The sequence below is a fragment of the Arthrobacter sp. ov407 genome, assembly GCF_900102895.1.
GTDB lineage: Bacteria > Actinomycetota > Actinomycetes > Actinomycetales > Micrococcaceae > Arthrobacter.
Map to the genome: position 1 here is coordinate 1 of NZ_FNGD01000017.1, position 57,671 is coordinate 57,671.

The 57,671-nt window shown below is 66.7% G+C and carries 46 protein-coding genes (1 of these 46 running past the window's edge); 35 read left to right on the plus strand and 11 right to left on the minus strand.

The features are described from left to right. From BLS42_RS18040 to BLS42_RS18050, 3 genes are all read left to right on the plus strand, one after another. Nucleotides 1–307, plus strand: a 307-nt coding sequence (locus BLS42_RS18040; protein ID WP_143019233.1) for an IS3 family transposase, incomplete at its 5' end; no start/stop codon positions are given. A gap of 138 nt (nucleotides 308–445) precedes the next feature. Then, nucleotides 446–862, plus strand: a complete 417-nt coding sequence (locus tag BLS42_RS18045) for a chorismate mutase (RefSeq protein WP_090583644.1) — start codon at nucleotides 446–448, stop codon at nucleotides 860–862. 2 nt (nucleotides 863–864) lie between these two features. Then, nucleotides 865–1,908, plus strand: coding sequence for a uroporphyrinogen decarboxylase/cobalamine-independent methonine synthase family protein (locus tag BLS42_RS18050; RefSeq protein WP_090583646.1), 1,044 nt, complete (start codon nucleotides 865–867; stop codon nucleotides 1,906–1,908). Between the two features lie 48 nt (nucleotides 1,909–1,956). Here BLS42_RS18050 and BLS42_RS18055 read toward each other — a convergent pair whose 3' ends face one another. Beyond that, a complete protein-coding gene (locus tag BLS42_RS18055; protein ID WP_090583648.1) occupies nucleotides 1,957–2,664 on the minus strand; it encodes a DUF4166 domain-containing protein in 708 nt (235 codons plus the stop codon). 179 nt (nucleotides 2,665–2,843) lie between these two features. On the opposite strand from BLS42_RS18055, the gene mtrA reads away from it, so the two are divergent. The 7 genes from mtrA (at nucleotide 2,844) to secA (ending at nucleotide 13,299) form a co-directional block, all read left to right on the plus strand. Next, nucleotides 2,844–3,518: an MtrAB system response regulator MtrA gene (gene mtrA, locus BLS42_RS18060; protein ID WP_090583650.1), complete on the plus strand. Its 675-nt coding sequence runs from the start codon at nucleotides 2,844–2,846 to the stop codon at nucleotides 3,516–3,518. Between the two features lie 298 nt (nucleotides 3,519–3,816). After that, nucleotides 3,817–5,505 (plus strand): MtrAB system histidine kinase MtrB, encoded by a 1,689-nt coding sequence (mtrB, locus tag BLS42_RS18065; RefSeq protein ID WP_371129617.1) that lies wholly within the window; start codon nucleotides 3,817–3,819, stop codon nucleotides 5,503–5,505. Then, nucleotides 5,502–7,220 (plus strand): LpqB family beta-propeller domain-containing protein, encoded by a 1,719-nt coding sequence (locus tag BLS42_RS18070; protein ID WP_090583652.1) that lies wholly within the window; start codon nucleotides 5,502–5,504, stop codon nucleotides 7,218–7,220. The genes mtrB and BLS42_RS18070 overlap by 4 nt, the downstream gene beginning before the upstream one ends. Before the next feature lie 124 nt (nucleotides 7,221–7,344). Beyond that, entirely contained in the window at nucleotides 7,345–8,310 is a 966-nt protein-coding gene (locus tag BLS42_RS18075) for a ComF family protein (RefSeq protein ID WP_090583655.1), read from the plus strand. A 170-nt stretch (nucleotides 8,311–8,480) separates the two neighbouring features. Next, nucleotides 8,481–9,206, plus strand: a complete 726-nt coding sequence (gene hpf, locus BLS42_RS18080) for a ribosome hibernation-promoting factor, HPF/YfiA family (protein ID WP_090583657.1) — start codon at nucleotides 8,481–8,483, stop codon at nucleotides 9,204–9,206. 33 nt (nucleotides 9,207–9,239) lie between these two features. Then, nucleotides 9,240–10,457: a winged helix-turn-helix domain-containing protein gene (locus BLS42_RS18085; RefSeq protein WP_090583659.1), complete on the plus strand. Its 1,218-nt coding sequence runs from the start codon at nucleotides 9,240–9,242 to the stop codon at nucleotides 10,455–10,457. Nucleotides 10,458–10,560: 103 nt separating this feature from the next. Further along, nucleotides 10,561–13,299 carry a preprotein translocase subunit SecA gene (gene secA, locus BLS42_RS18090; RefSeq protein ID WP_090583661.1) on the plus strand — a complete coding sequence of 913 codons (2,739 nt, stop codon included), beginning with the start codon at nucleotides 10,561–10,563 and terminating at the stop codon, nucleotides 13,297–13,299. A gap of 183 nt (nucleotides 13,300–13,482) precedes the next feature. Here secA and BLS42_RS18095 read toward each other — a convergent pair whose 3' ends face one another. Together BLS42_RS18095 and BLS42_RS18100 are read right to left on the minus strand one after the other, a co-directional pair. Next, nucleotides 13,483–13,965 carry an Rv3235 family protein gene (locus BLS42_RS18095; RefSeq protein ID WP_090583662.1) on the minus strand — a complete coding sequence of 161 codons (483 nt, stop codon included), beginning with the start codon at nucleotides 13,963–13,965 and terminating at the stop codon, nucleotides 13,483–13,485. A gap of 70 nt (nucleotides 13,966–14,035) precedes the next feature. Then, nucleotides 14,036–14,845 carry a LysM peptidoglycan-binding domain-containing protein gene (locus BLS42_RS18100; protein WP_176803528.1) on the minus strand — a complete coding sequence of 270 codons (810 nt, stop codon included), beginning with the start codon at nucleotides 14,843–14,845 and terminating at the stop codon, nucleotides 14,036–14,038. Between the two features lie 210 nt (nucleotides 14,846–15,055). Here BLS42_RS18100 and BLS42_RS18105 point away from each other — a divergent pair, with 210 nt between their 5' ends. Continuing rightward, nucleotides 15,056–15,625, plus strand: coding sequence for a hypothetical protein (locus BLS42_RS18105; RefSeq protein WP_090583742.1), 570 nt, complete (start codon nucleotides 15,056–15,058; stop codon nucleotides 15,623–15,625). Nucleotides 15,626–15,639: 14 nt separating this feature from the next. Here BLS42_RS18105 and BLS42_RS18110 read toward each other — a convergent pair whose 3' ends face one another. Next, nucleotides 15,640–15,861, minus strand: coding sequence for a helix-turn-helix domain-containing protein (locus BLS42_RS18110; protein WP_090583666.1), 222 nt, complete (start codon nucleotides 15,859–15,861; stop codon nucleotides 15,640–15,642). 152 nt (nucleotides 15,862–16,013) lie between these two features. Between BLS42_RS18110 and BLS42_RS18115 the strand changes: the two genes are divergently transcribed. The 4 genes from BLS42_RS18115 to BLS42_RS18130 are packed head-to-tail and all read left to right on the plus strand — an operon-like array spanning nucleotide 16,014 to nucleotide 24,417. Continuing rightward, nucleotides 16,014–16,658, plus strand: coding sequence for a CpaB family protein (locus tag BLS42_RS18115; protein WP_090583743.1), 645 nt, complete (start codon nucleotides 16,014–16,016; stop codon nucleotides 16,656–16,658). Continuing rightward, nucleotides 16,655–17,980, plus strand: coding sequence for a CpaE/TadZ family protein (locus BLS42_RS18120; protein ID WP_090583745.1), 1,326 nt, complete (start codon nucleotides 16,655–16,657; stop codon nucleotides 17,978–17,980). Before BLS42_RS18115 ends, BLS42_RS18120 begins: the two co-directional genes overlap by 4 nt. Nucleotides 17,981–18,037: 57 nt before the next feature. Then, entirely contained in the window at nucleotides 18,038–22,912 is a 4,875-nt protein-coding gene (locus BLS42_RS18125; RefSeq protein WP_090583668.1) for an NAD-glutamate dehydrogenase, read from the plus strand. A gap of 35 nt (nucleotides 22,913–22,947) precedes the next feature. Then, a complete protein-coding gene (locus BLS42_RS18130; protein WP_090583670.1) occupies nucleotides 22,948–24,417 on the plus strand; it encodes a sensor histidine kinase in 1,470 nt (489 codons plus the stop codon). Nucleotides 24,418–24,608: 191 nt separating this feature from the next. On the opposite strand, the gene BLS42_RS18135 is transcribed toward BLS42_RS18130, so the two are convergent. Continuing rightward, the gene (locus BLS42_RS18135) at nucleotides 24,609–24,857 is read right to left on the minus strand and encodes a WhiB family transcriptional regulator (RefSeq protein WP_003804966.1); all 249 of its coding nucleotides are present in this window, start codon (nucleotides 24,855–24,857) and stop codon (nucleotides 24,609–24,611) included. A gap of 255 nt (nucleotides 24,858–25,112) precedes the next feature. On the opposite strand from BLS42_RS18135, the gene BLS42_RS18140 reads away from it, so the two are divergent. Beyond that, nucleotides 25,113–25,691, plus strand: a complete 579-nt coding sequence (locus BLS42_RS18140; protein WP_371129615.1) for a hypothetical protein — start codon at nucleotides 25,113–25,115, stop codon at nucleotides 25,689–25,691. On the opposite strand, the gene BLS42_RS18145 is transcribed toward BLS42_RS18140, so the two are convergent. Then, entirely contained in the window at nucleotides 25,659–29,936 is a 4,278-nt protein-coding gene (locus BLS42_RS18145) for an FtsK/SpoIIIE domain-containing protein (RefSeq protein ID WP_176803530.1), read from the minus strand. The genes BLS42_RS18140 and BLS42_RS18145 overlap by 33 nt on opposite strands. Before the next feature lie 263 nt (nucleotides 29,937–30,199). Between BLS42_RS18145 and glf the strand changes: the two genes are divergently transcribed. From glf to BLS42_RS18175, 6 genes are all read left to right on the plus strand, one after another. Then, entirely contained in the window at nucleotides 30,200–31,387 is a 1,188-nt protein-coding gene (glf, locus tag BLS42_RS18150; RefSeq protein ID WP_090583675.1) for a UDP-galactopyranose mutase, read from the plus strand. Beyond that, a complete protein-coding gene (locus BLS42_RS18155) occupies nucleotides 31,384–33,399 on the plus strand; it encodes a glycosyltransferase (RefSeq protein ID WP_090583677.1) in 2,016 nt (671 codons plus the stop codon). The genes glf and BLS42_RS18155 overlap by 4 nt, the downstream gene beginning before the upstream one ends. Further along, entirely contained in the window at nucleotides 33,396–34,286 is an 891-nt protein-coding gene (locus BLS42_RS18160) for an ABC transporter permease (protein ID WP_090583679.1), read from the plus strand. Before BLS42_RS18155 ends, BLS42_RS18160 begins: the two co-directional genes overlap by 4 nt. Before the next feature lie 5 nt (nucleotides 34,287–34,291). Next, on the plus strand, nucleotides 34,292–35,044 hold the full coding sequence (locus BLS42_RS18165; protein WP_256336557.1) for an ABC transporter ATP-binding protein: 753 nt from the start codon (nucleotides 34,292–34,294) through the stop codon (nucleotides 35,042–35,044). Between the two features lie 40 nt (nucleotides 35,045–35,084). Continuing rightward, the gene (locus tag BLS42_RS18170) at nucleotides 35,085–37,067 is read left to right on the plus strand and encodes a DUF6541 family protein (RefSeq protein WP_090583681.1); all 1,983 of its coding nucleotides are present in this window, start codon (nucleotides 35,085–35,087) and stop codon (nucleotides 37,065–37,067) included. A gap of 241 nt (nucleotides 37,068–37,308) precedes the next feature. Beyond that, nucleotides 37,309–38,220, plus strand: a complete 912-nt coding sequence (locus BLS42_RS18175; RefSeq protein ID WP_176803532.1) for an ABC transporter substrate-binding protein — start codon at nucleotides 37,309–37,311, stop codon at nucleotides 38,218–38,220. Between the two features lie 108 nt (nucleotides 38,221–38,328). Here BLS42_RS18175 and BLS42_RS18180 read toward each other — a convergent pair whose 3' ends face one another. Then, on the minus strand, nucleotides 38,329–40,398 hold the full coding sequence (locus tag BLS42_RS18180) for a DUF6541 family protein (RefSeq protein ID WP_090583684.1): 2,070 nt from the start codon (nucleotides 40,396–40,398) through the stop codon (nucleotides 38,329–38,331). 145 nt (nucleotides 40,399–40,543) lie between these two features. Here BLS42_RS18180 and BLS42_RS18185 point away from each other — a divergent pair, with 145 nt between their 5' ends. From BLS42_RS18185 to BLS42_RS18200, 4 genes are all read left to right on the plus strand, one after another. After that, nucleotides 40,544–41,317, plus strand: a complete 774-nt coding sequence (locus tag BLS42_RS18185) for a glycosyltransferase family 2 protein (protein ID WP_256336558.1) — start codon at nucleotides 40,544–40,546, stop codon at nucleotides 41,315–41,317. Nucleotides 41,318–41,320: 3 nt separating this feature from the next. Beyond that, nucleotides 41,321–41,734, plus strand: coding sequence for a DUF2304 domain-containing protein (locus BLS42_RS18190; protein ID WP_090583688.1), 414 nt, complete (start codon nucleotides 41,321–41,323; stop codon nucleotides 41,732–41,734). Next, a complete protein-coding gene (locus tag BLS42_RS18195; protein WP_090583690.1) occupies nucleotides 41,734–42,630 on the plus strand; it encodes a glycosyltransferase family 2 protein in 897 nt (298 codons plus the stop codon). Before BLS42_RS18190 ends, BLS42_RS18195 begins: the two co-directional genes overlap by 1 nt. A 69-nt stretch (nucleotides 42,631–42,699) precedes the next feature. Further along, a complete protein-coding gene (locus BLS42_RS18200) occupies nucleotides 42,700–43,731 on the plus strand; it encodes a hypothetical protein (protein WP_090583692.1) in 1,032 nt (343 codons plus the stop codon). Nucleotides 43,732–43,755: 24 nt separating this feature from the next. Here the strand turns inward: BLS42_RS18200 and BLS42_RS18205 are convergent, their stop codons facing one another. Genes BLS42_RS18205 through BLS42_RS18215 form a run of 3 tightly spaced genes read right to left on the minus strand, consistent with a single transcriptional unit; the run spans nucleotide 43,756 to nucleotide 46,500 of the window. Beyond that, entirely contained in the window at nucleotides 43,756–44,550 is a 795-nt protein-coding gene (locus BLS42_RS18205) for an SDR family oxidoreductase (RefSeq protein ID WP_090583694.1), read from the minus strand. Continuing rightward, nucleotides 44,547–45,347 carry an acylneuraminate cytidylyltransferase family protein gene (locus tag BLS42_RS18210; RefSeq protein WP_090583695.1) on the minus strand — a complete coding sequence of 267 codons (801 nt, stop codon included), beginning with the start codon at nucleotides 45,345–45,347 and terminating at the stop codon, nucleotides 44,547–44,549. The genes BLS42_RS18205 and BLS42_RS18210 overlap by 4 nt, the downstream gene beginning before the upstream one ends. 55 nt (nucleotides 45,348–45,402) lie before the next feature. Then, nucleotides 45,403–46,500, minus strand: coding sequence for a Gfo/Idh/MocA family protein (locus BLS42_RS18215; RefSeq protein ID WP_090583697.1), 1,098 nt, complete (start codon nucleotides 46,498–46,500; stop codon nucleotides 45,403–45,405). A gap of 36 nt (nucleotides 46,501–46,536) precedes the next feature. Here BLS42_RS18215 and BLS42_RS18220 point away from each other — a divergent pair, with 36 nt between their 5' ends. The 9 genes from BLS42_RS18220 to BLS42_RS18265 all read left to right on the plus strand — a co-directional run bounded on the left by BLS42_RS18220 (nucleotide 46,537) and on the right by BLS42_RS18265 (nucleotide 56,692). Further along, a complete protein-coding gene (locus BLS42_RS18220; RefSeq protein WP_090583699.1) occupies nucleotides 46,537–47,259 on the plus strand; it encodes an LbetaH domain-containing protein in 723 nt (240 codons plus the stop codon). Continuing rightward, nucleotides 47,256–48,308, plus strand: a complete 1,053-nt coding sequence (locus BLS42_RS18225) for an N-acetylneuraminate synthase family protein (protein WP_256336559.1) — start codon at nucleotides 47,256–47,258, stop codon at nucleotides 48,306–48,308. Before BLS42_RS18220 ends, BLS42_RS18225 begins: the two co-directional genes overlap by 4 nt. 1 nt (nucleotide 48,309) lies before the next feature. Next, on the plus strand, nucleotides 48,310–49,470 hold the full coding sequence (gene neuC, locus BLS42_RS18230) for a UDP-N-acetylglucosamine 2-epimerase (RefSeq protein ID WP_090583701.1): 1,161 nt from the start codon (nucleotides 48,310–48,312) through the stop codon (nucleotides 49,468–49,470). A 4-nt stretch (nucleotides 49,471–49,474) separates the two neighbouring features. Then, a complete protein-coding gene (locus BLS42_RS18235) occupies nucleotides 49,475–50,530 on the plus strand; it encodes a sugar phosphate nucleotidyltransferase (RefSeq protein WP_090583702.1) in 1,056 nt (351 codons plus the stop codon). 5 nt (nucleotides 50,531–50,535) lie between these two features. Next, entirely contained in the window at nucleotides 50,536–51,543 is a 1,008-nt protein-coding gene (locus tag BLS42_RS18240) for an SDR family NAD(P)-dependent oxidoreductase (protein ID WP_256336560.1), read from the plus strand. Between the two features lie 22 nt (nucleotides 51,544–51,565). Further along, nucleotides 51,566–52,717, plus strand: a complete 1,152-nt coding sequence (locus BLS42_RS18245) for an aminotransferase class I/II-fold pyridoxal phosphate-dependent enzyme (RefSeq protein ID WP_218122134.1) — start codon at nucleotides 51,566–51,568, stop codon at nucleotides 52,715–52,717. Further along, nucleotides 52,710–54,161: a lipopolysaccharide biosynthesis protein gene (locus BLS42_RS20060; protein WP_143019234.1), complete on the plus strand. Its 1,452-nt coding sequence runs from the start codon at nucleotides 52,710–52,712 to the stop codon at nucleotides 54,159–54,161. Before BLS42_RS18245 ends, BLS42_RS20060 begins: the two co-directional genes overlap by 8 nt. Continuing rightward, nucleotides 54,154–55,335, plus strand: coding sequence for an acyltransferase family protein (locus BLS42_RS18260; protein WP_176803533.1), 1,182 nt, complete (start codon nucleotides 54,154–54,156; stop codon nucleotides 55,333–55,335). Before BLS42_RS20060 ends, BLS42_RS18260 begins: the two co-directional genes overlap by 8 nt. A gap of 115 nt (nucleotides 55,336–55,450) precedes the next feature. Then, nucleotides 55,451–56,692, plus strand: coding sequence for a hypothetical protein (locus BLS42_RS18265; protein ID WP_143019235.1), 1,242 nt, complete (start codon nucleotides 55,451–55,453; stop codon nucleotides 56,690–56,692). A 100-nt stretch (nucleotides 56,693–56,792) separates the two neighbouring features. Here the strand turns inward: BLS42_RS18265 and BLS42_RS18270 are convergent, their stop codons facing one another. Continuing rightward, nucleotides 56,793–57,671, minus strand: partial view of a GH25 family lysozyme gene (locus tag BLS42_RS18270; RefSeq protein WP_090583714.1) — the end only. 1,488 nt of this gene lie beyond the right edge of the window; the window shows 879 of its 2,367 coding nt (coding positions 1,489–2,367); its start codon lies off the right edge, out of view; it ends in the stop codon at nucleotides 56,793–56,795.

Consider the following 57,671-nt stretch of genomic DNA (forward strand, 5'->3'; position numbering starts at 1 on the left):
ACAGCAGCCGCTGGTGCATTCGGATCAGGGCTTCCAGTACCGGCACGTCTCCTGGCGCGTTCTTCTGGAGGGCGCCGGCGCGGTTCAATCGATGTCCCGCAGGGGCAACTGCTACGACAACGCGGTGATGGAGAACTTCTTCGGCCACCTCAAGGAAGAGCTCTTCCACCATGTCCGGTTCCTCAGCACCGACGCACTGGCAGCGGCACTGCACGAATACATCCGCTGGTACAACACCGAAAGAATCTCAACAAAGCTCAAGGGCCTGAGCCCGGCGCAATACCGGGCCCAGGCCCTCGCGGCCTAGGATCTTATTTGGCCAGTCCAACTTTCGGGGACCAGTTCACCATGAACGGTGGGCATGCCCATTTGGCGTCTCCGGCGGGCGCCTGCAACGGCGCTTAACAGCGGGAGCCATTGGCCGCCGTGCCCCTAGACTGGATCAATGACCGAGCAGAACCTCAATCTCCCTGAAACCGATTCCTACGACCCGGCGGCAAGCTCCCTGGCCGGTTCCGTGGATCCCACGGTTATGGCGGAGCTGTTGTCGATCCGCTCCAGCATCGACAACATCGATGCCACCCTCGTCTTCCTCCTCGCCGAACGCTTCAAAGCCACCCAGAAGGTCGGCTTCCTCAAGGCCGCGCACAAGCTTCCGGCCGGGGACCCGGGCCGCGAAACGGCGCAGATCGCCCGGCTGCGGCACCTCGCGGCCGAGGCCCACCTGGACCCGGCCTTCGCGGAGAAATTCCTGAACTTCATCATCGGCGAGGTCATCCGCCACCACGAGGCCATCGCCGAAGACCACCAGGCCGCCCAGGCCTCCGGCTCCGCGGACGCCGCCCGCGCCGCAGAGGCCTAGCCATGACCGGAACAGACTCGTCCGCACCGGGCCAAGTGACCGCGACTGGGCTTGGCCCGTGGCCCGGCGAGGACCCGGCCGAGGCCGCCCGCATCATCCGGGGTGAACTGGGCAGCCCGCACCTGCCGTTCCTTGCCGAACTTCCCGACCGCGGCGTCGGCTCCGATGCCGTGGGCCGGACCGCCTCTTTGCTCGTGGAACTCGCCGTCGACGTCCAGCCGCATGGCTGGAGGTTCGTGGACCGTCCCGGCAAGGACCTGCAGCGGGCCAGATCGGCCCTGTCCACCGACATCAACATCCTGGCGGATGTGATCGGCGTCGAGGAAGCGCCGTCGGAGGATATCAAGATCCAGCTGCGCGGGCCGCTCAGCCTTGCCGCGGGCCTGCACCTGCACAACGGGGAGCGGGCACTGCTCGACTACGGCGCCCGCCGCGAGATTGCGGCCTCGCTGGCAGCGGGCGTGGCAGGCTACCTCAAGCGGGTGGCAGAGGCTGCCCCCGGTGTCCGGATCGTGGTCCAGATCGACGAACCTGAAATTGCCTCGGTGCTGGCCGGCACCATTCCCACCGCCAGTGGTTACCGGACCCTGCGCTCGGTGCCTGGCCGGGAAGTCACCGAGTCCTGGCAATTGGTAATCGATTCGCTGAGGGCAGCGGGCGCCGTCGAAACCGTCGTGGCCGTCTCCGAGGTCGAGGCGCCCTTCGAGCGGATCCTGGCGGCAGGCGCAGACGGAATCGCCGTGCCGCTTCGGGCCCTGACCTCGCGCCAGTGGGAACAACTCGCGGGCGCGGTGGAGGCCGGCAAGCGGCTCTGGGCCGGCGCGCTGGACGTGGCTGATCCCGCCGCGAGGCTGCCACGGGTTGGCGACGTCGTGGAAAACGTGTGGCGCCCGTGGCGGCAACTGGGTCTTCCGGCGTCCACGCTGGGGGCGCTGCGGGTCACACCGTCGGAGGGTCTGGCGCGGCACTCACCGGCCGCGGCGACGGCGGTCCTGACCCGGCTGACCCAGGTGGCGGACGGCCTCAACCAGCTGGCCCTCGGCTAGCGCAGCCGCCAGGACGGCCGGGACTGCCGCGGTGGCCGGCGTCCCGACTCAGACCCTGCTCTCCCAGCTGTCCGGACGGGCGTGCCCGGGAAGGTAACCCGGCGTCGCAACACCGCCGGGGTAGGGCTCGAGCCGGTAGTCGAAATGGCCGGCGTACACCAGCACCAGGCCGAGCTGGGGCTGGATCACCTTGACCTGGATCCGGTGCCGTCCGCCGTCCTGCGGCTCCCACCACTGCTCGGCATAGGCCTTGGCGTCGACGGCTGCCGGCAGTGGTATCCGAAGAGGTCCCAGGAACAGCCGGGACGCCTCGGACACTCCGCGGAGCCGGCCCTCCGGCGTGACGCTGAGATTGAGGTCGGTGACGAGTCGACGGAAGCGGCCCACGTAATCCACCAGCCCCTGCCTGCGCCCGGAGTCGTCGAAACTGGTGGTGTCGTGGAAAAGCCGGGTGGTTCCGGGGAAGAAGATTTCCCGTCGAGCCGTCAGGCTTGACCGGCCGAACGGGTCCAGGTGGGCGTGGTTCTCGATCCGGAAGCGAATGCCCTCGCCGTACTCGGGGAAGAAGGCCTGCTCGCCGGTGGTGAGGCGGAGCAGGGGACGCAGCCACGCCTGCCGGCAACCGACGACGTCGAACACCCCCTCGCCAACACCGTAGTGGCCGGACCCCGGTGCCAAGGCGAAGTATTCTTGGAGCTCCGGCTGCAGTCGTTCAAAGTCGCTGCCCAGGGCGCGCTCGTAGATGGGGGTGTTCACGGGTTCCTCCTGCGGTCCGGGCCGGTTCACTGGGCCTGTCCACAGCATGCAGGACAACGCGGCAATTGTCACAGCGTCCAGCGCATCGGCGGGGTTCCGGCGGCGGTGGCCGGACCGTCTGCGCCATGCCGGGGGCCGCCCGATACGACAAAGCCAATTCCATAGGGGAATATATAACTATGAAGGCACGCATTCTGGTAGTGGATGATGACGAGGCGCTCGCCGAGATGATCGGTATTGTGCTGCGCAATGACGGCTTTGAACCCGTCTTCTGCGCGGACGGCGGACAGGCGCTGGACGTGTTCCGCGCCTCCAAGCCGGACCTCGTCCTGCTCGACCTTATGCTTCCGGGAATGGACGGCATTGAGGTCTGCCGCCAGGTCCGTGCCGAGTCTGACGTTCCGATCGTGATGCTGACCGCCAAAGCGGACACTTCGGACGTGGTCCGCGGCCTCGAGTCCGGGGCAGATGACTATGTGCCCAAGCCCTTCAAACCCGCCGAGCTCGTCGCCCGGGTCCGGGCCCGGCTCCGTCCGGGTGACCAGAAGGCCCCGGAAACCCTGCGGATCGCCGACGTCACGATCGACGTGGCCGGCCACCTGGTCAGCCGCGGCAACGACCGGATCTCCTTGACACCGCTGGAATTCGACCTCCTCGTCGCACTGGCCCGCAAGCCGTGGCAGGTGTTCACTCGTGAACTGCTCCTGGAGCAGGTCTGGGGCTACCGGCACGCCGCCGACACCCGGTTGGTCAATGTCCATGTCCAGCGGCTGAGGTCCAAGATCGAACGTGACCCCGAAGCCCCCGAAGTTGTATTGACGGTTCGTGGTGTGGGCTATAAAGCAGGTTCCTGAGCCTGCGGACCGCGGTGTCCGCCAGGCCACTGCAACGGACACTGCGACAGACACTGCGCCGGACATGCCGGACATGACGAACACGGCGCCGGACTCGGCGCAGGCAGAGTCATCCGCAGCGTCAACCCAGGCGTCCACCGCAGAGTCATCCGCCAAGCCGTCCACACCGCGCGGGCCCAAAACGCCGCCTGCCGGCGGCGGCCCGGGCCTTTGGCGCGGATTCGCTTTCCGGACCCGGTTGTGGGCAAAACGCGCGAGGATCGTTGGCGTCCGGGTCGCGCGGCTGGTCCGCACCGGGATGCAGCGTCTCTGGCCCGGCATCCGGTACCTTCTCAGGGAGGTGCAGCGGAAATGGCGGCGTTCGCTGCAGTTCCGGACCGTCCTCACCACCCTGATGCTGGCCATCGGCTCGTTCGCGGTGGTGGGCGCTTACCTGTCCAACCAGATCGCCAACAACCTGTTTCAGGAACGGCTCGCCCAGGCCGAATCGGAGACGCGCTACAACGTCAAGCAGGTCCAGGACACGTTCGACGGTGCCCAGGTCACGGACCAGTCCAGCGTCATCACCCTGGTCTATGACACCCTGAACGCCGTCGAAGGCCGCGGATCCGTGATCCAGCGGCGCTACGTCTTCGAGGCAATGCCGGAGCAGACCAAGCCGCGCAACCGTTGGGTTGAATCCCGGGCCTCGGACCAGCTCACCATCGGTGTTATCCCCCCGGACCTGCGCAAAGCCGTGCAGGACTCGGGCAAGGACCAGTACTGGGCGTCCACCCAGTTCCCCGTGGGCACTGAAGACCGGCCCGGCATCGCCGTCGGCAACAAGGTGACCTTTAACGGCACCGTCTACGAGCTCTACCTCATCTATGACCTCAACACGGCGCAGAAGACGCTGGATGAGATCCAGAACGTCCTGCTGGCCGGCGGGGCCCTGCTGGTGCTCATGATTGGCGGCGTCGCCTGGTATGTCACCCGCAACGTGGTCAGCCCGGTCAGCCATGCCGCCGTCGTCTCCGAGAAGCTCGCGGCCGGCCAGCTGCAGGAGCGCATGGTGGTCAAAGGCGAGGACGAGGTGGCCCGGCTTGGCGCCTCGTTCAACCACATGGCCGCAAGCCTCCAGGAGCAAATCACGCAGCTGGCCATGCTCTCGCAAATGCAGCAGCGGTTCGTCTCCGATGTGTCCCACGAGCTCCGCACGCCGCTCACCACGGTGCGCATGGCCGCGGAAGTCCTCTATGACGCCCGCGAGGATTTCGACCCCATCAACAAGCGGTCCGCGGAGCTGCTCTACAACCAGGTGGAACGCTTCCAGTCGCTCCTGGCGGACCTGCTGGAAATCTCCCGCTTTGACGCCGGGGCTGCCACCCTCGATGCCGAACCCACGGACATCGTGCAGCTCGTGGCACACGTCATTGAGGCGGTGGCGCCCGTCGCCGCCGAATACGGCTCCGCCGTCACCCTCAACGCCCCGGACGGCAGCGTCATTGTCGACATGGACGACCGCAGGATCGACCGGATCCTGCGCAACCTGATCCTGAACGCACTCGAACACGGCGAAGGCCGGCCGGTGAACGTCTCTGTGGCCGCCAGCGACACGGCCGTGGCCGTGGCCGTACGGGATCACGGAATCGGCATGACTCCGGCCGAGGCTGCCCGCGTCTTCGACCGCTTCTGGCGCGCCGATCCAGCCCGTGCCCGCACCACCGGCGGCAGCGGGCTGGGACTGTCCATCGCTGCCGAGGACACCAAGCTCCACGACGGCTGGCTGCAGGCCTGGGGGAGCAAGGGCCGCGGATCGAACTTCCGGCTGACCCTTCCGCTGCGCCGGGACGAGCCGGTCACCAAGTCCCCGCTCCAGCTGGAACCGGTCAACGTCGGGCTCCCGGTAACGGGCAGCCAGCGGACCGTGGTGGTGCTGGATCCGCCGCGGTCAGCAGAGACGCCGGCCAGGACACCCGGGGGAACCGAAACGGAGGACAGGGCATGAGTGGGGTTTCGGGCAAGTTCACCCGCGTGGGGGCTGCGCTGCTGGCCCTCGTCCTGCTCTTGTTGACCTCGTGCGCCCAGATTCCGCGCTCGGGTCCGGTGGGCAAGAGCACGGACGAGAGCGCGGGAAACCCCAACGCCCCGGTCTTCTTTCCGGCCGCGCCGCGTTCCGGCGCCGGACCCGAAGCAGTGATCGAAGACTTCTACCTCGCCGGTACCGGCTACGAGGACGACTACGCCGTGGCCCGGCAGTACCTCACCCAGGCTTCGTCGGTGACATGGAAGCCGGACCAGCGGACGCTCGTGTTCCGGAAGGCCGCAGTGGTGGCCACCGGCGTCGAAAACGTCTTCAACTACCGGCTCGACGTCGCCTATTCGGTGGACGCCGACGGCGTGGCCACGCAGCTTCCCGCGGGCACTACCGAAAACATTCCCGTCACCCTGACGCAGGTGGACGGCGAGTGGCGGATCTCCGATCTCCCGGACGGCACGGCCATTCCGGAACAGACCTTCAAGGTCATCTACGGCGCCTACCCGATCTACTTCTACGACCCCACCTTCAAGTACGCCGTGCCCGATGTCCGGTGGTTCATCCGGAAGAAGACCGTCAAGGCCATGACGAGCGCCCTCCTGGGCGGCCCCGCCCCCTACCTCAAGGGCGCCGTCGTCAGCGCGTTCCCCTCAGGCATCAAGCTGGCCCGCGAGTCCGTGCCCGTGGTCTCCGGAGCCGCCCAGGTGGATCTCACCGCCAAGGACCTCGTCGAGGCCTCCAACGAGGACCGCCTGCGGATGCAGACGCAGCTGGCCCTGACGTTCCGCAGCCAGCCGGATGTCATCAATGTTGAGCTTCGGGCCAATCAGGATCTGGTGCGCGTCGAGGACAACGGCACGGTCCTGCCCCCGGTCCGGGACGAAAGCGTCCCCGCCTACCAAATCGCCGTCAGCAACCATGACCTGGTCCGGTACGAGAACAATAGGCTTTCACCGCTCCCGGACATCCAATCTGTCGCGGCCCTGTCACCGCATGCGCCGGCGGAGTCCACCGAGTCACAAGCCGCCGCGTTCCTCAACGCCGCCCGCACCACGATGTACTCGATAGTTCCGGGCCAGCCCGCCAGGGCACTGACCACGCGGGCTACGCTGTCCCGGCCTTCGTTCGGCCGCTACGACTGGGTCTGGACCGCCGGGCCGGGTGCTGCCGGTGCCACCGAGGTGATGGCCTACCGGCCGGTCGGTGTGGCGGAGAACGCTAGGGTACCCACCGTGACCCTGTCGCCGGGATGGCTGGCCGGCCGGACCGTCAAGGAATTCCGGATTTCCCGGGACGGCACGCGCGCACTTGTCATTTCGGAGCACAACGGAAAGAGCAAGGTCCAGATCACCGGGATCATCCGGAACGCGGACGGCACCCCGAGGGACCTGACCGCGCCCCTGACCCTCCTGACTCCCCGGAATCCGGACCGAGGGGTCTGGGTGGATGACACCACGGTCGCGGTCATGAAAGCGTCCGCCAGCGATGCCGTCACGCCCGAGTTGTTGTCCCTGACCTCGGCGCAACCGCAGCAACTGGCGCCGTGGCCCGGGCTGACAGCGCTCAGCGCAGGCAACGGGACATCCGAGATCTACGGCCAGTCCGCCGAAGGGATCTTCCAGCAGCTGGGCAACGGCTGGTCACCGCTGCTCAAGGGCCCCACCGACCCGTCCTTCCCAGGCTGACCCACGCGCCTTCCGGCGACGGCAGTGGACCGGTATCGGCGGCGCGCGAGGCGCGGCCGGCCTGTTGTCCACATAGCGGCCCGCAGGGCTACAACGGAGTGCGCCCACGGTCCAGGATCGGAGGATGAGCAGCCACACGGATCAGGACCCCAGCCGGGTGCGGCCCGCCGTGGATCCGGACCTTGCCCCGGCCGCAGCGACAGCGGCGCGTCACCGCGGGAGCTACGCGCGGCCGCTGGCGAGGCTGTGCGACCGGACGGCCGAGGCAGCGGCAGAGGTCCTCGCCCTGGCCCTTCCAGTGGACTGCGTCTGCTGCGGGGCGGAGGACTCGGTACTCTGCGGCGCGTGCTCCCGGAAGCTCCGCCTCCTGACGCTGAGACCGTTCCGGGCGGAGGCCCAGGCTCCGGCCCTGATGGACGTGGACGGGTCGGTGCTGCTGCCCGTGGTGGCGGCCGGGTCATACCGGGCAGAGCTGGCGCAGTGCCTGCTGTCCTTCAAAAGCCACGGGCAAGCCCGACTCGACGCCGAGCTGGGCCGCGGCCTCGCGCGGGCCCTCCACGCCGCGGCCGGGCCGGCGCAGGGACTCGTCCTCGTCCCGGTGCCCACGAGCACCGCCGCGTTCCGCACGCGGGGTTTCAGTCCCGTCCATCTCCTGCTCCGTCGGCTCGTCCGCGGCAAAGATATCCCAGAGTTCACCGTCGCGGACGCGCTGCGGAAAACCGTGCCGCCCGCGCGGAGCCGGATGCCACCGGCCTTGCCCCTGTTGGACAGGTGGCGGGCCGGCCGGGCAGGGGACCGCTCCCTGCCCGGCGGTCAGAAAGGGCTGGGCCGGGGTGCCCGCACCCGGCGCGTACGCGGATCCATGCGGGCCAGGTCCGGCCTGTGGTCTGCCCGAGTCGAAGGACGTCCCTGCATCATCGTCGATGACGTGCTGACCACCGGTGCCACCCTGGCGGAGGCAGCGCGTGCGCTACGGGCCGCAGGGGCCATTGTCAGCGGCGCCGTGGTGGTGGCCGCGACACGCCCGCCGGCCACCTCCGACGTCGACGCCGCCAGCCCCGCGGTGGCGCGGATGATCGGCGGGACGTAAAAAAATAAACCGTAAAAGGATGAATAACAGGTGTCTATGAACTAACGTCGAAGATGGGTACCAAGAACAGATGTACCTGTCGATAGCGGCTCGGAAAGGGGCTCGACTGTCATTCAGATCGGCCCCCGGAAGTACCGCCGTCGTGTCACCGAAGTCATTTGGAGGGCACCATGGAGTTCATGATCAGCGGACGCAACTTGACGGTCTCAGACCGGTTCCGCGAATATGCCGACGACAAGATCTCAAAGATCGCGTCGTTGGGAGACAAGGTCCAGAGGGTGGACGCGAAGGTCACCAAAGAGACCAAAGCCCGCCAGACCGCCGAATCGCTCACGGTTGAGTTGACAGTCTTGGGGCGCGGCCCAGTAATCCGCGCAGAAGCGAGTGCCGCCGACAAGTTTGCTGCGTTCGATCTCGCTTACAACAAGCTTCTTGAACGCCTGCGCAGGGCCAGGGACCGCAGGAAGGTCCACCACGGCCGGCACACGCCGAAGTCCGTCACCGAGGCGACGGCAGCCCTGGAGCCGGCCAGCCCCAGCGAACCCCTCTACGTGGAGGCGGCGCACCAGCAGGAGACCCAAGCGACGGCGGCAGAGAAGTCGCCATACGATGTCGAGAACGATATTCCGGCCGGCGATTCACCCGTGCTGATCCGCCGGAAGGTATTCCCCGCGGCCCAGCTCACCCTCGATGACGCCGTCGACAACATGGAGCTTGTGGGTCACGACTTCTACCTTTTCGTGGACAAGGAGACCAAGGCGCCGTCGGTCGTGTACCGCCGTGACGGCTGGACCTACGGGGTCATCTCCCTTGACCAGACGTGCGAGCCCGGACATTCGAGTCTGGAAGAGAAAATCCTGGCCTACCGTTCAGAGGATGAGCCCGCCAGCGCATAAGCTGGTGCAGACTTTTCCGACGAAGGGACTAACGTGCAAGCATCGCTGAGCCTGGCACAGGCACGGCGGATCGCGTTGACAGCCCAGGGATTGGACAAGGAACGGCCCGCCGGACCCGTGAGCGCACGGGCGGTGGGCCGGACCTTTGCCCGGCTGCACCTGGTTCAGATCGACTCCGTCAACGTGGTGTCCCGCAGCCACTTCCTGCCGTTCTTCTCGCGGCTCGGCAACTACGACCGCGCCATCCTGGCACGGATGGCGGGAACCCACCCGCGCCGGATGATGGAGTATTGGGCCCACGAGGCCTGCTTCATCCGACCCGACCACTTCCACGATCTCGTGCAATGGCAGAACCGCAAATGGGTGGGCGCGCACAGCATGGACCCCGAACTGCGCAACGGGGTGGCGGCCAAGGTGCTGGAAACCCTGGCCGCCGGGAAGCCGATGACCGCCGCCGAACTGACAGCCCGGCTCGGCCACGTGGAGGATCAGCAGCGGGACAACTGGGGCTGGAACTGGAACGCCGTCAAAAGGGTGCTGGAACATCTCTTCGAAGAGGGCCTTGTCTCCGCATCCTCGCGGACTGAATCCTTCGAACGGCGCTACACCCTCACCTCCAAGGTGCTCCCCGGACCGGGCGGGGAAGCGGCATGGCCCGAACCGGACGCGGCCGCCGCGATGGACCGGCTGATCGACGCAGCGGCCCGGGCCCACGGTATTGGGACCGTGCGGTGCTTCGCGGACTATTTCCGGACACCGCAGAAAGCAGCCGCCGTGGCAGTCCGGAACCTCGTGGACAGCGGCCGGCTGCAACCGGTCACGGTAGCCGGCTGGGACCGGCCCCTGTACCGTCACGCGGAGGCGAAACTTCCGCGCTCAGCCACCGGCCGGGCGCTCCTCAGCCCCTTCGACTCCCTGGTGTTCGAACGCCGGCGGCTCGAGGAGCTGTTCGGATTCCACTACCGGATCGAGATCTACACGCCCGAGCCGAAGCGCAGGTACGGCTACTACGTCCTGCCGTTCCTGCTCCGCGACGCGATCGTCGCCCGGGTGGACCTCAAAGCGGACCGGGCCGGCGGCCGGCTCCTGGTCAGGACCGCCCATGCGGAAGCCGGCGCGCCGGCGGACACCGCCGTCGAACTGGCCGCGGAACTGCAGCTCATGGCAGAGTGGCTGGGACTGGACGGGGTAGTTGTCTCGCCAACGGGGAACCTTGCGCCGGCGCTCGCCGAAGCCGTGGCTGCCCGGTAGATCGCACTATCCGCTGTGAGGGAACAGGCGCCACCGGCCCTGCGTCTCTCCCGTAGACTAAACACGCCAGAATTCGGCAGCTTGAGACTGGGAGCAACTTCACGTGGCATCACTTATCGAAAAACTTCTCCGCACGGGTGACAAGAAAACCCTGCGGCAACTGCGGAACTATGCCGATTCCATTAATGCCCTGGAGAGCTCCTTCCAGACCTTCACGGATGCCGAGCTCCGTGAAGAAACCGACCGTCTGCGCGAACGCCACCAGGCCGGCGAGAAGCTGGACGATCTGCTGCCCGAAGCCTTCGCGGCCGTCCGCGAAGCCTCCTCCCGTACCCTCGGCATGCGCCACTTCGATGTCCAGCTCATGGGCGGCGCCGCCCTGCACCTGGGCAACATCGCCGAAATGAAGACCGGTGAAGGCAAGACCCTGGTCGCCACCGCTCCGGCGTACCTCAATGCCCTCGCCGGTAAGGGCGTCCACGTCATCACCGTGAACGACTACCTCGCCGAATACCAGTCCGACCTCATGGGCCGCGTCTACCGCTTCCTCGGCCTGAGCAGCGGCTGCATCCTGTCCAACCAGGACCCGGCGCTGCGCCGCGAGCAGTACGCCGCGGACATCACCTACGGCACCAACAACGAATTCGGCTTCGACTACCTGCGCGACAACATGGCGTGGGACAGCTCGGAACTCGTCCAGCGCGGCCACCACTTCGCCATCGTCGACGAAGTGGACTCGATCCTCATTGACGAGGCCCGCACCCCGCTCATCATCTCCGGTCCGGCCCAGGGCGACACCAACCGCTGGTACAGCGAATTCGCCAAGGTCGTCACGCGCCTGCACGCCGAAACCGACTACGAGGTCGACGAGAAGAAGCGCACCGTCGGTGTCCTCGAGGCCGGCATTGAAAAAGTCGAGGACTACCTCGGCATCCACAACCTCTACGAGTCCGCCAACACCCCCCTGATCGGATTCCTGAACAACGCCATCAAGGCCAAGGAACTGTTCAAGCGCGACAAGGACTACGTCATCCTCGACGGCGAGGTGCTGATCGTCGACGAGCACACCGGCCGCATCCTCGCCGGCCGCCGCTACAACGAGGGCATGCACCAGGCCATCGAAGCCAAGGAAGGCGTCGAGATCAAGGCCGAGAACCAGACGCTCGCCACCGTCACGCTGCAGAACTACTTCCGCATGTACGGCAAGCTCGCGGGCATGACCGGCACGGCCGAGACTGAGGCCGCCGAGTTCATGAGCACCTACAAGCTCGGCGTCGTGGCCATCCCCACCAACCGCGACATGACGCGGATCGACCAGGCCGACCTCGTCTACAAGAACGAGACCGTCAAGTTCGACGCCGTCGTCAATGACATCGCCGAACGCCACGAAAAGGGCCAGCCGGTCCTCGTCGGCACCACCAGCGTCGAGAAGAGCGAATACCTCTCCCGGCTGCTGGCCAAGGAAGGCGTCCGGCACGAGGTCCTTAACGCCAAGAACCATGCCCGGGAAGCGTCCATCGTGGCCCAGGCCGGCCGCAAGGGCGCCGTCACCGTCGCGACCAACATGGCCGGCCGCGGTACCGACATCATGCTCGGCGGCAACGCCGAGTTCACCGCCGTCGCCGAACTGGCCAAGCGGGGCCTGGACCCGGAGGAAAACTCCGAGGAATACGAAGCCGCATGGCCCGAGGCGCTCGAATCCTCCAAGCAGGCCGTCAAGGACGAGCACGAGGAAGTCCTGAACCTGGGCGGACTCTACGTGCTCGGCACCGAACGGCACGAGTCCCGCCGCATCGACAACCAGCTCCGCGGCCGTTCCGGACGCCAGGGCGACCCAGGCGAGTCCCGGTTCTACCTCTCGCTGACAGATGACCTGATGCGCCTGTTCAACTCCGGCGCGGCTGAACGGCTCATGAACAGCTCGGTGCCGGACGACGTCGCCCTCGAATCCAAGCTCGTCTCGCGCGCCATCGCCTCGGCCCAGGGCCAGGTGGAAGGCCGCAACGCCGAACAGCGCAAGAACGTGCTGAAATACGACGACGTCCTGAACCGCCAGCGCGAGGCAATCTACGGTGACCGGCGCCGCATCCTCGAAGGCGATGACCTCCACGAGAAGGTCCAGTACTTCCTGGAAGACACCATCAACGCGTTCATCGACGAGGCCACGGCCGAGGGCACCGGCGATGACTGGGACTTCAACCTCCTGTGGTCCAATCTCAAGACCCTCTACCCCGTAAGCTTCACCCCGCGCGACGTCATTGACGAGGCCGGCGGCAAGTCCCGCGTCACGGTCGACTTCCTCCGGGAAGAGATCCTCTCCGATGCCCGTCTGGTCTACCAGGCCAGGGAGCAGGCGATCGGCTCCGAGAGCATGCGCGAACTGGAGCGCCGGGTGGTCCTGTCCGTCATCGGGCGGAAGTGGCAGGAACACCTCTACGAGATGGACTACCTCAAGGAGGGCATCGGGCTGCGCGCCATGGCCCAGCGCGACCCCCTGGTGGAGTACCAGCGCGAGGGCTTCATCATGTTCCAGGCCATGATGGAGGCCATCCGCGAGGAGAGCGTCGGCTTCCTGTTCAACCTCGACGTCGAAGTGACACCGGCCGAGGACGTTGTGGTGGCGGACGCCGAGGGCCAGCACACCGAACACCACGAGCCGCAGATCCATGCCTCCGGACTTGAGGCCCCCGAGAAGCCCGCACAGTTGCAGTACACCGCGCCTGGCGAAGACGGTGCCGCCCAGACCCGGATCGAGGCGAAGGGCACTGGACGCTCGGGAAACCCGGCCAAGGCCGCGGCGCAGGACATCGGCCGCCGCACTGCGAAGAAGAAGCGCCGCTAGGCACGACGCCAACACACGGGAGGACCGGAGCGATCGCTCCGGTCCTCCCGTGTGTTTGCGCCTCCTTTCTCCCCGGCAGGCCAGGCCAGGTTCCTGCCTGCGGCGTGCTCTTGGCTCCTGCCTGCTTCTGCCGGCGCCTGTTTCTGCCCTTTTCTGCCTGCTTCTGCCGGCGGCCCCGGCCGTTCAGCCGATCTCCAGCACGGTGACGCGCCAGGCCGATGTGCCGCGCTCCAGCCGCAGGGCGACCGCGCGGACCCGTGATTCCTCGACCACCACCGCGCTGGCCTCGTAGACGTCATCCGATACGCGGCAGGCCCGGACGGACCGGACGGACGGGTTGCGGTGCAGCCGGCCGGCCGTCGGCGAGCTGCCGGAGGCAACGCGGCGGGTCAGTGCCGCACGGTGCTGCAGGGCCGCCAGGCAGCGGGGGTCCAGGCGGCGGGAGAGCTGCTGCGCGGGCCGCGTACCAGCCAGCACTTCGATGGCCGCCTGCACGGTGTTGCGTGAAATCGTACAAATCTCGCCGGCTTCGTCAACAACACGCAGCGGCGGCGGGGCCGCAGCGGCGGGCATGGCTGGCGCCGCCGTGCCGGACACAACCCGGAGAGCGGGGACATGCGGGGCTGGGGTCGCCGCGGCTGAGCGGATCCCGGTGACTGCGTTCATGACGGTTCCTTTGCTGATCGCTGATGGCTGATGACTGATGGCTGATGCTTGTCGGGGTAGGGGCGGGTCCTTAATTTGGCGGCGGGAGGACGAGGACTTGTCCGGGCCGCAGGAAGTGCGGGTTGGGTCCGATAGCCTCGCGGTTCCGCGCATACAGCCGGGGCCACTCTCTGGCGATGTCGGCGTCGGACGCGAGCGGCCCCAGCGCCGCCGCCGCAATACTCCACAGCGAATCACCGGACCGGACCGTGACCTCCCTGCGGGCGCCGGGGGTGTCCTGCGCGCGTGCGTGGCGTGCGGCCAGGGGGCCGGCATCCACGATCGGACTCGCTGGCTTCCAGCGCGGATCCACTGCGGATCCGGCGGCCGGATCTTGCGGCCCCGGCGCCGGGGCCTGCCCGGGTTGCGGTGTCCACGATGCCGACACCGCTGCCTGGCCGGGCAGGCCCGGACCGGGTCCGTCAGGCGCAGTCGCCGCGGTGGCCAGCGGCGCTGTCAGCAGCTGCAGGCCGACGGCGGCGAGAACGAGGCGTCGCATGAACGCCGGGCTGAACCGGCCCGTGGCAGCCGCCGCGCGGGTCCTGCCAAGACGGTCAAGCAGCGCTGCCGCGACGGCGATGGCCAGGGACATCACCCACCAGGTGATGACGATCAGCCCGGCGGTATTTGCCACGATGCCCAGCTGGTCCTCGAAGGAAAGTGACTGCCGGCGGGCCGAGCCTGACTGCCAGCGCTGGACGAGGAAGCCTCCGGTAGCCGCGAGGAAGATCCCGAGCAGCAGGATGGCAGTGGCCATGGCCGCGTCGGCCCGAACCGTCTGCCTGGGCGGGGACAAGGGCGAGGGCCGGGTCCCGGGTTGCGGCGCTGCTGTCCGGTCCATGGCTGCTTCCTCCATTCGATCCAAATGCTGTTTGATGCTGTTTGATGCTGTTTGATGTCACTTGATGATGTTTGAGGCTCTTGAATCGAGTCTGGGCCTGTACGCACCAGTTTGTCTAGATGCAGTTCGGCGCCTGTGGATTGAGCGGCGCCTATGGCTTGTCCGTGCCTGTGGATTGACCGGGGCGGGAGGCGAGCCTACGCTGGCGCCATGCGGTGGGACGCCCTGTTTGACGACATGGAGGCGCAGCTGGCGGCGCGCCAGCGGCTGGATTTTGAGGCTGAAATAGCGGAGCGTGCACTGGTGGACTCTGCGGGCGTGGAGCTCGCGGACAGGCTCCGCGGGTCCCTTGGGCTCAGCATCCGCGTGCACCTGTTTTCAGGGCCGGTGTTCGAGGGGGTGCTGAGCCATGCGGGCAGCGAAGCCCTGGTCCTTGATGAGCCCCAACACCAGGTGTTGATTCCCTATGCCGCGGCCGCACAGTATGGGGGTCTTTCGCGGGTGGCGGTTTCCGAACCGTCAACCGTGCGCCGGCGGCTCGGTTTGGGCAGCGCCCTCCGGGGACTCGCCAGCAAACGGGCGCGGGTGACCATATTTCTCTCGCACGGGCGGGCAGAGGCCGCTCTCCACGGCGTCATTGACACGGTCGGCCGGGATTTCCTGGATCTGGCCTTGACGCGGGAGGGCGAAGACCGGCGTCCGGCGAACGCCCGGCAGGTGGTGGCCATTCCTTTCGGCGCCCTGGCGAGCGTCAGATCCGTTGGTGCCGCGGGCGGCTAGTCAGAACGCCAAGTTCAACTTCCGGCAGACTTCGACTTGGCCTCTTCGATCATGCGGCTGGCCTCGGCGTAGCGTTCCTGGATGTACTGCTCGAGCATCTTCTCCTCGACACGCCACTGGCCGCGGCCGCCCACCTGGATCGCCTTGAGCTCGCCGCTGCGAACGAGCGCGTAGGCGGCCGGAGAGTTGATCTGGAGCTGCTCGGCAACGTCAGCGAGAGTCAGGAATCGGGGCATGAGTCCATTTTGCCACCGTTGATGCCTACTGGTGCGGTTATCCACAGTTTGCGCCTGTTTGGCCCTGGATCTTCCACCCGGGCGGAACGGGCGCAACAATGGGGGTGCCCGGCATCCCGGGAATGGGCGGCGACGACAGGGGGAGCGGACGCATGAGTGGAAGCGCGGCAGCCGAAGGGGCCCGTTTGAAAAAGCCGTCCTGGAAAGACCCCCGGCTCCTCGTCGGAATCCTGCTGGTCCTGGCATCCGTGGTGGGCGTGGTCTCGCTGGTCGGCGCCGCGGACCAGACCACCGAAGCCTACGCGGCGCGGGAGCCGATCGCCGTCGGCGAGACGCTGACCGTCGACAAGCTGCACCGGGTCAAGGTACGGCTCGGCGAGGTGGAACAGCACTACCTGACCCCGGAGTCCGGCCTGGATGCGGGCCTCGTGGCCGTGCAGAGGATCGGCAAGGACCAGCTGCTGCCCCGCGAGAGTGTCGGCCAGCTCGATGGGCTGGACCGCAAGCCTGTCGCCGTCACCGTCGAGGAAAACCTTCCCGCGCAGGCCGTCGCGGGCTCCCGCGTGGACGTCTGGGTGGCCTTGCCGGATACCCGCAACGGCTTCAGCGAGCCCAAGCTGCTCCTCTCCGGCGCCGAAATTGCGCAGATCACCTCGGGCAGTACGGCCCTGGGGTCGTCCCGGTCGATGGTGGTCATGGTTCTGGTCCCGGACGCCCAGATGCCGAAGCTGCTGGGAGCCCAGGCCAACAAGGCAAAGATCGCCGTCGTGTGGAATCCGGGCGGTACGGCGCGATGAGCATTCCCGTGGTGACTGTGGGGGACTCCCGCGACGACCTGGTGGGTGGCCTGGAGCGTCTGCACGGACCTGTGTCCGTTGTCCGGCGGTGCGGCGAGCTAGCGGAACTGCTGGCCGCCTGCCAGAGCGGGCTGGCCCGCGCCGCTGTGATCGCGTCGGGCAGCGAAGAGCTGACGGCCTCGCTGGTGGACCGGCTGGCCGCCGTCGGCGTCGTCGTCATCGCCCTGACTGACAATCCGGAAGAAGCGGCCCGCCTGCGGACCATTGGCGTGGCAGCGGAAGCCCCCTCTGCTGATGCCGCTGACCTTGCGGCGCGGATTTCCGCAGCGGTTGCGCAGCTCAGTGGCCCCGGACACCGGCCGGGGCCCGCTGCGTCCGAGGACGCCTCCTCCGTCGCCGTCACGGCCGTTGGGCAGGTTCCGCGGTCGTCCGGGGTGCACGCAGTCACCCCAGGCACTGCCGCGAAGGGCCGGATCATTGCGGTCTGGGGCCCGGCCGGCGCGCCGGGCCGGACCCTGGTGGCCGCCAACATTGCGGGGGAGTTGGCCGCGGAAGGGCAATCGGTGCTCCTGGTCGACGCCGACAGTTACGGGGCCAGCGTGGCCGCCCTCCTGGGTCTGCTGGACGAGGCTGCCGGGCTGGCCCAGGCCTGCCGGCTGGCAGACCAGGGCGTGCTCGACGCCGATGCCCTGCTCAGGATCGCCACGACGGTGGCGACCAAGGCCGGGACGTTTCGTGTACTCACCGGGATCACGCGGGCGGACCGCTGGACGGAACTGCGCGCCGCGGCGCTCACACTGGTGCTGGAGCGGGCCCGGGAGATCGCGGATGTCACGGTGGTGGACACCGGCTTCTGCCTCGAAGCCGATGGCGAGCTGGGCTTTGACAGCGGCGCGCCGCGCCGCAACGCCGCGACCCTGAGGAGCCTGGAGTTGGCCGACACGGTCTTGGCCGTCGGGGCGGCCGACTCCATCGGCGTGCCGAGACTTGTCCGCGGCCTTGCCGAGCTTCAGGCGGCTGTCCCGCAGGCAGCGCCCCAAGTGGTCATGAACAAAGTCAGGACCTCCGCCGTCGGGCGCTCGCCCGAACGCCAACTCCGGGCTGCGTGGGAGCGGTACGGCCCCTCGGCGCCGTTGACGGCGTTCCTGCCATCCGACCCCGCGGCCTGCGACGACGCCCTGCTGTCCGGGGCACTTTTGCTCGAATCCGCCCCCGAATCTGAGCTGCGGCGGGCGGTCGCCGCATTGGTTTGTGCACCTGCCCAGCGAAACAAGAAATCCTTTGTCTTTTCTTCCACAGCAGAGCGCCGGGCAAAGCGTTAGGGTCAACATAAGGGCCGCAAAGAGGCGGCTGTGAACTTCTTTTATGGAGGCGTTTCGATGTCGTCTGGGTCCAGCGTGGAGGATCAGCCCGTTTCGATCGGTAGTAGCGAAGGCTACCTCGGTGATTACTACGAGCACCTCGCGGAGGAGGATTTCCGGGCCTATCCCCAGGAAGTCCTGACGGCAAGGGCCGATACCCACGGCCAGATCGCGGCGACGCGGATGCCAGGCATCGCGAACATCGCCCTCCGTGACGAAGCCGACTGCAGCGTCCTGTACATCGTCACCGATGACATGCCGTTCCTCGTGGACTCCGTCAACGCCGAACTGGTCCGCCAGAACGCACCCATCCACCTCGTACTGCACCCGCTTTTCGTGGTGACCCGCAACCGCGAGACCGGCGACCTGGTCAAGGTGGCACGCGTACCCTCCCACCTGGGCATCTCCAGCGGTGACACGGCGGCCATGCCGAACCTCTCCCACCTGATCGCCGAGGGTGACAACGCCTCGCACATGGAATCCTGGATCGCTGTCGAAATCGATCTCGTGGGCGAGGACAAGCGCGCGGAACTGGTCAAGGGAATCACCCGGGTGCTCGGCGACGTCCGCGCCGCCGTCGAAGACTGGCAGAAGATGCGCACGAAGGCCCTTGAGATCTCCGCGGATTTGGACAGGGTGGCCAACCGGGCCCAGATTGCCGAGCTGCGCCAGGCCCAGGACCTGCTCCGCTGGCTCGATGACGGAAACTTCACTTTCCTGGGGTACCGCGAATACGACCTCGTGAACGTGTCCGGCGAGGATGTGCTGGAGCTGCGCGAGGAAAGCGGCCTCGGCCTGCTCCGCGCCGGCTCGGACAGCCGCCAGGTCCAGCACCTCACCGAGGCCGGCAGGAAGAAGGCACGCGAGAAGCGCGCCCTCGTGATCACGAAGGCGAACTCGCGCTCCACCGTGCACCGCTCGGCGTACCTGGACTACATCGGCGTCAAGAGCTTCGACGCCGCCGGCAACGTCAACGGGGAACGCCGCTTCATCGGCCTCTTCGCCACCACCGCCTACGCCGGATCCGTCCGTGATATCCCCGTGGTCCGGGAAAAAGTGGCCGCTGTCCTCCACGACGCCGGCTTCCCGCCGGACTCGCACTCGGGCAAGGACCTGCTGGGCATCCTCGAGACCTACCCGCGCGATGAGCTCTTCCAGATCGAAATCCCAGACCTCGCCGCCATCGCCACCGGCATCCAGAGGCTGCAGGAACGCCGCCGGACGAGGCTCTTCCTGCGCCCGGACATCTATGGCCGGTTCATGTCCGCCGTCGTCTACCTGCCGCGCGACCGCTACACCACCAACGTCCGCCTGCGCATTGAGCAAGAACTGCGGGAGACCTTCAACGCCGTGTCCATCGACTACGAGGCGCGCATGACAGAGTCCGCTCTGGCCCGCCTCTTCTTCCGGATCCGGCTGCCAAAGGACGCCGACGTCAGCAACGTCAACAGCGACGAGCTGGAGAAGCGCCTGGTCCGGGCCGCCCGCTCGTGGAGCGAAGGCATATCCGAAGTCCTGCACGCCCGCGGCGACAGCAGGGGCCCCGGTCTCAGGGAGGACGGCGCCAAGGAACTGGCAGCCGTCTGGGCGGAAGCATTCCCAGCCGGCTACCGGGTGGACTACGAGATCGAAGACGCGCTGCAGGACATTGACCGCTTCGAAGAGTACGGTGCCGCGGCCGAACGGGCCGGCGAGGCCGTCAAGGAGCAGCCCGGCGTTCACGTGTATCTGCCCGACGGCGCCGGAGCCACGCTGGAAGAGGACGCCCGCGTCAAGCTCTACATGCTGGAGCCGAAGAGCCTGAGCCAGATCCTGCCGTACTTCCATAACCTCGGCCTCGAGGTCCTGGACGAACGCCCGTTCGAGATCGAGACCGCGGATCACCGCGACTTCTTCCTCTACGACCTCGGCCTCAAGTACCCCGCCGGCGTGGATCCCCAGGCCACCGGCCAGCTGCTGGGCGAGTCCTTCGGCGCAGCCGTGACCGGCCTCGTGGAGTCCGACAGCTTCGACCGGCTGGTGCTGCGGGAGGGCATGCACTGGCGCCAGGTGGTCGTACTGCGCGCTTACGCCAAGTACATGCGGCAAATGGGCAACACCAACTCCTTCGGATTCCTGGCCGACACCCTGCTGGCGAACGCGGATGTCACGCGGGGACTCAGCGCCCTGTTCGCGGCACGCTTTGACCCCGCGCTCAGCGACGCCGAGCGCGTGCTCAGGGAGGTCGAGGTCCTCGCCGGACTGGATGCAGCGATCGAGGAGGTCGCGACCCTCGACGCCGACCGTGTGCTGCGCACGTTCAAGAACCTGATCGTGGCCACGCTCCGGACGAACTACTACCAGAACAAGCCCCACCTGAGCTTCAAACTGGATCCGTCCCTCATCGGGGGCCTGCCGTTCCCGCGGCCCATGTTCGAGATCTGGGTCTACTCGCCCCGCGTCGAGGGCGTGCACCTGCGCTTCGGCAAGGTGGCCCGCGGCGGCCTGCGCTGGTCGGACCGGCGCGAGGACTTCCGCACCGAAATCCTGGGCCTGGTTAAGGCGCAGACCGTCAAAAACGCCGTCATCGTCCCGACGGGCGCCAAGGGCGGCTTCTACGCCAAGCAGCTCCCGGACCCCGCGGCCGACCGCAGCGCCTGGATGGCCGAGGGCGTCGAGAGCTACAAGACGTTCATCCGCGGGCTCCTGGACATCACGGACAACCTGATCGTGACGGCCGAGGGCGAAACCGTCAGGCCGCCGGCCGACGTCGTCCGCCATGACTACGACGACTCCTACCTCGTGGTCGCGGCCGACAAGGGCACGGCGTCCTTCTCCGACATCGCCAACGGGCTGGCCGGCGAATACGGCTTCTGGCTCGGCGACGCCTTCGCCTCCGGCGGCTCCGTCGGCTACGACCACAAGGCCATGGGCATCACCGCCCGCGGCGCCTGGGAATCGGTCAAGCGCCACTTCAGCGAGCTGGACCTGGACACCCAGGCGGAGCCCTTCACCGTGGTGGGCGTCGGCGACATGTCGGGCGACGTGTTCGGCAACGGCATGCTGCTCTCCAAGCACATCCGACTGCTGGCCGCCTTCGACCACCGGCACATCTTCCTCGACCCCACCCCGGACGAGGCAACTTCCTACGCGGAGCGCCAGCGGCTCTTCGAGCTGCCCCGGTCCTCCTGGGATGACTACAACAAGTCGCTCATCAGTGAAGGCGGCGGCGTCTTTGCCCGGCAGGCCAAGTCGATCCCCGTGTCCGCACAGGTCCGGACCGCCCTCGGCCTCCCGGAGGGCACCACGGAGCTGAGTCCGCCGGACCTCCTGCGCGCCATCCTCCTCGCCCCGGCGGACCTGCTCTACAACGGCGGCATCGGCACTTACGTCAAGGCCAGCACCGAAACGAATGCCGAGGTTGGCGACAAGGCCAACGACGCCATCCGCGTGGACGGCCGCGAACTGCGGGTCAAGGTTGTCGGTGAAGGCGGAAACCTGGGGATGACCCAGCGCGGACGCATCGAGGCCGCGCTGCAGGGCGTCATCCTCAACACGGATGCGATCGACAACTCGGCCGGTGTGGACTGCTCGGACCACGAGGTCAACATCAAGATCTTCGTGGACCGGATGGTCGCGGCGGGCAAGCTTGAGCCCGCCGAACGTGCGGACTTCCTGGCCTCGATGACCGACGAGGTCGGCCGGCTGGTGCTCGAGGACAACATCGACCAGAACATCCTGCTCCTCAACGACCGGATGCGGGTCTCCGAATGGAGCCCCAGCTACGAACGGCTCATGGACTGGCTGGAAAAGTCGGCGGACCTCAAGCGGGACCTGGAGGCGTTGCCCACCACGGACACGCTGCGCGAACGCCTGGAACAGGGCCAGGGGCTGACCTCCCCGGAGCTTTCGGTTCTGGCCGCCTACGCCAAGATCGAACTTGCCACCGCGCTGCGCGACAGCGACCTCGCCGATGACCCGTGGTTCCGCACGACGCTGCGGTCCTACTTCCCGGAGCAGTTGCGGGAGAGGTTCGACGCCGAACTGGACACCCACCCGCTGCGCCGCGAGATCATCGCGACCGTGGTTGCCAACGACATGATCAACCTCGGCGGTATCACGTTCGCGTTCCGCGCCATTGAGGAAACCTCGGCCACGGAAGCGGCCGTCGCCAAGGCGTTCGTGGCCCTCCGCGAGGTCTACGAGCTGGACATCATGGTCAAGGAGCTCAACGAACTGCCGGCCTCGTTCCCGACCGAACACTGGAGCACCGTCCACCTGGACATCCGGCGGCTGCTGGACCGCGCCGTCCGGTGGCTCCTCGGCCAGGGCTCCGCGTCCCGTCCCATCGCCGAAATCGTGGCCGAATTCAAGCCGCTGATGGATCCCATGCGGGCCCGGCTGCTGGACTACCTTCGGGGCGACGACCGCGCCCGAGTGGCCGAATGGCTGGAGAAGGCGCGCAGCTGGGACCTTCCCGAAGACCTGGCGCACCGCTGGGCGGAACTTTTCGAGAGCTTCGTGCTCCTGGATATCGCCAAGATCGTCCATGTCAGCAAGGAATCCGTGGCCGATATTGCCCACGTCTACTACACGGTCTTCGACCGCTTCCATGCAGATTCCCTCCTCGAACGCATCACCAAGCTGCCGAGGGAGGACCGTTGGCAGGCACTGGCCCGTGCGGCCCTGCGCGATGACCTCTACTCCACCGTCTCGGACATGACGACGGCGGTGCTGGAGTGCACTCCGGCCGGGACTCCGGCGGAAGAGCGGCTTCTGGCCTGGGAGGGCCAGAATGCGGAGCAGCTGGGCCGGGCGAAGTCCATGTTTGACGAGGTCAATGCGCTCGAGGCCGATGACATGGCCTCACTGTCGGTAGCATTGAGGCTCTTGAGGTCAATCGTCCGACGCTAAGGGCTGCTGTCCCTGGTGTCGCAAATGGAGGTGCTGTGGCAATCTTTACGGACCCAATCAGGGAACATGCTGATTTTGGCCCGGGGGACGCCGAATGGCTGCACCTCCTGGTCGGCGACTGGCAGATGGTCGCCGACCTCGCGTTCGCCGACCTCGCCCTGTGGTTTCCGCATCCTGAGCTCGGATACGTGGCACTCGCCCACGTCCGCCCCTCCACCACGCACACGGTGTTCCACGCCGACTTCGTGGGGGAGGGGATCAGGTCGGACCTGCAGCCGCTGGTGGACAAAGCGTGGGAGAGCCGCGCGATCGAGCGCTCCAACGAGACCAACTGGAGCAGCGATATGGCGCTGCGGGTCGAGGCGGTCCCGATGGTCCGCAACGGCCGCACCTTGGCGATCGTGACCTCCCACATGGACCTCTCCAGTTCACGGATGCCCTCCCGGCTCGAGCTCACCTACCGGCAATGCGCCTACGATCTGCTGCGCATGGGAACCCTGGGGCTGTGGCCGGACTTCGCGTCGCCGACAGGCTCGCGCCGCGGCGCTCCGCGTGTGGGTGACGGCCTGATCAGGCTCGACGCCGAGGGGATCGTGCAGTACGCCAGCCCCAACGGGGTCTCCGCGTTCCGCCGCCTCGGCGACGGCGAGTCCCTTGAGGGCCGGTCCCTCGCCGAGGTGACGGCCGGGCTCCTGAGGGACCGGCGCATGGTCGATGAAACCCTGCCGCTCGTCGTCACGGGCCGCATGCCGTGGCGCAGTGAAATCGAGTCACGCGGAGTGAGTCTTTCGTTGCGCGCGATCCCGCTGCGCGACGAGCAGCAGCGGTTCGGCGCCTTGGTCCTGTGCCGGGACGTCTCGGAGCTGCGTCGCCGGGAGATGGAGCTGGTCACCAAGGACGCCACCATCCGCGAGATCCATCACCGGGTGAAGAACAACCTGCAGACCGTCGCGGCCCTTTTGCGGATGCAGTCACGGCGCATGGTCAGCGACGAGGCCAAGCAGGGGCTCGAGCAGGCCATGCGGCGGGTGGCGACCATTGCCCTGGTGCATGAGACGCTGTCGCAGGGCCTGACCCAGAGCGTTGATTTTGACGAACTCATCGGCCGCCAGTTCCGCCTCTCGGCCGAGGTTGCCTCGCCCTCGCAGCAGGTCAAGACGCAGCGTTCGGGCCTCTTCGGGGAACTGCCGAGCGACTTCGCCACCCCGTTGGCCCTCGTCATCAACGAACTGGTCACGAACGCCGTCGAGCACGGGCTGGAGGGGCGTACCGGTACTGTCTGGCTGCTCGCCGACCGGTCGGAGACCGAGGACGGGGATGAACTTCTCACCGTGAAGGTGGAGGACGACGGCGTCGGGCTGCCGGACACTCCGTATGTCGAGGGCCTTGGCCTGCAGATTGTCCGAACGCTGGTCATGAGTGAACTTGGCGGCACCATCCACTGGCAGGCGAGGGACGGCGGGGGAACCGCCGTCCAGATTGTCCTGAGCCTCGCGACGCGCTGACGTCTCATGCAGTGCTGATGCGTCGGTTTGACTGGCCAGTTATCACTGCCTGGTGCGCCCGGCGGCCCGGGCGGCTAATGCGCCCGGCGGCTTAAACAGGCAATGGCCGCGGACCTGTGGGTCCGCGGCCATTGCTGCAGGGCCGTGCGGTGGCTGCCGGCACTGTAGCTGTCAGTGTTTGGGCAGCGGAATCAGGAAGCGCGCCGTGCCCGTGCGGCGCGGCGCTTCAGGGCGCGGCGCTCGTCCTCGCTCATGCCACCCCATACCCCGGCGTCCTGGCCGGACTCCAAAGCCCATTGCAGGCAGGTGTCCACAACCGGGCAGCGCCGGCAAACACTTTTCGCTTCCTCGATCTGCAGGAGGGCAGGGCCCGTGTTTCCAACGGGGAAGAACAGCTCCGGGTCCTTGTCAAGGCAGGCTGCGCGGTTACGCCAATCCATGCTGATCAGTCACTCCATTCCTGGGAACTCGTTAAATGCCTTTGTGAAATTATTCACTAGAGGCTTCATAAGAAAAGGGCCCATTTGGGGCCCCCTCGGTCATCTGGATTAAGCGTGTCATGTTAACGCTGTGTAAACAAGGGGTAATAGAGGTCGAGATGCCTCGAGACCGTGAGCGATGCATCACATTCAGTGGCGGCGTCCTCACATCTAGACGACTATGTCCGGTAGTGTGCCAGTGTGTCAAGGCCCCCTGTGAACCCTGAAGACCCCCGTGACCCCAATGATGACGCCCGTGAAGAACCCGGTGAAAATCACGACGAGAGCCCCGGTGAATATCCCGGAGAAATTGGCCGCGACAGGGCCGGCGAGCATTCCGGCGAAAATTCGCTCCGGAATCCGGACGGAACCCCTGCCGGAGCCGCGGCCGCAGGCACGGTGCGACCAAAAGGAATTGCTGTCATCGCCGTCGTCGTCGCGCTGGAGGCCGCGGCGCTGCTCGTGGCCGCCGGCTGGTACGGCACCCAGCTCCTGACCGGGGCGCCGGTGCTCTCCTTCTGGGGCGCCGTCTTCACGCTGTGCCTGCTGCTGGCGTTCTCCGCATGGCTCTTTGCCGTGGCACGCTTCCTGCTCCGAGGTTTCCGTTGGCCGCGGGCCGGTGCCCTGGTGGCCCAGCTCTTCGTTCTGACCATCGGCTTCCCGACCCTGACAGGCGGCTATCCCGTGGCCGGACTGGCCATGCTGATCCCCGCCGTGACCGCGATCGTGCTCCTCTTCGACAAGCGGGTCATAGCGTTCGCCTCACGGGCAGCCGGAGCCCCGCCCGCCCTGTAACGGGCCGTCCCGGGCGGCGTGCTGCCCGGGGGAGAGCTGAGCAGGAGAACGCTGAACAGGAGAACTGGGGGCAGCGAGCTGGACCGGAGTCGCACGGCCGTCGGAAATGACGACGGCGCGTCCCGGGGGAGGACTGTTCTCCGTTTCGAACCGGACCCCGAATGGCTCGCCGTCCATGAGCCCCCGTGGGCGAATCAGGACCGCCCGTCCCTGGCTGCGCGCGGTGGCGGCCAGATCCACCCGTTGCCCAAAGGCCAGGCCAAAGCCCGCAGTGAGGATAACCCTCCAGCCAAGAGTGTTCAGGTCCGCCAGGGCGCTGTTGGCTTCGTGTGCCAGCAGGTCAGCGTCATCTGCGAGCGCAATCGCTGTCCGGTCCAGGGTGCCCGCGAGCGCACTGGCGTAGAGCCCGGACCAGTACTGGCCGGCATCAGCCCCCGGCCGCGGCGCGAGCCAAGTGCGGGTCGGGTTCATTCCCGGGAGCGCGGCCAGCAGCGTGCTTTTGCCGGAACCAGGGCCGCCGAGGACCGCGAGGACGCCACCGGCCGGCAACCGAATCTCGTGCGGCCGGAGTTCGTCTCCGCCGACCCCGAGGAGCAATGCGGCCGCCGGGACAGGGAAGTGCGCGGCGGCAGGCATGACTGCGAGCAAGGCAGCGCGTGGCGGAATCCCTTGCCCCGGTCCGGGGTTGCCGCATTGGGCCAGCACCTCGTCCACGGTCACCAACACAGGTAGCGCCTCCACCCGGAAGGGCCTCATCGAGACGGCTCCACCCGCGGGGTGCCGCCCCCCGACGGCCGTTGGTTCGAACAGTTGGGCCGCGTGCCCGGTCGCCAAAGTTGCCGGCACAAAGGCGCCGAACACGGCCACGCGGCCGGGAACGGGCTCCAACGCCGGAAGCCGCGGCCACGCAAGGCGGCCCTCGTCGGTAGAGCCTGCGGGAAAAAAGATCCGGTTGGGCAGGCCAGCGAAAAACCTCGCGGTCACGAGCTCACGCTCGCCAGAGACGATGACCGTAATCCCCGCCCGGGAACCGTCACGCACAATGTCTTGAACCAGGTCTTCAGCCCATGCCAGCGGCCCGGAACGGAATGCCGAAACCCAGGCGCCCCAGCCGCTGAGCACCAGGACCAGCCGGGGCCGCGACCGGGCCGCGGGCGCACTGAGCCGTGATGTGACTTCTTCGGCGACGCGCCGCAGCACCCTGGCGGCCCGGCGCACTTCATGCGGGCCTGCCACCGCGCCGACCCGGGGCGCCGCCGCGGCCGCGCTGAATGCACCGGCGGCGTCGAGTATGTAGAGGTGCGACTCCACGCTGCCGGCCAGGAGCTGATGGACAGCGAGGGCCAAGGCGGCATCGCCGGCCCCGGCCTCAGCGCCGACAAGGCCCAGATGCCCGTGCCGGGCAGGACTCCAACCCAACTCCGCGACGCGTTGGAGTTCCGGCAGATCCACCCGCCCGAGCCGGACCGTGTCCCGGTCGGTGTGCCCGGAACCCGGATGGGGCAGCAGGGCCGGCAGGGGATCTGCCACCGGTTGGCGGGGCGGCCGGCCGCCGAGTTCCTGCCACAGGCGCACAATGGCGTCGATGAGCGGGGCCGCCCCCTGTGCCGGAGTCAGGGCCGCGCCGCCGCTGTGAGGTTCACGGTTGGGGGAGCCCTCGGCCCGAAGAGTGGCTATTGTCGGCGGCCGCGTCATATCGTCCGAGACCGTGCGCACCGTGACTATTCCGTCTGTCCGTGCGGCGGTCCGTGGCGTGAGGGTGGCCGTCTGGAACTCCTCCGGGGGCTGTGCGCCGCGGATCAGGAACGCCCGCCCCGGACGTGCGATGGGGATGGCGGCCGCGAGCCCGGACCCCATGATGTCAAACGATTCCGGGCCGGACTGGACCCGGAGGGCGATGCAGGTGGTGACGTTGGCCCGGATATCGGCGTTCAGGGCTCCCTGCGGGCGCTGCGTGGCCATGACGAGATGGATCCCCAGTGACCGGCCGATCGCGGCAATCCGCATGAGCTCGGAGAGAGCAGCCGGCGCTTCGTCCACAAGGATCCTGAACTCGTCAACGACGATGACCAGATACGGGACGGGCGGTCCGGCCGCCGGCGAGGACTCGTAGGCCGCGAGATCAGGGGCATTCACCCGGGCGAGCAGTTCCTCCCTCCGCCGGACCTCGGCCCGCAAGGAAACGAGCGTACGCTCCACCTGCGCAGCGCCCAGATCCGTCAGCATGCCGACGCAGTGCGGGAGCCCGGTCAGCGGGCCCAAACCCGAGCCGCCCTTGAAGTCTATGAAGAGCAGGTTGATCCGGTCCGGCGGATGGCTGGCTGCGAGGCCGGCGGCAAGAGTCCGCAAGAACTCCGATTTCCCGGAACCGGTGGTCCCTGCGACCAGGAAGTGCGGACCGTCCGTCTTCAGATCGATCTCCAGGGTCCCCAGGCTCCCTGTGCCGACTGCTGTACCCAGTCCGGCCTCCGCGCCGGTCCGGGACCAGCGCCGGGAGATGTCCGGCGCCGCGAGGGGAAGGACGTCCGCCAGGCTGCAGTGCTGTGGAATGGCCGGCGGGGGAGCCATCGGAGTGTGCAGTGTGGCATTGAAACCCCGGCAAAAGCGGTCAAAGACCACGGCCGGGACCAGATCCGGGACGAAGTCCAAGGGCGGAGCCCCGGCGATGACGAGCGCGCCGCGCCGGCCAAGGACAATGCCGGGGTGTTCTGCGGGACCCTGCTCCGGCGAGCACTCGATCACCCTCCACCCGTGTGCCGCGGCCAGAGTCCGGAACGTCGGCCCTGCACCGGTGGTGTCCGGCCCGGGCGCGGCCCCTGACTGCCCGGGAGTGTCCCAGAGGATGAGGACGCCGCGGTCGAATCCCTCGCCCGGCTCGCCGGACCTGCCCGGACCGCCGGGACGGGCAACCAGCAGGGCCGCGGTGGTGGCGTCATGTGCGGACAACGTGACGCCGGGCAGGAAGCGCGCTGGCAACGGCACCGTATCCGCCGGGCCATGCAGCAGCAGGCGGGTGCTGCCGCCGAGGGGATAGGCGGCCAGTTGCAGGATGAACGAGCGCATCAGCCCGGCCACGGCGGCCGCGGAGCCGTGGATGGTCACCACCGACGGCGCCGGGTCCAAAGTCAGGGGCACCTGGCCGAGCGACGGCGGCCGGAAGCCGGAGTGGGGTGGTTCCAGCCGGATATTCGCCGCCTGGTCCGCCAGCCCGAGCCGCAGGCAGATCTCCGGCGTTTCCCCGTGGGGTGCACGGGCCGCCGGGGGCGCCCCGGCCGCGCAACCGATGGCCAGGTCCGCCACGGAAGGAGCGGCCTGCCGGCGTCGTTCCCTGTCCTGCAGGGCGGCCTCCGCCACAGCGGCCTTGAGCTCGCGGCGCTGGCGGCGGCCCGAAAGGAACGGGACGAGGGCGGACACCGCAGAGATTGCGGTAAAGGCCAGGAACATCCACATGCCGGTGAGAAGTGCCAAGCCGATCCCGATCAGGAGCGGCAGCACCGCGGCCACCGCCACGGCGGCTCGGTGGCTTGGGGCGGCGGTGCCGCGGACAACCAGCGGCGTGGCAACGCTGGCGCCGGCAAACGTCGTCACGGAATCCGCGGCAGCATGAGGCGCCGACGGCGGCCCGAGCCGGAGCGAGATGATGGAGTCGCCGCAGCGGATCGAGGACGCCGTGGTCAGCGGGGCCATTCGCACTTTCCGGCCGTCGACGCTGGTTCCGTTCGCGCTGCCGAGGTCCACGATCCTGACATCCGAGTCCGAGACGACCAGACGCGCGTGCTGCCGGGAAAGCGCTGCATCCGGGATCACGATCTCGGCACCGCTGCGTCCGATCCGCAACCGCCCCCTCCGCAACGCGACAAGCATGCCCGCGCCGGGGCCGCTGTCCACGGCGAGCAGCAACGTGGCAGTCTCCGGCTGGCCGGGCCCGGAGCGGGATGTTGCGACCGCCCCGTTAACTCGCCCAGCACCGGCAACCAGCACAGCACCGTCAACCAGCACAGCACCAGGGACCAGGGGAGGCACGCCAACGGTCATGGCGGCGAGCGGAACTCCCCGGACCGACAGCCCACCGGTCCCGTAGCGCCGGGCGATGGCGGCCTCCAGGTCCGCGCCCGGGCACGGTTCGGGGACCTCGACGGACAGCTCAATGAGCTGCCCGTCCGGCCTCGAACCTGATATGGGGGTGCTCTGCATGAGGGTGCTGGGTACCAGGGTGCTGGGTACGAGAGTGCAGTGGAAAATCATCCGTGGCATCCTTTCCTCCGTGGCGGTCCGGTTTCCACCATAGGGAGGCCTCGGCCCGGCTTCGCCCGGGAAATTGAGCCATGTGGACAACGCTTCGGAGCGAGGCGGAAACCCCCGCCAGGCGTGGCTGCCGGGCCGGTGCCTGGGGGTGGCGTCGGGTCGTGGGCGAGCCGCGATTCGCGGGTACCCGCCGCGTCTCAGGTAGGCTAGACCAGCAGACAATGCACAACATTGCGCTGCCCGCATTCGAACCAGGAGAGTTTGTGACCGCTGACCTCGTCATCGTAGGGTCGGGCTTTTTCGGCCTGACAATCGCAGAACAGGCCGCCACTGAGCTGGGCTTGAAGGTAGTCGTCATCGACCGCCGGCACCACATTGGCGGCAACGCCTACAGCGAAAAGGAAGAGCAGACCGGGATTGAGGTCCACCGCTACGGTGCCCACCTCTTCCACACGTCCAACGACCGCGTGTGGGAGTACGTGAACCGCTTCACGACGTTCACGAACTACGTCCACAAGGTCTACGGCGTGCACAAGGGCGAGGTCTACTCCCTGCCCATCAACCTGGCCACGATCAACCAGTTCTTCCGGGCCAACCTCACCCCCGGGCAGGCGCAGGAACTGATCAAGGAACAGGCCGGCGAACTGGCCGGCACCGATCCGCAGAACCTGAACGACAAGGGCATCCAGCTGATCGGCCGCCCGCTCTACGAGGCGTTCATCAAGCACTACACAGGCAAGCAGTGGCAGACGGATCCGAAGGACCTGCCCGCGGGCATCATCTCCCGCCTTCCGGTGCGTTACAACTACGACAACCGGTACTTCAATGACAAGTACGAGGGCCTTCCGACCAACGGCTACACCGCGTGGATCGAGAAGATGGCCGAACACCCCAACATCGAGGTCCGGCTCAACACGGACTTCTTCGATGAGTCCCACGAGTACAGCAAGGGCAAGGTAGTCGGCAACATCCCGGTCGTTTACACCGGACCCGTCGACCGCTACTTCGACTACGCCGAAGGCGATCTGTCCTGGCGCACCATCGACTTCGAAGAAGAGGTGCTCGACGTCGGGGACTTCCAGGGGACGTCGGTGGTGAACTACAACGACGAAGACGTCGCGTACACCCGGATTATCGAGCCGCGCCACTTCCACCCGGAGCGCGACTACCAGACGGAGAAGACCGTCGTCATGCGCGAGTTCTCCCGTGCCGCGGAGAAGGGCGACGAGCCCTACTACCCGATCAACACCCCCGCCGACCGCGACCGCCTGCTCAAGTACCGCGACCTCGCGGCCGCCGAGCGGGACGTGCTCTTCGGCGGGCGCCTCGGCACCTACAAGTACCTGGACATGCACATGGCCATCGGTTCGGCCCTGACCATGTTCGACAACAAGATCCGCCCGCACTTCGAGGCCGGCGCCAAGATTGAAAGCGGAGGAGTGGACGCATGAGCGTAGCCGTGGACGCATCGACCCGGGCTGAACAGCAGCGCGCCTTCCGGACTGTCCACCGCGTCGTGCTGCCGGTCGACGGCGACACGGACGTCCTTCCGCTGTACGTCGATTTCAACCCGGTCCAGCGCGTGGTGCAACTGTCCAAGCGCGCACTCCGCCGCGGCCGCATTTCGGCGCCGCCGACCGTTCCGGCCACCTCGCACCAGCACTCCGGCTTCATCACCGGCCGCAACAGCATGTCGCTGCCGGCGTTCCGGCGGGTCTCGCTGGGAACCTACTTCAACGCTTTCCCCGCCAGCTACTGGCGGAACCATACCGCGGTGGAGACGGTGCGGCTGACAGTCGACGTCGACGCCGAAGCAACGGTCATTGTGTACCGCTCCAGCCCCCGCGGCACGGCGAACCGGGTGGAAAGCACCCACGCCTCGCAAGGCGGCGAAGTCACCTTCGACCTGCCGCTGAAGTCGTTCGTCGACGGCGGCTGGTACTGGTTCGATCTCGTGGCCCACGGCACCCCGGTAAACCTCAGGAGTGCAGGGTGGTCCGTCCGGGAGCCCGAAGGATTCGTGCCCGGCACGCTTTCCATCGCCGTGACCACCTTCAATCGGCCAGACTACGCGCTGCGCCACATCGGAACGCTCGCCGGGGACGCCGACGTCGTCAAGATCCTAGACCGCTTCATCCTGGTGGACCAGGGGACTGACAAGGTCAGGGCCCAGCCGCAGTTCGAGGAGCAGGCGGCCGTGCTTGGTGACCGACTCAAGGTCATCGAGCAGGGCAACATCGGCGGTTCCGGCGGCTTCTCGCGCGGAATGGACGAGACCTTGAATGACGGGCGCAGCAAGTACGTCATGCTGCTTGATGACGATGTCAGCATCGAAACCGAAGGCATCCTGCGCGCCGTCAACTTCGCGGATTTCACGAGGACTCCCACCATCGTGGGCGGACACATGTTCAACCTGTACGAGCGCTCGGTGCTGCACACCTACGGCGAGCAGGTGGACGACGAACGGTACTTCTGGCGTCCCGCCGTGAACACCAAAGAGGCACACGACTTCGGCGCCAGCAACCTGCGCACCACGCCCTGGATGCACCGCCGGATCGACGTTGACTACAACGGCTGGTGGATGTGCATGATCCCCACCTCGATCGTCCGCGAGGTCGGCTACGCCCTCCCGGTCTTCATCAAGTGGGATGACGCCGAATACGGGATCCGCGCCAAGGAGCACGGCATCACCACGGTGACCCTGCCCGGCGCTGCCGTGTGGCACATGCCCTGGAGCGAAAAAGACGACACCATCGACTGGCAGGCCTACTACCACCAGCGCAACCGGTGGGTGGCCGCGCTGAGCCACTCGCCGCGGAAAAAGGGCGGCCGGATGCCGTTCGAAAGCATCGCGGTGGATGTCAGGCATCTGATCTCGATGCAGTATTCGGCTGTGGAAGTCCGGCTCAAGGCGCTCGAGGACGTGCTCAGCGGACCCGACCACCTACACTCCACGATCGCGGACAGGCTCGACTGGGTGCGAAAAACCCGCGCCGATTTCGCCGACGCCCGAATCACCGCGGACCTGCACTCGTTCCCCAGAGTCCTCAGCTCCGGCGAAGTGGATGCGGACCACGAACCGAACTACGTGGTTGAATCGCTGGTCCGGGCCGCTACCGGGCTGCTGCGCCAGCTGCGTCCCGTTCGCGAGGACGCAATGTCCAACCCCCAAGTGGCGGTCCCGGCAGTGGAGGCCCGCTGGTGGAGGCTCGCGGCACTCGACTCCGCCCTCGTTTCTTCATCGGACGGCAGCGGCGCATCCTGGTACAAGCGTGACCGGAAGCAGTTCGGAAGCATGCTCCTCCGCACGGTCCGGCTGCATATGAAGCTGATGGCCGAGTGGGACAACAACGCCCGCCGGTACAAAGACGCGCTGCCCGCCTTCACCGGCCAGGAGGCCTGGCGGGAAACCTTCGCGGCCGTCGCGGTCAAGGATCACGAGAGGGGAGAGGCGAAGATATGACCGCCACTCCATCCGGTGGCGGAACAGTGGTTTCCCCGCTGTCCACCCCCGGCGAAGGGGGAGGGCTGCGGGACGTGTTCCGCGACTGGTTCCTGCTTAAGCTCCTGGTACGCAAGGAAATCAAGGTCCGCTACCGTGGATCGGTCCTCGGACTGCTGTGGTCCTATGTGAAGCCGCTGATGCAGTTCCTTGTCTACTTTGTGGCGCTGGGCATCTTCCTGAACCTTCAGGGCAGCACCCCGAACTACGCGATCTATCTTTTCTCCGGAATCATCCTGGTGAATTTCTTCGTCGAGGTCCTCGGCAATTCGACGCGTTCGATCGTCGACAACCGGGACCTGATCCGGAAGATCTACCTGCCGCGTGAATTGTTTCCGGTCTCGACGCTCCTGGTATCGGCTATCCACTTCCTGCCCCAGACGCTGGTGCTCATCGGCGCCTGCCTGATGGCGGGCTGGGCCCCGAGCATCCTGCAGCTCGCGGCCGTGGTCCTTGCCTTCATCATCGTCGGCGTGCTGGCCACCGGATTGGGACTCCTGTTCGGAGCCGCCAACGTCTACTTCCGGGACTCCGAAAACATCGTCGACATGATCCTAATGATCGTGACCTGGGCCTCGCCGGTCCTGTACACCTGGACCATGGTGGAGCAGGCCCTCGGCCCGTACTTCTTCCTGTACCAGCTGAACCCGATGACCGTCGCGGTGGAGATCTTCCACTGGGGCTTCTGGTACCCGACGCTGAACGCCGACCAGATAGCGGCGGCTCCGGTCATGAACGGGCTCGCCTCGGTCTGGGCGCCGGTGGCGCTCGGCATCTCGCTGGTGATCCTGTTTGTCGGCCAGCTGGTCTTCCGCAAACTTTCCGTCCGTTTTGCCCAGGAGCTGTGAAAGTCATGCAGGAAAAAATGCTGGCGATAACGTGCAGGGACGTACGCAAGAAGTTCGTGCTGCGGCACACCAGATCCCTGAAGGAAGCGCTGGTCTGGTTTGTCCGCGGGCGCAAGGGCGACATGTACAAGGTCTTCGACGCGCTGCGGGACGTCTCCCTGGACGTCCACCAGGGTGAGACGGTGGCACTGCTTGGCCTCAACGGCTCGGGCAAATCGACGCTTCTCAAGCTCATCTCCGGCGTGCTGCAGCCCGACGCCGGCACCGTCCGTACGCGGGGGAGGGTCGCCGGCCTGATCGAGGTAGGCGCAGGCTTCCACCACGACCTCAGCGGCCGGGACAACGTTTACCTGAACGGTGCCATCCTTGGGATGTCGGAAAAGCAGATCAACGAAATGTTCGACTCGATCGTTGAATTCGCCGAAATCGGCGAATTCATCGACACCGAGGTGAAGTTCTACTCCTCGGGAATGTACCTGCGCCTCGCCTTTTCGATTGCGGTGCATACAGACCCGGAAATCTTCCTGATCGACGAAATCCTTGCGGTCGGTGACGAACCGTTCCAGCGCAAGTGCATCGCGAAGATCAAGGAGTTGGCGGAAGCAGGGAAGACGCTCTTTGTTGTGAGCCATGACCTCGATCTGGTATCCACCGTCTGCGAGCGGGGAGTCCTCCTCGAGCACGGCAACGTGGTCCTGGACGGGCCGGTCGACGAAGTCGTGTCGGAACTGCGACGCCGGTCGGCCGCGGCGACCTAGTCCGCCGTCCGCCGCCCCATCTCTTGAGGAGTTGCCACAGATGTCCTGGTTTGCGAGCCTGCCCGCGGTGCTGACGGCCATCCTGGTGCTGTTGGTGCCCGGCCTGGCCCTCGGCCGCGCCCTCGGCCTCAGGGCATTTGCCGTTGCCGCGCTGTCACCGGTCCTGTCGATTGCGCTGGTGTCAGTTGCGGGCCTGCTGGCCCCGTTCCTGAAAATCCCGTGGTCGCCGTTGCCGGTTGCCGCCTTGACCGCCGTCGCTGTCCTCGCGGCACTGGGCCTCCGGCGCGCGCTGCCGGCAAAGTGGCGCGGGCTTCAAACGGAGAGGCGGATCGACCCGCGGTTCTGGTGGGCCCTCGGCGGCGCCGCCCTCGGCGGCGTCATTATTTGCGCGCGGATGGTTGACGTAATCGGTTCGCCGGACCACATTTCGCAGACTTTTGACAACATCTTCCATCTGAATGCCATCCGTTTTATTGAGGACACCGGCCAGGCCTCGTCGCTGACTCTCGGTGCCATGACAGGCGGGTCGTTCTATCCGGCGGGTTGGCACGCGTTCATCTCGCTGATCGCCCAGATCTCGACGTCTTCTGTCCCGGTTGCCGTCAACGCCGGCAATATCGCCATTGCCTCCATCGCGTGGCCCCTGGGCTGCGTCTACCTCTGCCAGCAGGCCCTGGGCCAGCGCAGGGACGCGGCCGTCATCGCGGGAATCCTGTCCGCCGGGTTCGCCGCGTTTCCCCTGCTGATGATCCACTTTGGTGTCCTCTATCCCAACCTGCTGTCGCTCTCCCTGCTGCCGGCCTTGCTGGCGCTCGGCGTCCAGGCCCTGGGGCTTTCCGCGGTTCCGGAGCTCCGGGGACCCATGCCTCTGGTGGTGCTGGTGCTCGCCTCGGCCGGCGTGGCCCAGGCGCATCCCAGCACCTTCCTGGCCTGCCTGGCGTTTTTGTCGCCTGCAGTGCTGTACGTCTACGTTGATTCGGTCTTGAACTGGCGGCGGGACTGGGCCGCGAACAGGGTCAAGGCCGCTGCCTGGACCGCTGTCCTGGTCGTCGGTGCCGCGGCGGCCCTGGGGCTCTGGGTCGTCGCCCGGCCGTCGTTCGCGGCAGCGTTCTGGCCGCCGGTGCAGTCCGTTCCGAGGGCGCTGCTGCAAGTGGCGGGCAACGCGCCGTTGGGCACGTCGCCCGCCGTCGCGATGTCGGTGTTGGCCGTGCTCGGCGTCGTGCTGGCCGCCCGCCGGCGGCGCACCTGGTGGCTGATCGGCGTCCTGCTGATCGCGGCGCTGCTCTTTGTAGCCGTATCCAGCTTCCCCGCCGGGCGGCTGCGGTACCTGCTCTCCGGCACTTGGTACAGCGACAGTTACCGGCTGGCGGCCCTGCTGCCGGTGGCGGTGATAGTGCCGGCGGCCGTGGGGACAATCGCCGCCTGGACCTGGCTCCGTTCGCGGCTCGCCGCGGCGGGCAACGGCGCGGGGGATGCCGGACCGTCCCGGTCTCCGCTGCTGTCCCGGAAGCCCGTGAAGGCAACCGTGTCGGCAGCCGGCGCCGTGGCGCTGGTGGTCCTCACCCAGTTGGGTAGCGTTCCGGACATGGTCTCCCTGGCCCGCGGCAGCTATGCGCTGACGCCGGAGTCGCCGTTGCTGACATCTGACGAAGCCGCCGTCCTGTCGGAACTGGACAAGTTCGTTCCGGCGGATTCAGTCATCGCCTCGAACCCTGGGAACGGCAGTGCCCTGGGCTACGCTCTGGCGGGCAGGCGCACCATGCAACTGCACATCCTGACCAGCAATGAGAGCCCTGACGACAAAACCATCCTGGCCAGGCTGCGGGACGCTAAGACGGACCCGGAAGTCTGCCCGGCGGTGTCGCGGCTCGGCATCGGCTATGTCCTGGATTTCGGGACGCAGGAAGTCAACAACGAGCACCACCCCGCGCCCGGCCTGGCCGACCTCGAGAAGGCCGGGGTGGCCAGCGTGGTCGACGAACACGGCGAGGCCAAACTCCTGAAATTGACCGCATGCCGGTAAACAGGCTGCTCTTTTTGCACGCGATAAACTTGGACCTGTCCAGCGGGCCCGCACCATTGTTCACCACCGAAATACTGAGGATTCAAATATGGCCATGACGCCGCCGAATGGACCAACGACCGGTAGGGCGATCGGCCGGCGCGGATTCCTCGCCGCTATCGTTGCCTTGCCCCTGGCGTTGTCCGCATGCAGCGCGACCAAGGGGGGCGATGCCGTCGACGTCTCAGCCAATGCTTTCCCCTTGAGCCTCACCAACAGCTACGGGACGACGACGGTTGAGGCGCCGCCCAAGCGCGTCGTGGCGCTGAGCAGCGCCGACGCCGATGCCAGCGCCGCGCTGGGCCTGGCCCCGGTGGGGATTTCCGGCTCCGCCTCCTCGCCGTGGTTCACCGACGCGATGCGGGACATCGACGGGGCCCCTCCGTTCCTTCTCAATGACAAGGTCGCGATGCCGCTCGATGACATCCGCAACCTTGATCCGGATGTCATTTTGGCTGTCGGCGGCACTATCACCCGCGCGGACTACGACAAGCTTTCCGAGATCGCGCCGGTCGTGCTGTCCGAGTCGACGGATTCGGGCCGTGAATGGCGCCAGAGGTCGGCGCTCATCGGGAAGGTCCTTGGCCGTAGCGACGCCGCCGCGGAGCTGCAGGCCAAGACCGAGGGTGCGGTCAGGGATTCCGTCCGTGACTACGCCGGACTCAAAGGAACCACCATTCTCTTCGCTGCGGCATCGTCCGTCGACGGGGCCGACATCCAGGTCTATCCGGAAGACTCCGTGGTCTTGGGCGCGCTGAAGGATTTCGGTCTCGTTCCGGCACCGGCAATGGCCAAGGTCAAGAAAGAGGGTCGTGCCACCGGCGGCCAGAAATCGCCGGTCTCCTATGTGTGGCCGCACGAACGCGCCGACGAGCTCTCCGCGGATATCCTCGTGGCGTCCGTTAGCCAGGACGATATGGCCGATCTGCGTGTGGGCGGCAAGATCCCGGCATTGTCGACGGCCAAGCAGCCCTCCCTGTTTTACGCCGCGGGGATCGAGGATCAAGCCCTGCGGTCCGGTTCCGCGCTAGGGGTCGCCTGGGCAGGCCGGAACATTGTTCCGGAGCTGGCGAAGGCTGCGTACTACGAGGGGCAGCGCAGCGCGGGCAAGTAGCACGCAGGAAACCGAAGAGCCAGGCCGGGACAGTGTCCCGGCCTGGCTCTTTTTTGGATCGTAACCAGCCTTGCTGCTCCTCTTACCGGGGGCAGGACGGGCCGGGTGCTACCCGCAGGCGGTCACCCGGAAGAGCCGGGCGCTGCCCGCGGCCTTGACGAGCTTCACGCCTGGGGCGGTGTTGTCCGCCAGGTCGCGGACGCCCAAGAGGGGCTCGGCCCGCGGGGTGATCTCGGTGTTCCCGAAGTCGAGGGCCCAGTAGGCCTTGAGCGACTTGACCGCCGGGCATACTGCAGTGTTGTAGGCGGCTTCGTCCCAGTGGTCGAGCAGGAGCTGTTCCTCCGGGGTCCGGATGCCGAAAATATGCGGGGCCAGGGCGCGGCGGCCGGAGATGGCATAAACCAGCGAGGCGCCGGTGCGGGGGTTGCCCACCACGACGTCGCCCTCGGGCACGATGGCCGCCACCTCCTTGAGCAGTGAGACCTCGTCGGTGGACAGCAGCGAGGCCGTCGGCGTCGTGGTGAAGATGGTGCTGATCCGGTTCTGGACCCCGGAGAGGGTTCCGCCCTGGGCGCCGAGGCCAAGGGCCAGCAGCACGACGCAGCCCATGGCGATCCCGGAAGACGCCGGCAGGCGGCCAATCACACCCGACGCCGCCCGGGGGAGGGCAGCCGGCCGCTCCTTCGCCGTGGCGATCAGGGCACCCGTCAGGGCGCGGACGCGCCAGGTCACCCATTCGGCCCCGAGCACGACGACGGGGAGTGTCACCACCGGGAGCAGTGCGGCGAGCCTGAAGCTGTCTGTGTACCAGACTCCGGTGAGGAAATTGCGGAAGAAGCCATTGCTCCAGCTGGAAACCACCAGGTAAAGCACGGCGCCGACGGCGTACATGCCGGCGACCCACCAGTAGCGGCGCAGCTGGCGTGCGACGACGTACAGCCCCACGATGGTCAGGACCAGCATGACCCAGGCGGTCGTGGTCCCCATCGGCGCGCTGCCCAGGATTTCACCGATGGCCCGTGCGTTGGTCTGGAACGGGGTCCAGCCGGCGGAGCTGAGGCTGGGGCGCGCGACCACCCAGACGGCAGTGGTGGCCAGCAGGTACGCGACCGTGAACGCCAGCCACAGGCGCGGCTGCCGCCGTGAGACCAAGCCTTCCCTCGCGGCGCTCCACGAGCGGATTAGACGGCCGATTACAACGGGCGTGGCAAATCCGAGCAGGGCTACCAAAGTGCTGGGGTGCGAAAGGGCGAGGCCCGGAACGGTGGCAGCAAGAGCCAGTACGGGTGCCAGCGGTGACCCCGGGGGCGTGCGCGACATTCCAAGCGCCTCAATGGCCAATCCAAGCACTGCCGGGAGAAGGGCGATGGCTGCGTGGTTCGGGTAGAGGACGCCGAAGCCCACCATGAGATACGGGAACCCGCTGAACCCGGCCGAGAGGATTCCCGCCGCGAGCAGCGGGAACGGCCGGTAGCCCACGATCCGGCTGATCATGAACACGCAGGCGAGCGGCCACACGATGGCGCCGGTGACGATGGTTCCAACGTTAACAGCGGCCATGACGGACGGGGCGCCGAGCATCAGGACCAGCGCCATGGAGTCATGCATGGCCGCCGGGTACAGGCCCTGGGACGCGGCCGTGAGGTTGCCCAAGGTCAGCGTCGAGCCGTTCTGGGTATCGGCGATGTAGCGGATGGCATTGAGGTGGTAAATGTTGTCGAACGTCTCGGAGAAGCTGTCCGGGGATCCGAAGCCCCCGATGTAGCGAAGGCTGATGATCGCGGCCGGAATGACGACGGCGGCAGGAATCGCCAGGCGCGCCAGCCAGACACCCGTGTCAGCGGAGGAAAGCGGGAAGTTCGCTCCCAGGAACCCGGTAAACCGGGTACCGGTCGCTTCGGAACCGGCCGCTGAACGGCGTCGGCGGCGGATCAGCCTGAACACTGCCACGGCGGCCGCCGCGAGGACGCTGACCGTGAAATAGGTCACTGGGTTAAAAGGGAGCTTCAGGTACGGCAAGATGATGGCTGTCATGCCGGAGACGGACGCCGATACGGGAGCGGCCAAGGCCGCCAGGTTCAACCGGCGAAGACCGGCAGCTGCCAGGATCATCAAACCGGGAAGGAAGTAAACCAGCGCAGTCGCTGCCAGCGTAGGAAGTGTTTCCCACCAAGTCATTGATCCAGTCTCCTAAGTTTCAGGACCAACCCTACAAGTATGCGGACGACGTCACGAATCCGACCGTGGGCGCCGCGGCGCGCCACGGGGCGGTAGCGGAGGGCCGGGAGGGGGCGGCAGTTGCACGTTGCTATACTTTCAAACCATGGGTAACTCACAGCGTTCCGGCGTTTTAATTGTCATGCCGGCTTGGAACGAGGCCGAGGCCATCGGCAACACCATCCGGAATGTCCTGGCTGTAGTCCCCCAGCACGATGTCCTCGTCGTCGACGACGGCTCAAGGGACGATACTCCGAGGATTGCCCGGGAAGCCGGTGCAACGGTCCTGCGTCTGCCTTTCAACCTGGGTGTCGGAGGGGCGATGCGGGCAGGATTCAAGTACGCCCTCCGCAACGGCTATAACTCGGTCATCCAGGTGGACGCGGACGGCCAGCACGATCCGCACGACATCGACCGCGTTCTGGCGGGGCTGGAGTACGCTGACATCTCGATCGGCGCCCGCTTCGCTGGTAAGGGAAATTACGGCGCCAAGGGCCCCCGCCGCTGGGCCATGTTCTTCCTCGCCAAGGTCATCTCGGCGGTCGCCGGGACGCAGTTGACGGACGTCACCTCGGGGTTCCGCGCCGCAAACGAAACCGCGCTACAGCAGTACATTTCGCATTTCCCGGCCGAATACCTGGGGGACACCATCGATTCGCTGGTCGTGGCGGTCAAGTCCGGCTGCCGCGTGACCCAGGTGCCCGTCGAAATGAAAGAACGGCAGGCCGGCACCCCCAGCCAGGGGCCCATCAAAGCATCCATTTATCTTGCGCGCTCGGGCCTGGTCCTGTGTTTCGCACTGGCCCGACGCCGGACTCCGCGCGCGGCCGAACTATATGCGCCGCTGTCCGGCGACATTGCCGGAGAGGGAAGTGCCTAAGGCATGAACGTTGCAGGTTCCTTGATTTTTTCCATCGTGATGGTGGCAGTAGTCCTCATAATGCTTCGCAACGGCCGGTTGCGGGAGAAGTACGCCATCCTGTGGCTGGTCATCGGCACGCTGACCATCATTCTGGGCATCTTCCCCAGACTCCTCAACTGGGCAGCCGCGCTAGTCGGCGTGGTCGTTCCGTCCAACCTGCTGTTCGCCCTGGCGATCCTGCTGCTCGTGGGCGTCAGCCTGCACGTTTCGCGCGAACTCACCATTCTTGAGGATGAGACCCGCATTCTTGCCGAAGAAGTTGCCATCCTGCGATCCTCCGTGGAACGACTCCAGCAGGAATCCAAACCAATCCAGCCGACGGCAGGCGAGGCCGCGACGGCTTCCGCCGTGCCGCCAACCGAGAGAAGAAAATAGTGACAATTGACGTAATGTTCCCGTACTACGGGGACGTAGCCATGATGAAGGCTGCTGTTTCCTCCGTACTCGCACAGGACGACAAGGACTTCCGCTTCACGATTGTGGACGATGGCTATCCGGATGACACCCTGCCGGACTACTTTGCCGGCCTCGTAGCTGCCGACGGCCGGGTCCGGTACCACCGCAACGAGGTCAACCTCGGGGCCAACGGCAACTACAAGAAGTGCGTAGGTCTGGTTGAGCACGACATTGTTGTCATCATGGGCGCCGATGACCTGATGCTGCCGAACTACCTGAGCACGGTGCGCAAGGCCTTCCAGGACCCGGAAGTCAGCATTGTCCAGCCGGGCGTCGAGGTCATCGACGAGAACGGCTCCGTGTACCAGCCGCTGGGTGACTCAGTTAAGCAGTTCCTCCGCCACAAGCTGGTGGGCAAGACGTCGGAAGCGATCGTCGCCGGCGAAGCCATCGCGCAAAGCCTTATGGTGGGCGACTGGCTGTACTTCCCCTCGGTCGCCTGGCGCGCCGACGCCATCAAGAAGCATGACTTCCGCCCCCAGTACGACGTCGTCCAGGACCTTGCGCTGGCCGTCGACATCATCCTCAGCGGCGGCAAGATGGCCGTCGTGGACACGGTCTGCTTCCAGTACCGCCGCCACCGGGAGTCCGACTCATCGGTCCGGGCGCTGGACGGCCGGCGGTTCGCCGAAGAGCGTGCCTTCTTTGACGAGTGCGTCCGGGACTTTGCCGCCAAGGGCTGGAACGCGGCAGCCCGCGCCGCGCGCTTGCACCTGACGTCCCGGCTGAACGCCGTGTCCCTGACGCCGAAGGTGGTCTCGAAGGGAATGTGGCCGGGCCTGCGCAAGCTGGCCACGCACGCCGTCAGGCCCTGACCATCCGAGCCCGCCGCCTGGAGCGGCGGTGGTGATCCCGATCGACAACTTAAGGTGCCGCTCAGTCCCATGGACATCCAGAACCACTACTACGGCCACTCTGCCGTCTTTGCCCTGTACTGCGGATCGCGCAGGCTTCGCCACGTTTCCGGCCTCATCCAGCACGGATGGACCGTCAGCAGCCCGGTAACGGCCCAGTTCGGCGATTTCGCCAGTTGGGGCCCGGCCCGGCGCCGCCTTTCCTGGACCAGCTCATCACGTGGCTGGAGCCCGGATGATGCCGGCAACTTCTTCAGCGACGGCACGCCCATGCTGGACGCCATCGGCGCCCCGTACCTCTACCTCCTTGACGCCGCCCGCGCCAACGGAGTCGTTCCTGAACGCACCGACCGCACCCTGGTGCTTCCGCTGCACGGGACGGCGCTGCTCAAGGTGGACGGTGACCACGTCGCCTACGCGCAGATGGTCCGCGACAAGGAGGGCCCGGCAACCGTATGCCTCCACATTGATGATCTCCACAACGACGAAATCCTCGATGCATGGCGGTCTGCCGGCCACGACGTGGTCAGTGCCGGGGACCGCCGCGACCCGCAGTTCATTGGCCGGATTCTCTGGATGATGTCCGTGGCGAAGAGGGTGGTGTCCAACCGGCTGTCGACGTCCATCATGTACGCAGCGGTGAGCGGGGCCGACGTGGCCATCTACGGTCCAGACTTCCGGCTGGGCGCCAACGCCGCCGCGGATCCGGGCCTGGTCATGCGGGATCTGTGGCCGGAGTTCTATGAGGAGTCCACGCCCCAGGACGTGTTGACGAAGATCGCGGAAGCAGAGCTGGGCCGTGGAGACATGCGCACGCCGCAGGAATTGTCCCGGCTGCTCGGCTGGGAATCACACACGGTGGTTCCCTTCCTGGAGTACTGGGCCAGTGGCCCCCTGACCAAAGCGCAAACGGTCCTCGGTCTCAAGAAGATCCCCGAAGGCGCGCACGCAACCGAGGCGGGGCTGTCGCCCTGGCACTGGATCCGCCATCCGCTGCAGCATCTGCCCTCGCCGTTGCCGAAGCTGCCGGCAATGGCGGCCGTGGAGCCGTTGAGGCCGTAAGGCCCGGGGCGGCGGGCGCCTGGGCTACCAGGCGCTCCAGCCGCCGTCGACGGCGATGGTCTGCCCGGTCACGTAACGCGAGGCGTCCGAGGCCAGCCAGGCCACGACGCCGCGGAAATCGTCTTCGGTGGCCATCCGGCCCAGCGGTGTGAGCTTCTCGTACCGTTCCGTGAAGGCGCTGTCCTGTCCGCGGGCGATGCCGCCCGGGGCGAAGGCGTTGACCCGGATGCGGGGTGCGAGCACGGTGGAGAGATAGCGCGTCAGCTGGACGATGCCGCCCTTGGTGGCGCCATACGCGGCCGGGTTGCCCATCCGGGTTCCCTCGTAAAGTCCCATGTTCGGGGCGACGATGCCGTAGATCGATGAGACATTGATGATCGATGCCCCGGCGCTTGCAGCGAGCTTGGGCGCCAGCTGCCGGGCAAGTGAGAACGGTGCCCGCAGGTTCAGGGAGGACGCCAGCTCGAACGCCTCGTCGGTTTGTTCCTCGAACGGCACGGCGTAGCCCGGGACTCCGGAGGTTCCGGTGAAGGCGGCATTGTTTACCAGGATGTCCAGGGGACCGTCAATCGCCTCGACGAGTTTCAGGGTGCCGTCCGGTTCGAGCAGGTTGGAGCTGATGCCGCGGGCGGCCACCCCGTGGCGGTCGTGCAGGCCCGCGGCGACCTCCTGGCACGCCTGTTCGCTGATGTCGGAGATGATGACGTCCGCGCCCTGTGCGGCCAGCGCATCAGCCAGCACGCTCCCCAGCGGACCGGCGCCGCCAGTGACGAGCGCGGTCCGGCCGGTCAGGGAAAAGAGATTCTGCGGGCTGCTCATGCTGAGTGGTCCTTGTCCAGGGTTTCACGGGAGTTCTTATGGATGCCGTCGAAGCCGGGAAGCGGAGCCAGGCCGGCGGATACGACGGCCTCAACCAGCAGGAACTCGTTCTCGTCATCGATGCTGAACGCATGGGTTTCCGGAATTTCGGCGTACCCGTGGCGGCCTTCGTCGAACCAGCTCTTCTCCAGCCGCCGGATGAATTCAGCCCGCCACACGTAGAAACTGCCGTTGATGCGCAGGAACCGGGACACATCCTGGCGCCGCACCACGCCGGTACCCTCGGCGAAGTAGCGCTGGAGCTCGATGCCCCCTTCGGTCTGCGGCTTGACCCCCACCCAGGTTGGGTTGAAGAACGGTTCGGAGACCGCGACGACGCCGTCCAGCTCGGGGCTGCCGCTAAGCGTCGCGATGGCTTCGTTCACGCTTTCCGGCGTGCGGGTGGGGCTGGTGGGATCAAGCAGCAGCACCATGTCGTACGTCGTGCCGTCGAGCGACTCCATCGCCTCAAGGGCGTGCCGGAGGACAACGCTCATCGGGGCAGTGTCGCTGGCGAGGTCCGCGGGGCGCATGAAGGGGACCTCCGCGCCGGCAGCGCGGGCGGCTTCGGCAATGTCGGGGTCGTCGGTGGACACGATGCAGCGGACGTTCTCTCCCAGCAGCGCCGCGAGCGCCACACTGTGGGCCAGCAGGGGTTTGCCCATCAGCGGCCGGATATTCTTACCGGGCAATCCCTTGGAGCCTCCCCGGGCGGGAATGACTGCAAGAACCCGGGGCGCGGACGGTTTTTCGTTCATTGTTATTTCTCAACCTCGTCGTGTGATCGCAATGGTGCGTGGCCGGATTGCGGTATCACCACAGTACCTTTTCAGTTCCGCCGGTCGCCGAGGCCAGCCTGGCCGCGTCGCAGATAGCCACCGCCAGCAGCCCCTCGGCCAGGCCCGCCGGGGAGAAAATATCCATGGCACGGCTGGGGACTGTCCCTGCCCTTTCAAGCACCGCAAGGGACTGGCGCGCCAGCACGACGTCGACGTCGGCGTCGGCCGGAAACGCGGCGCGGACCGAACCGGCCGAGCCCGGTTCCGCCCCGGATGCGGGCCAGTCCAGGGTCACCTCATTCCGGACGGCGTCCCAGCCGATTGCCCCCTGCTCGGTCGCAATCCGGATGCTGCGCGTTTTTACCGGTGTCACATAGTCCAGGCGCAGGTGCACGCAGGGCGCGTCGCCCCACAGGACATCGGCGGCCTCTTCGGCCTCGATGCCGAGGATCCCGTGCCCGAGCGTGGCCTTGAGGGAGGCCGGGGCGCCAAGAAGCATGGCGGGGTAGTCGATATCGTGGACCAAGTCCCGCAGGACACCGCCGTCGTCTTTCCGGGCCGAATAGCTGCTGCGGAAGTCCCGGCCCGGCCGCCACGAGGGCAGCCACGACTGGGACACCACCTGTGCACTGGTCACGCGGCCGAGTCGCGGCAGAACATCCGCCGTCAGAGCCAGCCCCTGGTGGAAGCGCAGTGGGGCGCTAACCGTGATGGTGTTGGCCCGCGGATGATCCAGCAGGATGCGCGCGTCTTCCGCGGAAGGTGCGACCGGTTTTTCCAGCAGGATTGATGTGGGGGAGTGCTCCAGTGCCTCGAGGGCATCGGCGACGTGCCGGTTGGTGTCGGTGGCGATGATGACCAGGTCGAGGGGTTCGTCCGGGTAGCCCTGGACAACCTGGACGGAGGCAGGGTAGTCAGCCGCGCGGGCAGCCGGGGCCGACGACGCTGGCCGGACCGGCCACGCAAAGAGTTGTTCGACCCCCAGGCTGCGCAGCACACGCAGATGCCGCGCCCCAATGGAGCCCGTCCCGCGGACAAGGGCACGCAGCGGGCGGCCCGCTTGGGTCAGGGCGGCAGGCGTGGCGACGCTCGCCATCACCTTAGAATCGTCCAAGTATGATGAAAAGGTCATCTGGCAACTCTATTCTCAAAGGCGCTGCGACTATAAATGGATGGGCAATCCCCGAAGGAAACGGCATGGCTCATCATCGGCGCCTCCGGGCATGGCCGCAGCCTGGCCGCCATCATCCGTGGACGCGGCGAACGAATCGCCGCCCTCAGTGACCGGGCCTTCGGCACTGTGGGTGCGCGCCCGGATGATCCCGCTCCCGACCTCGCCGCTTTCGCGGGCCGCGACGGCGAGCTTCCTGACTGTTTCGGGGACGACGGCGAGGCCCTGGACTACGCCGCCCGCCATTCCCTCGCGATCGCCGTCGGGATCGGCGACAATCCCATCCGCTCGAAGATTGCGGACGGGATCCTGGCCGAGCCCCGCTTGGCGGCACTGGCCCTTCCGCTGGTGGCCCGCAGCGCGACCGTGGACAGCACGGCGGTCCTCGGCGCCCTTAGCCAAGTCTGCGAGCACGCGCATGTGGGTCCGCAGGCCCGGATCGGCGACGCAGCGGTCATCAACACCAGCGCCGTGGTCGAACACGACGCCGTCGTTGGAGCCGGTACCCACATCGCCCCGGGGGCCGTCCTGCTGGGGGCCGCCGTAACGGGAATCCAGGTGTTTCTGGGCTCCGGCGCCCGTATCCTGCCCGGCATCTCCGTGGGGGACTTCGCGGTGCTGGGGGCAGGGGCGGTGGCGACGCGGCCGCTGGCCGGTATGACAACATATGTGGGAGTGCCCGCACAGCGACTTGTATCTACGAAAGGTCCAGCCAATTGACTCATGACCCGATTTCCACCTCCGTAACTTTTGGCAGCCACCGCATCGGCCCTGCCGAAGAGATCTTCATCATCGCGGAGGCCGGCGTGAACCACGACGGTGACGTGGCCGTGGCCCATGAACTCATCGATCTGGCCGCCGATACGGGTGCAAACGCGGTCAAGTTCCAGACCTTCAAGCCGGAAACCCTGGTCACCGGGTCGGCCGACACCACCCCGTACCAGAAGGCCGCAGGGTTCTCGGAGTCCCAGTCGGAGATGCTGGCCCGGCTCACGCTGCCCGAGTCCGCTTGGGCCGAGTTGCGGGACCACAGTAACGAACGCGGCATCACGTTCCTCTCCACACCGTTCGACTATGACAGTGCCCTGATGCTCGCGGAACTCGGTGTCCCCGGGCTCAAGATCGGATCCGGAGAGCTCACCAACACCCCCTACCTCGCCGCGATCGCCGAGTTCGGCATCCCGATGATCGTCTCAACCGGCATGGGCACCCGCGAGGAAATCGCCGCGGCACTCGAGGCGACGGCCAAGGCGCCGGCCACCGTGCTGCTGCACTGCGTATCCGCGTATCCCGCCCCCCTGGAGGAGGCCAACCTCCGGGCCATTCCCGCGCTGCGCCAGGAATTCGGCGTCGAGGTCGGATGGTCGGATCACACCCCCGGATCCGTGACGGCCATCGCCGCCACCGCCCTCGGATCCACCCTGCTCGAAAAGCACATCACCACGGACAAAACACGCAACGGCCCGGACCACTCCGCATCCCTGGAACGGGCGGAATTCGCGGACTACGTGCGCTTTGTCCGGGAGGCACACCTCGCCTTGGGAGACGGCCACAAACGGCGGATGCCCAGTGAGGAAGCCAACGCCGCACTGGTACGCCGCTCCTTCCACGCCGTCCGCGACATCCCGGCAGGTGCCGTTATCACGGCCGACGACGTTGCCATCCTGCGTCCCGAGGGCGGACTGTCCCCGTCCGCCATAGTTGTGGGCCAGCAGGCCAAGCGCGCCGTCGCCGCCGGTTCTCCCGTGACCGGCGGGGACCTCGCCTGACATGAAGGTTCTTGCATTCGCCGGCACGCGGGCGGATCTTTTCCCGCTGGGACCGGTGCTGGTCGCCCTGGCCGCCGATTCCACAGTCGAGCTGCATGTCGCGACGGCCATCGGCTTCCCTGAAGGCTCGGCGCCGGACAGGCTCATCGAAGCAGGGCTGTCGCCCGGCTCTTTCGTCCACCACGAACTGGGGCTGTACCTGGCAGAACCGTCGGCAGAGCGGCAGTCGCTGACGGGTGCCGCACTGTCCGCCGGCATGGCGAAGCTGCTGCCCGAAGTGCAGCCGGACGCCGTCGTCGTTCTCGGGGACCGGTGGGAACTGCTCTACGTGCTGCCGCCCGTGGTGATCAGCGGCATCCGCCTGATCCACCTGCACGGCGGCGAGGTCACCGAGGGCGCACTCGATGAGCGGGTCCGCCACGCGGTGACCAAACTGGCGGACCAACACTGCGTCAGCACGGCACAGGCCGCGCGCCGGGTTGCCCAGCTGGGCGAATCCGCCGAGCGGATCCACCAGACCGGTGCGCCCGGGCTGGACCGTTTCGCCCATCCCGTGCCGTTGAGCGGCGAGGAATTCCAGGCCGAGTTCGGCGTTCCCCTGGTGCAGCCGCTGGTGATGGCCACGTACCATCCGCCGACCGCCGAAATGGGGACCAACGCCGGCGAACTGGCCCGGGAAGTCTTCGAGGAAACCCTCGCCCAGGCTGGCACGGCCATCCTCACCTACCCGGGTTTCGACGCCGGCCGGGAGGACATCATTGCCGTCCTCGAGGAGATCCGGGACCGGAACCTGCCGGGCGTGATCGTGCGCGAAAGCCTCGGCCCGCTCTACCCCCGCGTCATGGCCACCGTGCGGGCACTGGTGGGAAATTCGTCCTCGGGGATCCTGGAAGCGGCATCGTTCCATGTTCCCGTGGTGAACGTCGGTGACCGGCAGCGGGGGCGCGAGTACGGCGCCAACGTGCTGCACTGCCGGGACGAGCGGAACGAGATTCACGCTAGTATTGAGAAGGCCCTGAGCCCGCAGTTCCAACTGACGTGCCGTAGCGTGGTCAACCCGTACGGGGATTCCCACTCCGCAGAGCCAATCGAACGCGTGATCGTGGGTAGCCTTGCCACGGGCCTGACCAAGGCTTTTGTTGACTTACCGCTGGAGAGTTGAATCTATGACTATTGACGGACCGTTGAGCAACGTCTGCATAGGCCCTGAGGCCAGCGTGCGCCAGGCATTGGAAGCAATCGACCGTGGCGCATCAGCAATTGCGCTGGTCACGGACGACGGCCGCCTCCGCGGTGTCATCACCGACGGCGATATCCGCCGCGGTCTACTCAGTGGGGCACAACTGGACTCCCCGGCGCTCAAATTCGCCAACGTCGAGCCGCACGTGGTCAGGCCCGAGGCAACCCGCGCCTCGGTGCTGGACTTGATGCGCAGCCTGCGGATCAGCGAGGTGCCGGTCGTGGACGACTCCGGCACGCTCGTCGGGCTGCATACCCTGAACGACATCGTCGGACGCAAGCCGCTGAGCAACATCGCGGTGATCATGGCCGGAGGCAAGGGAACCCGGCTGGGTGCCCTGACGAAAGACACCCCGAAACCGCTGATGACCGTGGCCGACCGCACCATCATCGAGTGGATCATCCTCGGCCTGGTTGAGTCCGGAATCACCAACATCTACGTTTCCGTCGCGTACCTGGCGGAGAAGATCAAGGACCACCTCGGTGACGGCTCCCAGCTCGGCTGCAAGATCAGCTACCTCTACGAGGACCCCGCGACCCCGCTGAACACCGCAGGTGCACTCGGCCTCCTGCACCACGAGGTGCCGGACATTTCCGAGCCCGTCATCGTGACCAACGCGGACCTGATGGTCCGGTACTCCGCGGCGGACCTGCTGGCCTTCCACAGTTCCAAGAACGCCGCGGTAACCGTCGCGGCCCGGCCCTACACGCACCAGGTGCCCTTCGGCGTGCTCGAGATCGGCGAAGGCCGGTCCATCAGCTCGGTGGTGGAGAAACCGACCATCGAATTCGAAATCAGCACCGGAATCTACGCCGTCTCGCCCGAGGCCCTGGCGATGGTGCCATACATGAAACCCTTCTCTATGCCCGATCTCGTCAAAGCCTGCATCGACGACACCAAAAACGTGGCCGCATGGCCCATTGAGTCCGACTGGATCGATGTCGGAACTCCCAAAGACCTAGCAACAGCGAAAGGCCAGTGATAGCCGTGAACTACCAGGACATTAAAGGCAAGACAGTGGTCGTCACCGGCGCCGATGGCTTCATCGGCAGCCACGTCACCCAGCGCCTCATCGCGGAGGGCGCCAACGTCCGCGCCCTCTGCGTGTACAACTCCAACGGCTCCTACGGCTGGCTAGACGACCTGAGCCCGGCCGAGCGCGACGCCGTGGACCTGCAGCTCGGCGACATCCGCGATTCGGAATTCGTCTCGGACCTGGTCAAGGGCTCCGACGTCGTCCTCCACCTTGCCGCCCTGATCGCCATCCCGTACTCCTACCAGGCGCCCCGCTCCTACGTGGAGACGAACGTCGTCGGAACGCTGAACGTGCTCGAAGGCGTGCGGCGCCACGGCGTCGGCCGGCTGGTCAACACCTCCACGTCCGAGGTCTACGGCACCCCCAAGACCGTCCCGATCACGGTCGACAACGAACTCCGCGGCCAGTCGCCGTACAGCGCAACGAAGATCGCCGCGGACAAGCTCTGCGAGGCCTGGGCCAGCTCCTTCGAGACGCCGGTCGTCGTCCTGCGCCCGTTCAACACCTACGGCCCCCGGCAGTCAGCCCGTGCGGTCATCCCCACCGTGCTCCAGCAGATGGTTGCCGGCGCCGAGAAGATCCACCTCGGATCCCTGACCCCGCGCCGCGACTTCACGTTTGTCTCCGACACCGCGGACGGCTTCTTCAAGGCCGCGACGGCGGACATCCCCCTTCAGGGCCAGGTCATCCAACTCGGCACCGGCTACGACGTCACCATCGGTGAACTCGTGGAAATGTCCGCGAAGGTCACCGGCTCAACGGCCGAAATCATCACGCAGGACGAGCGCGTCCGGCCCGAGGCCAGCGAGGTCATGCGCCTGCTCTCGGACCCCTCCCAGGCACTCGCGGAACTCGGCTGGGCACCCCAGGTCAGCCTCGAAGAGGGTCTGCGCCAGACGGCCGAGTGGATCCAGGCCCGGGGCGTCGACGCGTCCGCAGCCGCGAAATACTCCCGCTAAACACCCGCCAGAAAGGCACACCGTGACGCGAGTCCCCTTAGCCATTCCCAACATCGGTGCCCGCGAAGCGGAACTGATGAACGAAGCCATCAGCTCCGGTTTCGTCTCCTCCGTGGGACGGTTCGTGAGCGAGTTCGAAACGCGCTTCGCCGAATACGTTGGCGCCAAGTACGCCGTCGCCTGCGCCTCGGGCACGGCCGCGCTGCATATCGCCATGCGGCTGGCTGACATCCAGCCGGGGGACATGGTGGCCGTCTCGGATTTCACCTTCATGGCCAGCTCGAACGCCGCGTCGTACCAGTTCGCGGAACTGCTCCTGGTCGACTCCGACGCCGAGTCCTGGTGCATGGACGTCGACCTGCTCCGCAAGGAAATGGAGCGCCGGACGGCCGCGGGGGAGAAGCTCCCGAAGGCTATCGAGATCGTCCACATCCTGGGCCAACCTGCCGACGTCGCCGCTGTGGTGGAACTTGCCCGCGAATACGGCATCATCGTGATCGAGGACGCCGCCGAGGCTCTCGGGGCCACCTGGACGTCCGGCCCGCTGGCCGGCCGGCATGTAGGAACCATCGGCGACATGGGCGCGTTCTCGTTCAACGGCAACAAGATCATGACCACCGGCGGCGGCGGCATGTTCACCACCGACGACGAGGAACTGGCCCGCCGTGCCAAGCACCTCTCGACCCAGGCCCGCACGCCGGACCGCGGGTACCTGCACGATGAGATCGGCTTCAACTACCGGCTGACCAACATCGCTGCCGCGCTCGGCGTCGCCCAGCTTGAACGCCTCGACGATTTCGTTGCCGCCAAGCGCGCCGTCGCCAAGCGGTACAACGACGCATTCGCCGGAACGGCCATCCAGACGCCTCCGACCCTCCCCGGACAGGAGTCGACCTATTGGCTGTACTCGATCCAGGTTCCGGCGGAGCGGGGACCTAGTGCCCGCGATGAGCTCCAGGACTTCCTGGCAGAGGCCGGGATTGAGTCCCGGTCGCTGTGGCGTCCCCTGCACATGCAGCCGCCGCTGAAGAACGAGGCCGTGGTGGGCGGAGCCGTCGGCGAAGAGATCTTCGCCCGCGGGCTGTCCCTGCCGTGTTCCACCGAGCTCACGGAAGCTGACCAGAAGCGCGTGATTGACCGGGTCCATGAATGGCTTCAGCTCAACGGTGAATAGTGTAGCCAGCGGCGCAGACCGCCCCGGGACGGCCGAGCCGGCGTCCCGGTCGGGGCGCAACTCGGTGCTTTACCTGGCTGGAGCCCTGATGCAGGGCCTCGGCGTGTTCCTCGTGCAGCCCTTTGCGCTCCACGTGCTCAACAGCGACGCCAAATGGCAGGAGCTGTTCCTGTCGGTGTCGCTGATCCAGGTGGGCGTGGTCCTGGCTGCGGCAGGCCTGCCCCTGGCCATCACCAAGGCATGGTTCGATCCCGATGGGCCCTCCAAGGCCCGTGCCACCAGCGGACTGCTGACCGTGGGCGGGATCCTGGTCGGTTGCCTGGCCGCGGCCATCTACTGGGTTGCGGCAGGCGCCGGTCATTCCACGAGCTTCGTCGTCGCCCTGGTGGCGATGGGACTGCTGTCCGCTGTCCTCGCTGCCCAGGCCATTCTCCGGGCCCAGGGGCGGGCGATCATGTTTGTCGTGCTGAGCCTGTGCTCGTCGATGGCTGCCTACGTTTGCGGCCTCGTGGCCATGCTGGTGTTCGGTGCGGAGCCGGAAATCTTCATGGCGGGCTACGGTCTGCTCGTATTGCTCAGCGCCGTGCTCTCCGTCGCCGTAGCCAGGCCCGCGTGGCCCCTTGCCCACCGGGGAGCCGTCAAAGAGGCCCTCGCGATCGGCCTGCCCGTGCTTCCCCATACCGGCGCCCTCATGCTGCTGACCCAGGGCGCGGCGTTCCTGCTGGCCGTCACGGCCGCGAACGGTGTCTCCGGAGACTACGGCAAAGTGCAGATCTTCATTCTGGGAACTGTGACGCTGCTCGGTGCCCTGAACAACGCCTGGGTGCCTGCCCTCATGTCCGTGCGCGGCGAAGCACGGATCGCCAGAATGCGCGCCACGATGACGACGGCGAGCCTGGCCGGCCTGGCGATTATCGTCGTGGCCGCCGCCGGAGCCAACCTTGTCACCCACGTGATGGCCGGCGGCAAGGAAAGCCTGATCCCGGTGGCACAGATCATGCCCCTGATCGGGCTCGGCTACCTCCTGTACCTCAATGCCTCCACGCTCCTGTTCGCCGACAACGTCACCTGGTGGCTGTCCGTCGTCACTCCCACCGTGCTCGGCGTCGGCGTCCTGCTGGCACTGTGGCCGGCAACGCACGGCGACCTCATCGGCATGGCCGTGGCGTCGGTCGCAACGTTCTTCCTGCTGGGCTGCGCGTACTACCTCGTCGCGCGGCGGCGCGCAGCCGGGGGCTGGGCCCCGAAGGTCTATGGCGCCTGCTGCCTGGCCGCGGTGGCCTATGTGGCTGTCCTCCTGCTCCTGCCCCGCGATATCCTAACGGGCGTGGTTACCGTCGCCGTAGTGGGCGCGTTAATGGCCGCGGTCGCCGTCACATGGCGCGTCCGTGCCCGCAGCGTCGCTGCGGCATCCCAGAACGGAAGGGAACAGATTCTTGACTGACGCAACGCCGGTGGTCGAACGGACCGGAGCGCTGTCGGCCAAGCCCTCAGGCGGTCCCATCATCTTCTTCGACGTCGCCCGCGGGGTTTCCGCGCAGGCGGTCGTCCTGGGCCATGCGCTCAACATCTTCGTGCCCGGGATATTTATGGTCCCCGGGCAAAGGGTGTTCTACATGCAATCCTTCGCTGTCATCATCTTTTTTGTGCTGTCCGGTTTCCTTATCACCAGTGCCGTTCTCAAGAAGAAGTCCCAGCCCGGTTTCACGTTCGGCTCCTACCTCATTGACCGGATAGCGCGGGTTATCTATCCGCTGATCCCGGCGCTGGTCCTGATCACCGTGTTCGACTTTCTGGTCATCCACGGCTCGACCAAGCTGCCGTTTATCAGGATCGACCTGAGCCCGCAGACAATTGCCGGCAACTTCCTGCTGCTGTTCAACCACCCGTTCTTCCAGGAACTGGCGCCGAGGCTGCACATGCCCTGGATGAACGTGGGACCGGTCGGTTCGGGAGCCCCGCTCTGGTCAGTGGTGGCGGAGTGGTGGATCTACGTGGCCTTCGGACTGTTGGCGTTCGTGGCCATCCGCCGGATGAAGCTGGGCGTCGGCGGCGTCATCTTGCTGGTGTTCTCCATCGCAGTTCCCGTTGGCTACATGGTGAAGGGCGGCTACGAATCACTCGCCTGGATCATCGGAATGCTCTACGCCCTTTCCGCCGCGCAAATGCGGAAACTGCCGGTTGCACTCCACGGTCTGATTGCGTTGCTGGCGACGGCCGGCTTCCTGGCTTCGTTGTACTACGGCGGCCAAAACCTGCACGCTGCAAGTTCCATCGGAACGGCCTCGGTGGCATTTTGCCACCTGTATTTTTGGCTTTCCGGCCGCAAGGACGGCGACGGGACTGCATCGGTGCCTGGCGGGACCGTGCCGCGGCTGGCAACGCCGTGGTTCAACCGGTTCAGCGTGTTCCTCTCCAGCTTCAGCTATTCCCTCTACCTGATCCATTTCTCAGTGATCACTTACCTGTGGGTCTACCTGCACGACCAGCTCAGTGCCTGGCAGTTGATTCCGCTGGCGCTGGTGGTCAGCAATGTGCTGGCCTACGGCTACTTCCTCCTGGTGGAACGTCATTTCCATAAGGTGGGCAAGTTCCTGAAAGCACGCATGCTGCGGTAGGGACCCCGCCGGGCGGCAAGGTTGGAGCTTCAACGACGGTATTATTCTTGTGGGGTACTTCCGGGATCAGCCCGGAGACTGTTATCGGGCTGCTAGTTGTTTGGGGATCATGATCGTGACCGACCGCGCCAGCGTGTGGAAATTCCGGCTGCAACGGGGCTCGGCGCACGGCGGGCTCGCCCTGCTCTTTGTCCTGGCTGTCACTTTGATGGGTCCCGGCGTCGTGTGGGGCGACACCATCCAGTACATCAGAATCGCCGACGAGTTACAGGGCATCCCCTCGAACCAGGCGTGGCTGCACGCCTTCACAGAATTCTGCAAGAACCCCTCGATGCCGTACCAGGGGACGCTAGAGAACTGCATCACAAAGACCGTTGCCGGCCGCGGCCCGGTGGTCGGCTGGGTTGATCGAAACCCCCAGTACCAGGCCATTTTCACCCCGAGGGTGGGATTCCCGCTCCTGTCGATTCCCTTCATGCGGCTCCTTGGCGAGCGGGAGGGAATGTGGGTGGTCGCGGTCGCCGGGACGGCCATCGCAGGCTTGCTCATCGCCCGGCTGGCCCGGCTGGCCGGGCTCAGCCTGGTGCCGTCCCTGCTGGTCCAGCTCGCCTTCTACGTGCTGCCCGCCAGCATCCCGCACGGTATTGCGCTGCTGGCAGAGGGCCCGACGCTGGCCTCCGCCCTGGTCATGGCCATCGGCTTGGCCCATGTGTTGCGGGGCTCGCGGGTACGAGGGACAGTACTGCTGATACTCGGTCTGGGATTGGTGTTCTTCTTCAAGTACTCCTCTGCGGTGCTGCTGTGCGTAAGCTTCCTGCTCGTCTGCGTCGGGCTGTTGATTTTCAAGACCTATCGCCGCTACAGCCAGATACGGTTGGCCATTGTTGTCTCGACGGTGCTGGTTGTGGCCTCGCTTGCCATCAATGCGCTGTTTGGCTTTCCGGGCCTCAACGAAAGCCTGCAGGACACCTTCACCGACCACTTCCGGCACCCGCCCGTGGACGATCCGTTCAACCTGCTGATGGTGCTGGAAGTGGACTTCCTCTGGAGGTTCCTGGTGGACCTTCCCGCCAACGCGGCGTATCTCCTCGTTTTCGTGGCGGGCGTGTGGGGGTACGTCCGCGCAATGCGGGAGAGACTATTGCCCCCTGCCGGCTGGGCGGGTGTGGCGCTGTCCCTCTACGGGATCCTCAGCGTCGTCGGACACCCGGTGTACACGCAGGCAGACCGTCTGGGCTCCAGCCTCTGGGTCGGCGTCGCCATTGGCGTGGGACTCGGGGCCAGATCCGTGGCTGCCCGCATCAGGCTTCGCAAGAGGTCACCGCGGCACCTGGCAGCCAGCGGGACTGCCGCGTAGCCTGCGGCGCACCCGTGGGATAGCAATGGCCGGTGGGAAGTCCTGGACTTCCCACCGGCCACTGCTTCCGGCCCGGGATTTCGACCCCGGACATCTTCGCCTAGAAGTAGGCCACCTTGACTCCGGACGCGGTCCACGTCATGGTGCCGCCCTGGAAACGCACTGTCTTGTACCCGGCATAGGAGACTGCGGCCTGCGTGGGGTAGCCGAGCTTGCCCTTTTGCCAGCCGGCCAGGCGCCACTGGCTCATGTACGGCTCGTTCACCGCGTGGGCACCCGTCGCAGCCGTCCAGTAAATGTTGCCCCCGCTGAAGGGCTGGTAGCAGCCGCTTCCGTACAGGCCGCAGACGACGGAGCCCTTCGGGTATCCGATGCCGCGCTGCCAGCCGGCTTCACCCCAGCCGGTCCAGTAGGCGCCGGTCACGGCGTGTGCCCCCGTGGCTGTGCTCCAGTAGATGTTGCCGCGGGCGAAGGGCTGGTAGCAGCCGCCGTCGTAGAGGCCGCAGGTGACCGGCCCCGTCGGGTAGCCGATCTTCGGCTGGAACCCGGCGCTCCGCCAGCCCTTCCAGTATTCACCCGTGACGGCGTGGGCTCCGGTGGCGGAGCTCCAGTAGATGGTGCCGCCGGAGAACGTCTGGTAGCAGCCGCCGCCGTATTGCCCGCAAATTGCCTCGTTGGTGGGGTAGCCGATAGTCGTTTGGAATTTGACCTCTTTCCATCCATTCCAGAAGGCGCCGGTGACGGCGTGGGCTCCGGTGGCGGCCGACTGGTAGATGTTGCCGTTGCTGAAGGCCTGGTAGCAGCCGCCGCCGTAGAGCCCGCAGGTCACGTCGTTGGTGGGGTACCCGATTTTCGTCTGCCAGCCGGCCCGTCCCCACGCGGCCCAGAAGTCGCCGGTCACGGCATGGGCGCCGGTAGAGGGGGACCAGTAGATGTTGCCGCGCGTGAATTCCTGGTAGCAGCCGCCGCCGTAGAGCCC

Excerpts from the sequence above, each read along its gene's own strand:
- BLS42_RS18045 (WP_090583644.1), top strand. The coding sequence starts at position 446 with ATGACCGAGCAGAACCTCAATCTCCCTGAAACCGATTCCTACGACCCG.
- BLS42_RS18050 (WP_090583646.1), top strand. The coding sequence starts at position 865 with ATGACCGGAACAGACTCGTCCGCACCGGGCCAAGTGACCGCGACTGGG.
- mtrA (WP_090583650.1), top strand. The coding sequence starts at position 2,844 with ATGAAGGCACGCATTCTGGTAGTGGATGATGACGAGGCGCTCGCCGAG.
- mtrB (WP_371129617.1), top strand. The coding sequence starts at position 3,817 with ATGCAGCGTCTCTGGCCCGGCATCCGGTACCTTCTCAGGGAGGTGCAG.
- BLS42_RS18070 (WP_090583652.1), top strand. The coding sequence starts at position 5,502 with ATGAGTGGGGTTTCGGGCAAGTTCACCCGCGTGGGGGCTGCGCTGCTG.
- BLS42_RS18075 (WP_090583655.1), top strand. The coding sequence starts at position 7,345 with ATGAGCAGCCACACGGATCAGGACCCCAGCCGGGTGCGGCCCGCCGTG.
- hpf (WP_090583657.1), top strand. The coding sequence starts at position 8,481 with ATGGAGTTCATGATCAGCGGACGCAACTTGACGGTCTCAGACCGGTTC.
- BLS42_RS18095 (WP_090583662.1), bottom strand. The coding sequence starts at position 13,965 with ATGAACGCAGTCACCGGGATCCGCTCAGCCGCGGCGACCCCAGCCCCG.
- BLS42_RS18100 (WP_176803528.1), bottom strand. The coding sequence starts at position 14,845 with ATGGACCGGACAGCAGCGCCGCAACCCGGGACCCGGCCCTCGCCCTTG.
- BLS42_RS18105 (WP_090583742.1), top strand. The coding sequence starts at position 15,056 with ATGCGGTGGGACGCCCTGTTTGACGACATGGAGGCGCAGCTGGCGGCG.
- BLS42_RS18110 (WP_090583666.1), bottom strand. The coding sequence starts at position 15,861 with ATGCCCCGATTCCTGACTCTCGCTGACGTTGCCGAGCAGCTCCAGATC.
- BLS42_RS18115 (WP_090583743.1), top strand. The coding sequence starts at position 16,014 with ATGAGTGGAAGCGCGGCAGCCGAAGGGGCCCGTTTGAAAAAGCCGTCC.
- BLS42_RS18120 (WP_090583745.1), top strand. The coding sequence starts at position 16,655 with ATGAGCATTCCCGTGGTGACTGTGGGGGACTCCCGCGACGACCTGGTG.
- BLS42_RS18125 (WP_090583668.1), top strand. The coding sequence starts at position 18,038 with ATGTCGTCTGGGTCCAGCGTGGAGGATCAGCCCGTTTCGATCGGTAGT.
- BLS42_RS18135 (WP_003804966.1), bottom strand. The coding sequence starts at position 24,857 with ATGGATTGGCGTAACCGCGCAGCCTGCCTTGACAAGGACCCGGAGCTG.
- BLS42_RS18145 (WP_176803530.1), bottom strand. The coding sequence starts at position 29,936 with ATGATTTTCCACTGCACTCTCGTACCCAGCACCCTGGTACCCAGCACC.
- BLS42_RS18155 (WP_090583677.1), top strand. The coding sequence starts at position 31,384 with ATGAGCGTAGCCGTGGACGCATCGACCCGGGCTGAACAGCAGCGCGCC.
- BLS42_RS18160 (WP_090583679.1), top strand. The coding sequence starts at position 33,396 with ATGACCGCCACTCCATCCGGTGGCGGAACAGTGGTTTCCCCGCTGTCC.
- BLS42_RS18165 (WP_256336557.1), top strand. The coding sequence starts at position 34,292 with ATGCAGGAAAAAATGCTGGCGATAACGTGCAGGGACGTACGCAAGAAG.
- BLS42_RS18170 (WP_090583681.1), top strand. The coding sequence starts at position 35,085 with ATGTCCTGGTTTGCGAGCCTGCCCGCGGTGCTGACGGCCATCCTGGTG.
- BLS42_RS18180 (WP_090583684.1), bottom strand. The coding sequence starts at position 40,398 with ATGACTTGGTGGGAAACACTTCCTACGCTGGCAGCGACTGCGCTGGTT.
- BLS42_RS18185 (WP_256336558.1), top strand. The coding sequence starts at position 40,544 with ATGGGTAACTCACAGCGTTCCGGCGTTTTAATTGTCATGCCGGCTTGG.
- BLS42_RS18190 (WP_090583688.1), top strand. The coding sequence starts at position 41,321 with ATGAACGTTGCAGGTTCCTTGATTTTTTCCATCGTGATGGTGGCAGTA.
- BLS42_RS18200 (WP_090583692.1), top strand. The coding sequence starts at position 42,700 with ATGGACATCCAGAACCACTACTACGGCCACTCTGCCGTCTTTGCCCTG.
- BLS42_RS18205 (WP_090583694.1), bottom strand. The coding sequence starts at position 44,550 with ATGAGCAGCCCGCAGAATCTCTTTTCCCTGACCGGCCGGACCGCGCTC.
- BLS42_RS18210 (WP_090583695.1), bottom strand. The coding sequence starts at position 45,347 with ATGAACGAAAAACCGTCCGCGCCCCGGGTTCTTGCAGTCATTCCCGCC.
- BLS42_RS18215 (WP_090583697.1), bottom strand. The coding sequence starts at position 46,500 with ATGACCTTTTCATCATACTTGGACGATTCTAAGGTGATGGCGAGCGTC.
- BLS42_RS18220 (WP_090583699.1), top strand. The coding sequence starts at position 46,537 with ATGGATGGGCAATCCCCGAAGGAAACGGCATGGCTCATCATCGGCGCC.
- neuC (WP_090583701.1), top strand. The coding sequence starts at position 48,310 with ATGAAGGTTCTTGCATTCGCCGGCACGCGGGCGGATCTTTTCCCGCTG.
- BLS42_RS18235 (WP_090583702.1), top strand. The coding sequence starts at position 49,475 with ATGACTATTGACGGACCGTTGAGCAACGTCTGCATAGGCCCTGAGGCC.